This window comes from Paenibacillus sp. YSY-4.3, from assembly GCF_054767475.1.
This window is the reverse complement of record NZ_BAABMC010000014.1, coordinates 1-57,671: the sequence shown is the minus strand read 5'-3', so window position 1 is coordinate 57,671 and position 57,671 is coordinate 1. Positions and strand designations below refer to the sequence as shown.

Annotated in this window: 52 protein-coding genes, 1 rRNA gene and 2 riboswitches (1 of these 55 running past the window's edge); of the genes, 2 read left to right on the top strand and 51 right to left on the bottom strand. The window is 50.4% G+C overall.

Going from position 1 to position 57,671, the window contains the following annotated elements:
* The 39 genes from hslO to ACYUJT_RS24285 form a co-directional block, all read right to left on the bottom strand.
* On the bottom strand, positions 1–592 hold the 5' portion of the coding sequence (gene hslO / locus ACYUJT_RS24475) for an Hsp33 family molecular chaperone HslO (protein ID WP_460327347.1). 299 nt of this gene lie to the left of the window's left edge; 592 of the gene's 891 nt are visible here — the first part of the coding sequence; its start codon is at positions 590–592; the stop codon falls past the left edge of the window.
* Between the two features lie 68 nt (positions 593–660).
* Positions 661–1,425 carry a type III pantothenate kinase gene (locus ACYUJT_RS24470; RefSeq protein ID WP_460327345.1) on the bottom strand — a complete coding sequence of 255 codons (765 nt, stop codon included), beginning with the start codon at positions 1,423–1,425 and terminating at the stop codon, positions 661–663.
* Between the two features lie 6 nt (positions 1,426–1,431).
* Entirely contained in the window at positions 1,432–2,298 is an 867-nt protein-coding gene (gene nadC, locus ACYUJT_RS24465) for a carboxylating nicotinate-nucleotide diphosphorylase (RefSeq protein WP_460327343.1), read from the bottom strand.
* Positions 2,288–3,904 carry an L-aspartate oxidase gene (gene nadB, locus ACYUJT_RS24460; RefSeq protein ID WP_460327341.1) on the bottom strand — a complete coding sequence of 539 codons (1,617 nt, stop codon included), beginning with the start codon at positions 3,902–3,904 and terminating at the stop codon, positions 2,288–2,290. Before nadB ends, nadC begins: the two co-directional genes overlap by 11 nt.
* Positions 3,905–3,943: 39 nt before the next feature.
* Entirely contained in the window at positions 3,944–4,882 is a 939-nt protein-coding gene (gene nadA / locus ACYUJT_RS24455) for a quinolinate synthase NadA (RefSeq protein WP_460327339.1), read from the bottom strand.
* A gap of 955 nt (positions 4,883–5,837) precedes the next feature.
* Positions 5,838–7,982, bottom strand: a complete 2,145-nt coding sequence (gene ftsH, locus ACYUJT_RS24450) for an ATP-dependent zinc metalloprotease FtsH (protein ID WP_460327337.1) — start codon at positions 7,980–7,982, stop codon at positions 5,838–5,840.
* A 102-nt stretch (positions 7,983–8,084) separates the two neighbouring features.
* Complete coding sequence (hpt, locus tag ACYUJT_RS24445) at positions 8,085–8,624, bottom strand: hypoxanthine phosphoribosyltransferase (protein ID WP_460327335.1); 540 nt, start codon at positions 8,622–8,624, stop codon at positions 8,085–8,087.
* A gap of 60 nt (positions 8,625–8,684) precedes the next feature.
* A complete protein-coding gene (gene tilS / locus ACYUJT_RS24440) occupies positions 8,685–10,118 on the bottom strand; it encodes a tRNA lysidine(34) synthetase TilS (RefSeq protein WP_460327377.1) in 1,434 nt (477 codons plus the stop codon).
* 57 nt (positions 10,119–10,175) lie between these two features.
* Positions 10,176–11,117 carry a serine/threonine protein kinase gene (locus ACYUJT_RS24435; protein ID WP_460327374.1) on the bottom strand — a complete coding sequence of 314 codons (942 nt, stop codon included), beginning with the start codon at positions 11,115–11,117 and terminating at the stop codon, positions 10,176–10,178.
* The gene (locus tag ACYUJT_RS24430) at positions 11,101–11,844 is read right to left on the bottom strand and encodes a vWA domain-containing protein (protein WP_460327333.1); all 744 of its coding nucleotides are present in this window, start codon (positions 11,842–11,844) and stop codon (positions 11,101–11,103) included. The genes ACYUJT_RS24435 and ACYUJT_RS24430 overlap by 17 nt, the downstream gene beginning before the upstream one ends.
* Positions 11,845–12,000: 156 nt before the next feature.
* Positions 12,001–15,747, bottom strand: coding sequence for a non-ribosomal peptide synthetase family protein (locus tag ACYUJT_RS24425; RefSeq protein ID WP_460327331.1), 3,747 nt, complete (start codon positions 15,745–15,747; stop codon positions 12,001–12,003).
* A 75-nt stretch (positions 15,748–15,822) separates the two neighbouring features.
* A complete protein-coding gene (locus tag ACYUJT_RS24420) occupies positions 15,823–17,586 on the bottom strand; it encodes a methyl-accepting chemotaxis protein (RefSeq protein ID WP_460327328.1) in 1,764 nt (587 codons plus the stop codon).
* Positions 17,587–17,778: 192 nt separating this feature from the next.
* Positions 17,779–17,867: riboswitch (cyclic di-GMP riboswitch) on the bottom strand.
* A gap of 176 nt (positions 17,868–18,043) precedes the next feature.
* Entirely contained in the window at positions 18,044–20,545 is a 2,502-nt protein-coding gene (gene spoIIE, locus ACYUJT_RS24415; RefSeq protein WP_460327326.1) for a stage II sporulation protein E, read from the bottom strand.
* A 381-nt stretch (positions 20,546–20,926) separates the two neighbouring features.
* Complete coding sequence (locus ACYUJT_RS24410; protein WP_460327324.1) at positions 20,927–21,406, bottom strand: S1 domain-containing RNA-binding protein; 480 nt, start codon at positions 21,404–21,406, stop codon at positions 20,927–20,929.
* Between the two features lie 114 nt (positions 21,407–21,520).
* Positions 21,521–21,868 carry an FtsB family cell division protein gene (locus ACYUJT_RS24405; RefSeq protein ID WP_460327322.1) on the bottom strand — a complete coding sequence of 116 codons (348 nt, stop codon included), beginning with the start codon at positions 21,866–21,868 and terminating at the stop codon, positions 21,521–21,523.
* 13 nt (positions 21,869–21,881) lie between these two features.
* On the bottom strand, positions 21,882–22,457 hold the full coding sequence (gene yabQ / locus ACYUJT_RS24400) for a spore cortex biosynthesis protein YabQ (RefSeq protein ID WP_460327318.1): 576 nt from the start codon (positions 22,455–22,457) through the stop codon (positions 21,882–21,884).
* Entirely contained in the window at positions 22,454–22,735 is a 282-nt protein-coding gene (gene yabP / locus ACYUJT_RS24395; protein ID WP_460327316.1) for a sporulation protein YabP, read from the bottom strand. Before yabP ends, yabQ begins: the two co-directional genes overlap by 4 nt.
* Positions 22,736–22,852: 117 nt before the next feature.
* Entirely contained in the window at positions 22,853–23,125 is a 273-nt protein-coding gene (locus tag ACYUJT_RS24390) for an RNA-binding S4 domain-containing protein (protein WP_460327313.1), read from the bottom strand.
* Complete coding sequence (locus ACYUJT_RS24385; protein WP_155613555.1) at positions 23,125–23,397, bottom strand: HU family DNA-binding protein; 273 nt, start codon at positions 23,395–23,397, stop codon at positions 23,125–23,127. The genes ACYUJT_RS24390 and ACYUJT_RS24385 overlap by 1 nt, the downstream gene beginning before the upstream one ends.
* A 181-nt stretch (positions 23,398–23,578) precedes the next feature.
* Positions 23,579–25,081: a bifunctional methyltransferase/pyrophosphohydrolase YabN gene (gene yabN, locus ACYUJT_RS24380; RefSeq protein ID WP_460327311.1), complete on the bottom strand. Its 1,503-nt coding sequence runs from the start codon at positions 25,079–25,081 to the stop codon at positions 23,579–23,581.
* 297 nt (positions 25,082–25,378) lie between these two features.
* Positions 25,379–27,064: a polysaccharide biosynthesis protein gene (locus ACYUJT_RS24375; protein ID WP_460327309.1), complete on the bottom strand. Its 1,686-nt coding sequence runs from the start codon at positions 27,062–27,064 to the stop codon at positions 25,379–25,381.
* Positions 27,065–27,303: 239 nt separating this feature from the next.
* Complete coding sequence (spoVT, locus tag ACYUJT_RS24370) at positions 27,304–27,846, bottom strand: stage V sporulation protein T (protein ID WP_055105393.1); 543 nt, start codon at positions 27,844–27,846, stop codon at positions 27,304–27,306.
* A gap of 354 nt (positions 27,847–28,200) precedes the next feature.
* Positions 28,201–29,346, bottom strand: a complete 1,146-nt coding sequence (locus ACYUJT_RS24365; RefSeq protein WP_460327305.1) for a peptidylprolyl isomerase — start codon at positions 29,344–29,346, stop codon at positions 28,201–28,203.
* Positions 29,333–32,857 carry a transcription-repair coupling factor gene (gene mfd / locus ACYUJT_RS24360; RefSeq protein WP_460327302.1) on the bottom strand — a complete coding sequence of 1,175 codons (3,525 nt, stop codon included), beginning with the start codon at positions 32,855–32,857 and terminating at the stop codon, positions 29,333–29,335. Before mfd ends, ACYUJT_RS24365 begins: the two co-directional genes overlap by 14 nt.
* Positions 32,858–33,007: 150 nt before the next feature.
* Positions 33,008–33,238, bottom strand: coding sequence for an anti-sigma-F factor Fin (locus tag ACYUJT_RS24355; RefSeq protein ID WP_460327300.1), 231 nt, complete (start codon positions 33,236–33,238; stop codon positions 33,008–33,010).
* Positions 33,239–33,340: 102 nt separating this feature from the next.
* Positions 33,341–33,901, bottom strand: a complete 561-nt coding sequence (gene pth, locus ACYUJT_RS24350; protein WP_460327297.1) for an aminoacyl-tRNA hydrolase — start codon at positions 33,899–33,901, stop codon at positions 33,341–33,343.
* 575 nt (positions 33,902–34,476) lie between these two features.
* Entirely contained in the window at positions 34,477–35,430 is a 954-nt protein-coding gene (locus ACYUJT_RS24345; protein WP_379398052.1) for a ribose-phosphate diphosphokinase, read from the bottom strand.
* Between the two features lie 197 nt (positions 35,431–35,627).
* On the bottom strand, positions 35,628–37,028 hold the full coding sequence (gene glmU / locus ACYUJT_RS24340; RefSeq protein ID WP_460327294.1) for a bifunctional UDP-N-acetylglucosamine diphosphorylase/glucosamine-1-phosphate N-acetyltransferase GlmU: 1,401 nt from the start codon (positions 37,026–37,028) through the stop codon (positions 35,628–35,630).
* Between the two features lie 124 nt (positions 37,029–37,152).
* On the bottom strand, positions 37,153–37,437 hold the full coding sequence (gene spoVG, locus ACYUJT_RS24335) for a septation regulator SpoVG (protein ID WP_110930526.1): 285 nt from the start codon (positions 37,435–37,437) through the stop codon (positions 37,153–37,155).
* 183 nt (positions 37,438–37,620) lie between these two features.
* The gene (purR, locus tag ACYUJT_RS24330; RefSeq protein ID WP_460327292.1) at positions 37,621–38,448 is read right to left on the bottom strand and encodes a pur operon repressor; all 828 of its coding nucleotides are present in this window, start codon (positions 38,446–38,448) and stop codon (positions 37,621–37,623) included.
* A 72-nt stretch (positions 38,449–38,520) separates the two neighbouring features.
* Positions 38,521–39,375: a 4-(cytidine 5'-diphospho)-2-C-methyl-D-erythritol kinase gene (gene ispE / locus ACYUJT_RS24325; protein WP_460327372.1), complete on the bottom strand. Its 855-nt coding sequence runs from the start codon at positions 39,373–39,375 to the stop codon at positions 38,521–38,523.
* 192 nt (positions 39,376–39,567) lie between these two features.
* Positions 39,568–39,747 carry a small, acid-soluble spore protein, alpha/beta type gene (locus ACYUJT_RS24320; protein ID WP_460327289.1) on the bottom strand — a complete coding sequence of 60 codons (180 nt, stop codon included), beginning with the start codon at positions 39,745–39,747 and terminating at the stop codon, positions 39,568–39,570.
* Between the two features lie 181 nt (positions 39,748–39,928).
* Positions 39,929–40,207: a biofilm formation stimulator Veg gene (gene veg / locus ACYUJT_RS24315; protein ID WP_110930530.1), complete on the bottom strand. Its 279-nt coding sequence runs from the start codon at positions 40,205–40,207 to the stop codon at positions 39,929–39,931.
* A gap of 261 nt (positions 40,208–40,468) precedes the next feature.
* Positions 40,469–41,374: a sporulation peptidase YabG gene (gene yabG / locus ACYUJT_RS24310; protein WP_460327370.1), complete on the bottom strand. Its 906-nt coding sequence runs from the start codon at positions 41,372–41,374 to the stop codon at positions 40,469–40,471.
* Between the two features lie 50 nt (positions 41,375–41,424).
* Positions 41,425–42,309 (bottom strand): 16S rRNA (adenine(1518)-N(6)/adenine(1519)-N(6))-dimethyltransferase RsmA, encoded by an 885-nt coding sequence (rsmA, locus tag ACYUJT_RS24305; protein ID WP_460327286.1) that lies wholly within the window; start codon positions 42,307–42,309, stop codon positions 41,425–41,427.
* Between the two features lie 6 nt (positions 42,310–42,315).
* The gene (rnmV, locus tag ACYUJT_RS24300) at positions 42,316–42,870 is read right to left on the bottom strand and encodes a ribonuclease M5 (protein ID WP_460327284.1); all 555 of its coding nucleotides are present in this window, start codon (positions 42,868–42,870) and stop codon (positions 42,316–42,318) included.
* A gap of 112 nt (positions 42,871–42,982) precedes the next feature.
* A complete protein-coding gene (locus ACYUJT_RS24295) occupies positions 42,983–44,119 on the bottom strand; it encodes a ubiquitin-like domain-containing protein (protein WP_460327282.1) in 1,137 nt (378 codons plus the stop codon).
* Between the two features lie 254 nt (positions 44,120–44,373).
* A riboswitch (cyclic di-AMP (ydaO/yuaA leader) is annotated at positions 44,374–44,590 on the bottom strand.
* Positions 44,591–44,805: 215 nt separating this feature from the next.
* On the bottom strand, positions 44,806–45,573 hold the full coding sequence (locus tag ACYUJT_RS24290; protein ID WP_460327278.1) for a TatD family hydrolase: 768 nt from the start codon (positions 45,571–45,573) through the stop codon (positions 44,806–44,808).
* A gap of 19 nt (positions 45,574–45,592) precedes the next feature.
* On the bottom strand, positions 45,593–46,879 hold the full coding sequence (locus tag ACYUJT_RS24285; protein WP_460327276.1) for an HD domain-containing protein: 1,287 nt from the start codon (positions 46,877–46,879) through the stop codon (positions 45,593–45,595).
* A 341-nt stretch (positions 46,880–47,220) separates the two neighbouring features.
* Between ACYUJT_RS24285 and ACYUJT_RS24280 the strand changes: the two genes are divergently transcribed.
* The gene (locus tag ACYUJT_RS24280) at positions 47,221–47,475 is read left to right on the top strand and encodes an AbrB/MazE/SpoVT family DNA-binding domain-containing protein (RefSeq protein WP_019640040.1); all 255 of its coding nucleotides are present in this window, start codon (positions 47,221–47,223) and stop codon (positions 47,473–47,475) included.
* 169 nt (positions 47,476–47,644) lie between these two features.
* Here ACYUJT_RS24280 and rsmI read toward each other — a convergent pair whose 3' ends face one another.
* The 10 genes from rsmI to ACYUJT_RS24230 all read right to left on the bottom strand — a co-directional run bounded on the left by rsmI (position 47,645) and on the right by ACYUJT_RS24230 (position 55,491).
* Entirely contained in the window at positions 47,645–48,532 is an 888-nt protein-coding gene (rsmI, locus tag ACYUJT_RS24275; protein WP_460327273.1) for a 16S rRNA (cytidine(1402)-2'-O)-methyltransferase, read from the bottom strand.
* Complete coding sequence (locus ACYUJT_RS24270) at positions 48,532–49,302, bottom strand: tRNA1(Val) (adenine(37)-N6)-methyltransferase (protein ID WP_460327271.1); 771 nt, start codon at positions 49,300–49,302, stop codon at positions 48,532–48,534. The genes rsmI and ACYUJT_RS24270 overlap by 1 nt, the downstream gene beginning before the upstream one ends.
* 65 nt (positions 49,303–49,367) lie before the next feature.
* A complete protein-coding gene (locus ACYUJT_RS24265) occupies positions 49,368–49,745 on the bottom strand; it encodes an initiation-control protein YabA (protein WP_460327269.1) in 378 nt (125 codons plus the stop codon).
* 45 nt (positions 49,746–49,790) lie between these two features.
* Positions 49,791–50,591 carry a PSP1 domain-containing protein gene (locus ACYUJT_RS24260; RefSeq protein WP_460327267.1) on the bottom strand — a complete coding sequence of 267 codons (801 nt, stop codon included), beginning with the start codon at positions 50,589–50,591 and terminating at the stop codon, positions 49,791–49,793.
* Positions 50,592–50,720: 129 nt separating this feature from the next.
* A complete protein-coding gene (holB, locus tag ACYUJT_RS24255; protein ID WP_460327265.1) occupies positions 50,721–51,695 on the bottom strand; it encodes a DNA polymerase III subunit delta' in 975 nt (324 codons plus the stop codon).
* Between the two features lie 36 nt (positions 51,696–51,731).
* Complete coding sequence (locus tag ACYUJT_RS24250; RefSeq protein WP_460327263.1) at positions 51,732–52,175, bottom strand: YaaR family protein; 444 nt, start codon at positions 52,173–52,175, stop codon at positions 51,732–51,734.
* Between the two features lie 358 nt (positions 52,176–52,533).
* Complete coding sequence (locus tag ACYUJT_RS24245) at positions 52,534–52,863, bottom strand: cyclic-di-AMP receptor (protein ID WP_019640047.1); 330 nt, start codon at positions 52,861–52,863, stop codon at positions 52,534–52,536.
* An 82-nt stretch (positions 52,864–52,945) separates the two neighbouring features.
* On the bottom strand, positions 52,946–53,590 hold the full coding sequence (gene tmk, locus ACYUJT_RS24240; RefSeq protein WP_460327261.1) for a dTMP kinase: 645 nt from the start codon (positions 53,588–53,590) through the stop codon (positions 52,946–52,948).
* Positions 53,580–55,118, bottom strand: a complete 1,539-nt coding sequence (locus ACYUJT_RS24235; protein ID WP_460327259.1) for an aminotransferase class I/II-fold pyridoxal phosphate-dependent enzyme — start codon at positions 55,116–55,118, stop codon at positions 53,580–53,582. Before ACYUJT_RS24235 ends, tmk begins: the two co-directional genes overlap by 11 nt.
* A 187-nt stretch (positions 55,119–55,305) precedes the next feature.
* Positions 55,306–55,491, bottom strand: a complete 186-nt coding sequence (locus ACYUJT_RS24230; RefSeq protein ID WP_460327256.1) for a sigma factor G inhibitor Gin — start codon at positions 55,489–55,491, stop codon at positions 55,306–55,308.
* Between the two features lie 228 nt (positions 55,492–55,719).
* Between ACYUJT_RS24230 and ACYUJT_RS24225 the strand changes: the two genes are divergently transcribed.
* Entirely contained in the window at positions 55,720–56,244 is a 525-nt protein-coding gene (locus tag ACYUJT_RS24225) for a hypothetical protein (RefSeq protein WP_460327254.1), read from the top strand.
* 162 nt (positions 56,245–56,406) lie between these two features.
* Here ACYUJT_RS24225 and ACYUJT_RS24220 read toward each other — a convergent pair whose 3' ends face one another.
* Positions 56,407–56,835, bottom strand: coding sequence for a hypothetical protein (locus tag ACYUJT_RS24220; RefSeq protein WP_460327251.1), 429 nt, complete (start codon positions 56,833–56,835; stop codon positions 56,407–56,409).
* Between the two features lie 717 nt (positions 56,836–57,552).
* Positions 57,553–57,669 (bottom strand): 5S ribosomal RNA (gene rrf, locus ACYUJT_RS24215).
* Positions 57,670–57,671 lie beyond the last annotated feature (2 nt).

Below are 57,671 nucleotides of genomic sequence, written 5' to 3'. Positions count from 1 at the left end.
CTATCGCGTCGATCTCCGGATCGCTGAGCCCAGGCAGCAATTGAATGATGAAGCCTCCGGCTACGATTACCGATGAGTCGGTATCCACCAGCACGCCTAATCCAACGGCAGATGGAGTTTGCTCCGATACGGCAAAATAATACGTAAAATCCTCTCCAAGCTCGCCGGAAATAAGCGGAACGCTCCCCCGATAAGGTTCCTTGAGCCCAAGATCCTTGGTTACATGGATAAAACCTGTCGTTCCGACCGCGCCGGCCACATCAAGCTTGCCCTGACTATTGCTGGGCAGCTGCACATGCGGATTCTTGACATGGCCGCGAACCTCGCAGTTTGCATTCGCATCGGCGATGATCTGCCCGATCGGTCCGTCGCCCTTCACCTGAACCGTGAGCTTCTCATCCCCCTTCAGCATAGCGCCCATCATCGTCGCTGCCGTTACAGTTCGACCCAGCGCTGCTGTTGTAGTAGGGTACGTATCATGACGACGGCGCAGCTCTTCCACAAGCGCAGTCGTGCGGACAGCAAACGCCCGCACCTTGCCATTCATGGCCGTCCCCCGAATTAAACGGTCCTTCTCTTGCTCCGTTCCCATAGATGTGAAGCCCCCTCTTCTTGATGTATGACTACTCACTGATAATTGTACTTATTGTCGTCCGACTCTTATTGATTACGTTCGTATATAATACGCAGCCCTTCCAAAGTAAGAAGCTGGTTCACTTCCTGAATCGATTCCGCCTCGCTGGCAATAAGCTCCGCCAGCCCTCCGGTCGCGATAACCTTAGGTTCGGCATTCATCTCCCGGCGAATCCGGTTTACGATGCCGTCCACTTGCCCTGCATACCCGAAAATAATTCCCGACTGCATCGCATGGACCGTATTGCGGCCGATGACTTTCTTCGGCTTCTCCAGTTCGATCCGCGGCAGCTTGGAAGCACGCTGATACAGCGCCTCCGTGGAAATCCCGATGCCCGGCACGATGGCTCCGCCCAAATAATTGCCGGCCGCATCAATGCAATCGAAGGTCGTGGCCGTTCCGAAGTCGACGACAACGAGTGGACCACCATACTGCTCTACCGCGGCTACGGCATTGACGATGCGATCTGCGCCAACTTCGCGCGGATTCTCGTACCGCAGATTAAGTCCCGTCTTGATGCCCGGCCCGACGACAAGCGGTTTTTTGCGCATATATCTCTCGCATAGCTCTTCGAGCACATGCATCAATGGAGGAACAACCGAGGATATGATGACCCCCTCAATATCGCCTACAGCAATTTTGGACATTTGAAACAAATTATGAATCTTTATCCCGTATTCATCGGCTGTAGACTGCCGGTTGGTGCTGAGTCGAAAATGGTGAAGCAGCTCTCGGCCCTTGTAGATTCCCAATACGATATTCGAGTTGCCTACGTCTACTACAACGAACATGCTGCTTTACCCCTCTTTCTTCTCGTTCAAATCCAGACTAATGTCCAGACTGTCAAAAGAATACGTCAATCTTCCGACAGAGATAACATCCACGCCGCTCTCGGCGATCCCATGGATCGTTTGCAGCGATACATTCCCCGAAGCCTCTACCGTAACATGAGGAGCTCTCGCCTTAATCCGGCGAACCGCTTCCTTCATCAGCTCAGGCGCCATATTATCTAGCATAATAATATCCACCCCGGCCGACAAGGCCTCGTCTACCTGCTCCAAATTTTCTGTCTCAACCTCGATGGTCATCGTATGAGGAATCGCTGCGCGGGCCCGCTGCACGGCTGGGGCAATTCCCCCGGCGCCTTTAATATGGTTGTCCTTAATCATGACCGCGTCATACAACCCGAAACGGTGATTGGAGCCGCCACCTACGCGAACCGCATATTTCTCCAGCGTCCGATGCCCGGGCGTAGTTTTCCTTGTATCAACAAGCCGCACCGGCAGCCCATGCAACGCATCGACATACTGCCGCGTCCGCGTCGCGATTCCCGACAAACGCTGCAGCAAATTCAAGGCAAGCCGCTCTCCGGTCAGAACGCTGTGCGTACTGCCCTCCACCTCGGCCAACACCGTTCCCTTGCTTACGGCATCCCCATCCTTTACCAAGGGCTTAAATGAAAGCGAAGGATCTACCAATTCAAAGACAAGAGCTGCGACTGGCATGCCTGCCGCGATCCCATCTTGCTTGGCATGGATGATTCCCTTGGATTGATGTCCAGCAGGAATCGTTACAGCTGCTGTAATATCGCCTGAGCCGACGTCCTCTTTCAGCCAGTGGCGAATGGATTCCATCAGGCCTTCATTATAACCGTTAAACATCATCGCTCATTTCCTCCAACATTCCTTTTTCCCGCTGCTGCAAAATATGCTTGCGCCACCCCGTGTCATCCCGCTGCGGATAATCTTCACGATAATGGCCGCCGCGGCTCTCCTTCCGGGCTAGCGCAGATTCAGTCAGCAACAAGGCGCATGTTAGCATATTAGCATATTCCCACTGCTCCCGGGTATGGAGAGCTGCGTTGAATATAGGCAGTTGGTGGCGCAGTTCTTTGAGTCCTTGAGTCAGACCCTCCTCGCTGCGGCGTACACCAGCTTTTCGCACCATAAGCTTCTGCATCTCCAGACGCCGTTCTGCGATCGGCCGCGTGACCGCATCCTCGCGCGCCTCCCGGCATTTTATGCCTTCGCCTGTTCCCGCTAGAGGAGGCAGCTCCGAGATCCGTTCAACAATGCGCCGTCCGAATACGATCGCTTCCGACAGCGAGTTGCTCGCCAGCCGATTTGCGCCATGAACTCCTGTCGAGGATACCTCGCCACAGGCAAACAAACGATTCACGCTCGTCTCGCCGTGAAGCCCGGTACGAACTCCTCCCATCATATAATGCGCAGCCGGCGCCACGGGAATCCAGTCGGTCGTCATATCAAGCCCATATCCAAGACAAGTGTCATATATTGTCGGAAAGCGGTGCTTAATCGTCTCAGGAGCCTCGTGCGTTATATCCAGAAAGACGAAGCTAGACTTCGTCTCCTCCATCTCGCTGACAATGGCGCGCGCCACGATATCGCGCGGGGCAAGCTCCAGCAGCTCATGGTACTTCTCCATGAACCGCTCGCCTTTCACGTTGCGAAGCACCGCGCCTTCCCCGCGAACCGCCTCGGATATTAAGAAACGCGGTGCGCCGGGATAACATAACGAAGTCGGATGGAACTGAATGAACTCCAAATCCCGAAGGACGGCTCCAGCCCGGTAAGCGATGGCTACTCCATCCCCGGTAGCCACATCCGGGTTCGTCGTGTATCGATACAGTTGTCCGGCTCCGCCGGAACATAGAATTGTCGCCAGACCCCGCAGGAACACACGCTGTCCGTCAGGACGCTGCACAAGCGCCCCGATGCACTCATTCCCCTCCGTAATCAGATCAATCACGAAATGCTCATTCCAAATCTCTATATTGGAGTGGCCGGCTAACTGCTCGGATAATGCACGGACGATCTCATAGCCTGTCGCATCTCCATTGGCATGCAGGATACGGCGATGGCTATGGGCTCCCTCCCGCGTCAAGGCCAGTTCTCCGTTCTCTACATCAAAAGCCGTACCAAGCGTAATTAAATCCTGTACGCAAACTGGCCCCTCATTGACTAGAATATCCACCGATGACGAGGAACATAGCCCTGCCCCGGCCATCAGTGTATCCTGTCTATGATATGCCGGCGAGTCCTCATCGGAAATAACCGCGGCAATACCTCCTTGCGCATACCGGGTGTTGCTCTCCAGCAGCGCTTTCTTGGTAATGACGATGACGCGGTGGCGCTCGCTAGCTTTAATAGCGGTATACAGTCCAGCGATGCCTGATCCGATCACAATGACGTCCGTCTCCACGGCAGGCAGCTCATTTAAATCAAAATCAACCAAAAATCGTGGTATCATTACACAGGTCACCTATCTTGAACAAGAGAGTAGCGCATGCTACTTAACTTGTAACATGCGCTCTAGGGAAGTTCTGGCTTTGTCGGCTACGGCAGGCGGCACGTAAATTTGTGGCTGCATCGTCTCCAAGCATTTGACCAGTTTTTTCAAGTTGTTTACTTTCATATTTGGACAGACGAGGAATTTCGTAGCGAAATGGAATGTTTTATCCGGACTATCCTTACGTAATTGATATCCCGTTCCATCTTCCGTTCCCACAATGAATTCCTTGCTGCTGGAATTTTTACAGTATTCTAAAATAGCTGTCGTACTGCCGACAAAATCGCCCATGGCAACCACTTCAGGACGGCACTCCGGATGAACCACGAATTCCGCGTTAGGGTGCTTCGCCCTCATCTCTACTACATCCTTCACGGTTAGCATGTCATGCGTATTGCAGTAGCCTTCCCAGATGATCATCTTCTTGTCGGTATGCTGTTGTACGTAGTGACCCAAATTCTTATCCGGTACCCAAATGATTTCATCAGAGTCGATCGAATTGATCACCTTAACCGCATTGGAAGACGTACAGCAAATATCCGTCTCGGCTTTGATCTCGGCGGAAGAATTAATATAAGTGACGACCTTAGCGTTTGGATGCTGTGCCTTCAACTTGCGCAGGCCATCCACGTTAACCATGTCCGCCATCGGGCAGCCCGCACGTTCGTCGGGAATCAGCACCGTCTTGTTCGGCGCCAAAATCTTCGCGCTCTCCCCCATGAAATGGACGCCGCAAAATACGATCGTATCCGCATCCGTCGATGCGGCCTTCTGGGCTAGCAGGAAAGAGTCACCTCGGAAATCGGCAACCTCCTGAATTTCGTCACGCTGATAGTAGTGCGCCAAAATAATTGCATTACGTTCCTTCTTCAACTGCAGCAATCTCTCCCGCAGCTCGCGGTTCATTTCCGCCTTCCGCTCTAATGCCAGAGCTTCCACGATGATCCTCCCCCTTAATCCATTCATCCGCCGTTTCTCTCTATATAGCGGGATTGCATGCCTGCGTTATCGATATTAATTACATCATAATTCCCTGGCAGCTAAGAAGAACGTATAAATTTTCACGTTGCTTGCCATGTAGTTGCCGAGGATGTGAAATTCGGTACGTTCTTATTCATGAGAATACCGATGATTCACTCCATTGTCACATTACATTGTTTAACAACTAATTTACACAAGGTGGGTAACCCTGTCAATCGACCTGAATCCATAATACATTAAATTTAAAGATAAATGTCTGATTTATTAGTTATTCTCGGCTGACAATAATCCTGCTGGGCAAATAGCTCTTCGCCATCACTCTAGCAAACCATTTGCCGCTGGTCGCAAGCAGCTAACTGCTGTACCGAACCTATAAGTTCCCCAAGACCAGACCGGGACGTGAGAAAGAGATGTGAGGCCGTGATGTAAGGCCAAGACGTGAGGCGAGACGTGAGAACGAGACGCTAAGTCTAAACCAAAATCAGGCCGTGAAGTCAAGCCTACCATGACTATGCCGCCGAAACTAAGAAACCGAGACTTCATGCCAAACCGAAAATTTCTAACGAATCTCACGATCGCTATTTGTTTAAACATAACCTCAGGCAAAATGTAACGAAACCAGGTAACGTTATTTCATTCTTTACCGCTCCAAATAGCGGATAAACCGTAAATAGCGTGGCTGAAATTCGTTAGATTCAAAATCATAGCAAATATGTGCAAATAACGTGGATGAGATTTGTTAGATTAAATTAGACTGGTTAGACTCAAATAACAGGCAGATGCCTCCTTCAAATCGCCTTGCGATTATAGAATTGTTCAGCTGCACTGAAACTTATAAATTACATAATGGCAAAAAAAGAGCAACCCCTGGTATACAATCCAAGGGCTGCCCTTATTTGTTTGTAATCGCCGACTATACCGTCGGATTATTGTTTCCGTTGTTGCCGTTGCCTTTGTTCGGGTCTTCCCCATCAGGACGGTCAGCATCCGGTAGATCGTTAACTGTTCCATCCGGCGTATTCACAACCGGATCGCTTGTGATATCATTCGCCGATCCATTAGGCACATCATTAGGGATGTCGCCGGTCGGGATGCCTGAGGCGCCTGAGGAACCATCCTCTGGCTTACCTTGGATACGAATGCGCACATCACCGATATTATCGACGATCGGCTCGCCCGATTCTCCCGAATTATCGCTGCCTTCGCCGCCTTCGCTAGGCTCAAGCAATTTTCCATGTTCGATCAATTGCTTGATTTGATCCAGCTCCAGCGTCTCCTTCTCGAGCAGGGTCTGCGCGATAAGGTGCACTTCTTTGGAGTGCTCGGTCAGAAGCTGCTTACAACGCTCATACATTTCCGTAATGAAACGATGCATTTCCTGATCGATTTCATAGGCGATTTGATCACTATAGTTCTGTTCATGGCCGATATCGCGGCCCAAGAATACCTGGCCTTGCGATGTGCCGAATTGCATCGGTCCGAGCTTCTCACTCATACCGTATTCTACAATCATGCTGCGTACAATGCTTGTCGCTTGCTGGAAGTCACTGTATGCTCCAGTACCGATTTCGCCGATGAATATCTCCTCAGCTACACGGCCGCCCAGGAGACCCGTTACCTTGTCAAGCAGCTCCTGCTTCGTGACAAGCATCCGGTCTTCCTTCGGAAGCATAATAACATAACCGCCCGCACGTCCGCGTGGAATAATAGTTACCTTATGAACCATATCCGCATGCTCCAGGAAGTAGCCCACGATCGTATGGCCAGCTTCATGATAAGCAACAATCCGTTTCTCGCGATCGCTGATTACGCGGCTGCGCTTCTCCGTACCTACGATGACGCGGTCGATGGCTTCATCAACCTCTCTCATCGAAATGTCCTTGCGATTGCGACGTGCAGCGAGGAGCGCCGCCTCATTAAGCAAGTTCTCGAGATCAGCACCCGTAAAGCCAGTTGTGCGCTTCGCAATGATATCCAACCGGACATCATTCGTAAGCGGCTTGTTGCGGGCATGTACCTTAAGTACAGCCTCGCGGCCCTTCACATCCGGACGATCCACCGTAATTTGACGGTCAAAACGTCCCGGGCGCAGCAGCGCCGGGTCAAGAATATCCGGGCGGTTCGTTGCCGCAATAATGATAATGCCTTCATTCGCACCAAATCCATCCATCTCAACGAGCAACTGGTTAAGCGTCTGCTCCCGCTCGTCATGACCGCCGCCGAGGCCAGCGCCACGCTGACGTCCAACAGCATCGATCTCATCGATAAAAATAATGCAAGAAGCTGATTTCTTCGCATTCTCAAACAAGTCCCGCACCCGAGAAGCACCGACACCAACGAACATTTCCACAAAGTCGGAACCAGAAATGCTGAAGAACGGAACGCCGGCTTCACCTGCCACCGCACGAGCGAGCAGCGTTTTACCGGTACCCGGAGGCCCTACGAGCAATACCCCTTTAGGAATACGTGCCCCAACGGCAGAGAATTTGCGCGGATCCTTCAAGAACTCAACAACTTCGACAAGCTCCTGCTTCTCTTCGTCCGCTCCAGCTACATCTTCAAATGTAACCTTCTTCTTCTCCTCGTTATACAGACGCGCCTTGCTCTTACCAAAGTTCATGACTTTGCCGCCGCCACCCTGCGCCTGATTAAACAGGAAGAAGAAGAGAATAAACATAATCGCAAGCGGCAGCAGTGAGGTCAGGAACGTAAGCCAGATGCTTTGTTCCTGCATCTTCTTCCAGTTCAACTGAAAGCCGTTCTGCTCACTTAAATCCACAACTTCCTTCAACACATTCGGGTCGTAAGGAATATAAGTCGTGAAACTCGTCGTTTTGCTCTCTCCGACGGCTTGCTTATATTTACCGGTTACCAAGTAAGCGTAACCGTCAAATTTCCCTGTCATTTCCTGAACGTTATCGGCTTTCAATTGCTGACGCAATTGATCATATCTAGGGGTGTCGGCCGTTTCATTTGTGCCGGTTAGGATTTGGACGATGCCCACCACGACTAAGAAAAGTATTAAATAAAAACCAGAATTCCGGATGAACCGATTCATCCCCTGCCTCCTCTCAAAACAACTTAAGTTATTTTACCATAGTCCCTTACTCATTATCAAAAAAGTCGCAGGCGATGTTCGGCCAAAGGCCAGATATAGGCTTTAGCTCTTGTACACTTCTGGCTTCAACACTCCGATGTAAGGAAGATTACGGTACTTCTCAGCATAATCCAGCCCATAACCGACGACGAATTCATCAGGAAGCACGAATCCCGACATATCGGCCTCCAAGTCGACCGTACGTCCTGCTGGTTTATCAAACAGAGTAACGATCTTTACGGAACTGACCTTCCGCCGCTCCAAAACATCCACCAAATAGCTAAGGGTCAGGCCGCTATCGATAATATCCTCCACGATCAGAATATCGCGTCCCTCTACAGAGGTGTCCAAATCCTTGATGATCTTGACTTCGCCGGACGATTTCGTTGACGCCCCATAGCTGGATACAGCCATGAAATCAAGCTCAAGCGGTACCGTAATTTCTTTAACGAGATCCGCCATAAAAATAAAAGCGCCCTTCAGAATGCAAATGACAAGCGGATTGCGTCCTGCATACTCTTCACTAAGACGCTGTCCTAGTTCGGCTACTTTATCCTGAATCTGTTCCCGGGTAATTAAAATTTCCTTAATGTCGTTCTGCAAAATAAGTAGACCTCCTACGTTATACTATGAATGTCTTAACCCGGCGATAACCCGATGCTATTACTCAACATCCCGAACCATAGTCATCAGCAAGACGGAGGACGTATGCTGTCCGACCGCCGCGATTGAAGACCTCCGAATGCCGGGAATCCATAAAATCCGGCCCTGGCCATCGGCGACTATAGGTATACGGGAACGAAGAGAGGGAGGTACTTTCTCATCGATAAAGATGTCTTTCACCTTCTTGGTGCCGTTTAGCCCCATGACCTTCATCGTATCCCCCGGCTGACGGGAACGCACTGTAAGCGGATAAACCAGCTCATCCGCATCAAATACCGCTCTGTCTTTACCGTGCGTCATTGTACTCATAGCGTCTTGCCCGGCCGCGGTCTGCGTAAACAACAGGTTGGTGCCTAAACCTTGAATTGCAACTTCCGCCGGAATGGAATCCACGCGGTATGTATAGCGAAGGTCGTCGTTCCCCCCCGCTGCATTAGGTATAAACCTAACGGTGTCGTATTCACGAACACACTGCAGCCCACCCCCGAGGTCAAGACTCCATGTCGTGGGAGCACTTTGAATCGCCCCTTGACGAACACGTTCTATCTTGACAAAATCGCTTTCTTCCATGTAGAAAGGCAGATAATTTAATATTAGTTTAATCAACCTCCGTTGTAAAGCGGCATGTAAGGTGCCAAATGGCCCGATTTGAAAGGCCAGGCCTTCACCGTCCAAGGTGACCAGCTCCTTATATGCCCGGTCGGTCAATTGCTGCAAATAATCATCTTCCTCGCCAAGCGTATCTGCCAGACGATTCAGCGACTCAGCCAACTGTCCATTATATTGCCCCAAAAATGGCAGCACATCCAAACGAACTGCATTTCGAGCATATTTATTTTGCAGATTGCTGCTGTCTATTCGGTAAGGAATCCCTGCATCCTGGCAAGCCTTCAGGATTTCTGCTTTATAACTCCGCAGCAAGGGGCGAATCAGATGCACGTTCTGCTCCCGCCGTTTCATCCGCATTCCTGCAAGCCCGGATGTGCCGCTTCCGCGTAAGATGCGCATCATTACCGTCTCTGCCTGGTCATCGGCATGATGGGCCAAGGCAATGGAAGCCGCTCCGTATTTGCTTGCTACCGCATGCAGAAATTCATATCTCTTCTCCCGTGCCGCCAGCTGCGTTCCCTTTCCGGATTTCTTCATATATGTAGGGATATCCAAATTCGCTAATTCACAAGGCAAATCAAGTTGCTTTGCCAAGCCCTGCACGAATTCCGCCTCCTCACGAGACTCTTCAGGCCGGAATCCGTGATTGATATGCGCGCAAACGAGGGACAACCTCTGATCGGTTCGCGAGGCTATGGCATGCATAATATGAAGCAACGCGACCGAATCCGGCCCTCCGGACACCGCGACAACGATACAATCTCCGGGAGACCATAACCCGTGCTCCTCACCGGTACGACGAACGCGTTCCACCAAGGGGTACATGCTGTAATCGTCCAATTGTCTCCCACCTCACCAACTGATTAATCCAGGATGCTTGGATCAGAACCGAAGGGCCATGTACAGCGCATAAACCAGCAATGTTACAGATACCGCGAAAGCGCTGATGATCCAGCGCGGCGTTGCTGTCTTCTTCGCCGGTTCCGGCCGGGAGGCCGTCACAAGTTCCTTCCATAATGAGCAAGCCTCCGCCGTATCGCGGAACTCCCCTTGAATCGCCCTCTGCAGCCACTCTCTGTAGTTGGCTAGCGAGGGGGTTTTATGCACGATAGCAAGCAGATCGCCAGAACTTCTCATTTGCGGCAGCTGGGTTGCAGCATGCTTTAAAGGCTGCTCGGCAAGCAGGTGTATGCATACAACGGCAAAGCTGAACCAATCATAGGATGGCTCTGCCGTACGGCCCCCAGCATTCCAGAAGCCCCGATCATACCACTCCGTAAACTGCTTGACACTACGGCCGATACTGCTTACGCCGCCATAATCGATCAGCTCTACTTCTCCGTAAGTTCCAACGAGAACATTCTCCGGCTTCAAATCGCCGAATACCCAGCCCGACTCATGCAAACGACGGAGCTGCCGAAGCAGGTTCAAGCCAGCAGCATCCATCCATCGGCCTCCGCGCCTGGCGAGGAAGGCACGTAAAGGTTCCCCCTTTATGTATCGCATCACGTAGAAAGGAATCTCCCTGCCCTGGAAGGAATAGTCGTCTACCTCGACCAGATAGCCAGGATTATCCCGCCTAACGGGAGCATGCCTTCTTCCTTGGCGCTGCAAGGCTTTTAACACATTAATTTCCGACTGAATATCCACTGTATCAAAACCCATTTTGAGCGCGTACAGTCTTGCACTGTCCACCTGCTTCACCAAATACACGACTCCGTTAGCCCCTTGGCCTAGCAGCCGCTGGATGAGATAGCGTCCGCCTCTCCAGCGACCGGTAATGAGCGTTCCCTGCGGCAGATTCAGCTTAAACGACGTAGTCACCGAGCATTCCTTCCCCTTCATCGGATTTCTCCGGCCAAGCCACTTTTCCGTTTCTATCCAGTGTACCATACCGGAAGAATTCCATCACCTTCTTGATCGCAGGCCCAGTAGGAGTTGCTCCCCGCATCACCAATCGATGAAAGATCGATCTGGCACCCCCGAGATCAATCGTCCAATCCAGATCGAGAACGGCATCTTCGCCTCTTGGCCCCGGAAAGTGAAGGACTGCCAATTGGCTCTGTCCCTTCCTTGCTCCCAAACTGAGCATCATGTCGCGAATCGCTTCCTCGACGGCGGCAAGCTTAGGCTTCATGCTCGCGCTTGCATCAATAAGCAGCGCAACCTGTAAAGAACTGCTTTCGCTAAAATCATCGATCACTTCGACGACTTGGGAGCGTTGATCCGGCGGCAAGTCTACGATCCCCCCATTTCCCAAAATTTGTCTCAACTCTCTATTAACCGCTTGCTGAACCGTCTGAACCACCGTCTTGCGCGTCAGCATTTGCATCGTCTGGGCAAGACGCTCCGTTCCCGTGAGCTGGCTCATTCCGCCGCCTGCCTTGGCAATCTCTGAAATCTCCTGGCCACCCAGCTCACCGATCGTTCCATAGTCAACAATACCGACGACGTTGACCGTAATTCCTTCCTGCCGGGCCAAAGCCGCCGCCAAAACCGGACTTTCACCAACATTGGAGCATCCGTCCGTAATCAGCATAATTTGTCGCATTGCAAATAAGCCTCCTTCCATTCTCTCTTCTCTATCATTTCCAGAGGAATCATGATTCAAACCGGACTGCATCCGCTTTTCCGCTAAATTGCAAAAAGGCATAGACACAGGGCTCAACCCCGTATCCATGCCTTCTTCTTTTCTATTTCGACGTATTCAATTTGGTGGATCGAAATATCCAACCGCTACCGCGTGATCGATTAACTTCTTGAATAAGAAGCGATCTGGAACGGCGCAGATGATGCCAGCCGACTTGATATATTCCAGCGTTTGCGGACAACTGAAGCGGTACACGGAATCCTTTGCGCCGTCCCCTTCCAATTGAGCCATCGCCAGCTCCGTTCCCTGCCGATCCTTTGGCTGGCCAGAATTGAGCAGCCATGCTTCATATTCGGGCCAATCCATCAGGGAAATGTAGTAGCCGTAATCCCTAAACTGGTCGATCATATCTTCATATGAGATTTGCACGGGATTGCATATATGGAACATTCGCCCTGCAGTGCGATCCTGAAGCAGGAGCGCGGCTATCGCCTCACCCGCGAAGTCAATCGGTGTAATATCAACCTGCCAACTTACGCGAGGCGCTTTGCCCAGCAGAAGCATCGCCCTAAGCATACGGTAAAATGCGTTGCTGTCCATATTCGTCTGAAAGGTTCCGCTCATTGAATCGCAAGACAAATTCCCTACTCGATATACGGTAACGGGCACGCCGTCCTCTTCGCACGCTCTAACGGCCAGCTTCTCCGCCTCCAGCTTGCTGTTCGTGTATACATTATCAATGCTGAGGGAGTAATCATATGTCTCTCTTGCGGTAAAAGAGTCCCACTGTCCACTTATGGCCAAATCCTCCGGAATGCCGATCGTGGAGATGTAATGGAAACGGAAGTTATCCTTTCCTTCTCCCATCGCCAACAGGCGCTCAGTACTGCCCACGTTTACGCGGCGAAAATATTCTGGCTCCCCAAAATGACGAACTTCCGCACCGCAGTGCACCACCGAATCAATCTGCTCCCGCAGGAGAGTGTATTCCTTGCCGCTTAGACCCAGAAAATCCTGCTCCAAATCACCAGCCACGGCAATTACGCGGCCTTTCATTTTGCTTGCGATCCCGCCCCCAAAATAGGCCGTCATTACACTCAGAAGGCGTTCATAAGGCTGGATTCCGCTAACGGCACGAACTAAGCAGTAAATCATAGCCTCACTCCGTCCGAGCAGCTCATGCAGAAGCCTGGAACCGAGATATCCGGTAGCACCCGTCAGCAAAATATGCTGCTGGCTGTACGAACCCTCCGCGATACCCTGCCCGCCAAATTGCAAAGGATGCTCTGCCAAATCCACAAGCTCGGAGCCTGCCGCTGCGACCGAGCTGCCTGTGCCCTGGTCGTCCGCAAGGGACGCTACCCGTTCTGCCAGCATCGCGATCGTCGGATTAGCGAAGAAATCGCCGATTCTGAGCCCAGGGTATTTCGGCTTCAGCAGTACGAGGGCCTCCAGTATTTTCAGGGAATGGCCCCCCGCCTCGAAGAAATCCTCGTGAATGCCAATCCGGGGACGGCCAAGCACTTTCTCCCAGGCTGCAGAAATTTCTTGCTGCAGCTCATTTCCTGGGGGGATATAATCCGTCTCTTCTTCATCCCGCAAATCGCATTCGTAGAGCGCCAGCTGCTTGCGGTCGATTTTACCGGTAGGCGATACAGGCATTGCATCGATCGGAATGAAGTGGCTGGGAACCATATAGGCTGGAAGCTTGTTCTTCAGGTACGACTGCAGCCCGCTTCGGCTTAGCCCGTCCCCATCCCGCGAGGTGTAGAAGGCAACCAGCATTTTGGAGCCGTCCGCACCGTCCTTTGCGATGACTGCCACATCCTTGATGCCTTCATATTTCGCCAAATTATCCTCAACTTCTCCTATTTCTATCCGATATCCCCGGATTTTGACCTGTAAGTCTTTGCGCCCCATGTACTCGATAACATCATTCTGCAAGCGAACCAGATCGCCTGAGCGGTAATATCTTTTGCCGGATGCCGGATGGACGGGGTCAAGGATAAACGCTTCATCCGTCTTGTCCTGCTGATTCAAATAGCCTCGGGCCAAGCCCACGGAGCTGATTAGCAGCTCTCCCATGACATTCTGAGGGCAAAGCTGATTATGCTCGTCCACGATCAATATTTCATAATTCGCAATAGGGCGGCCAATGCCTATCGTAGAAACGTAATCCGGCACTACATCCTCAACCGGGTTAACGGTCGTGACGACTGTCGCTTCCGTCGGCCCGTAGGCATTAACGATCAGCGGCCGATGCTTCAGCTTCTTCTGGAATGCCCGTACGGCCGCTCCCGTAAGAGCCTCCCCGCCGATGACGAGGCTGCGGATAGACTTATATTTATCAACTTCTTCCTCGCTTAAATAGGTGGATAACTGATTAAAGAAAACGGTAGGCAATATACCGAAACGCGTTGCTCCCGTATACTCGATAGCCGCAGTAAACGCATCTACCGAATACCGCTCGTCACCTGACAGCAAATGCAACCGGGCGCCCGCATGCAAAGCACTGAATATATCGTAGACCGAAGCATCAAAGCTAAAAGTCGAATACTGCAAAATAACGTCCTGTTCATGGAGCCCCAACTGTTCCGCCGTAGCAGCAGCCAGATTGATAACGCCGATATGCGGAATCAGCACTCCCTTCGGTCTGCCCGTCGTGCCTGAGGTATAAATCACGTAGGCGATATCATCTGCTTGAACGGCCACCCTTACCGGCTTGACTGGGTAATCGCCGAGATTGCCGTCCAGACAAAACACCTTGTACACCGCTTGGCTCTGCTCCCGATCAGGCCGCCCCTCTTGATTATCCAGCAGGGACGCCACTTTGGAAGCATACCGCTCTTTCGTCAGGACAATAGCAGAGCGGGTGTCCTGGATAATATATGCGTTTCGGTCGTCGGGATGCTCCGGATCAAGCGGAACGTATGCCCCGCCAGCTTTAAGCACGCCAAGCATGCCAACGACCGCCTCCAGGCTCCGCTCCATAAAGATCGCCACGAAATTTCCGGGAACAAGCCCGGAGCTTAGCAGCATTTGCGCCACCCGGTCCGATTCTACATCCAGCTCCGCATAGCTTATTTCCCGCTGGCCGGACGATAGGGCAATTCGATCAGCGAACCGCTTCAGAGACAAATCCAACAGCGTTGAAATGCTCACCGCCTCCGGCAGCGCCTTTGCCGTGTCATTCAGCCGGGCATAGGCCTCTACGTCTTCATCTGTCAATAAGGGTATCCTGCCGATTGCGACGCGTTCATCCACCAGCACGGCATCCACGATCTGTTGAAATAATGCACCGTACCTCCGAATCGTCGTCTCCTTAAATAAATTCCCCGGGTAAGCAATATGGATCAGTAATTGATCCTGTTCGGCCCTCACATCCCAGTGAAGCAAACCCGGTCTGCTGCCTTCACTCTTGCCATAAATCGCCTCCAGCTCGGGAATGGGGCCAGTAATGCCCTCAATTTCCGCTAACGGCAAGCTAGCCGCCTCGGCCTGAACGAGCTTGTCCGCAATTTGCTCATACAGATGGCAAAATAAGCTGTTACTCTCGAATACCATCCGTACAGGCAACAGATGGCCCCGGCTGCTTCCCACGCCGAGAATCAGCTCCTGCTCGCCGGTCATTCTATGCAGGAATACGTAATAGCAGGCGATCATCCATGCTCGCAGCTCATCCGTGCTCCTTAGCGCAGCATTCAGCCGTTTCATATTCAAATCCAGTGCATAAGTCGTTTCGCGCAGCTCTCTGATCTGTCCGTGTTTAGGAAAGTCGGTGTACATATCCAAACCGGACAACGGCGGCTTCAGTTCATCCAGCCAATACTGTCTGCTCTGTTGCGTCACCAGTATGGTATTCATCGTATCTACTCCTTCAGCGATCTCTCTATTTAACAACCAGTGAGCCTGGCCCGTAGCCTGGAACATATGCCGTGCTTATAGTTTCAAACCGGCGACGAGCTCCTCCAGCTTATCGGAAATCTGATTCAATTGTTCAGCGGCATTGACAATTTTATTGGAGGAATTCCGCTGCTCCATCGCCCCCGTTTTGATATCTTCGGATACCGCCGCATTACGCTCGGCCAGTTCGGCAAGCTGCTTGATGGCCACCGTGATTTGTTCTGTCTCGGCCACCATCTCCTCAGTAGCCGCGGATACCTCCTGAATTTGACTGGTTACCGCGTCGGTAGCCGATAGTATCGAGCCGAACAGTTCTCCCGTTTCTTGGACAATGCCGATGCCGACCGCAACATTATGCTCACCCTCGTTGATCGCCTGGACGGCCTGAAGGGTCTCCTGCTGAATATGCCGGACAAGCTCAGCAATCTGTTCCGCAGATTTCGCGGATTCCTCTGCCAGCTTCTTTACTTGGTTAGCAACCACGGCGAAGCCGCGGCCTTCTTCCCCGGCCCGGGCAGCCTCAATGCTGGCATTGAGGGATAAGAGCTGCGTCTGCGTGGCGATCTGCGTCATGACCTGGACAATTTCCTCGATTTCGCCTGAGCGTTTATGCAACTGCTCGATAGAATCGACCGAATTCTTGACCGATTTATGTATGGACCCCATTTGTGTCATGACCTTTTCAACCTTATCGCCGCCTTGCTCGGATTGCTCCTTCATCTGCATTGCCGCTTCCGATACAGCGGAGGTATTACCGGCAATCACATTTGCTCCGGAGGCGATGTCCTCCAGGGAAGTAGCGCTCTCCGTAATCGATTTGCTTTGGAGGGATACTTTCTCGGAGATTTCCTCGATATTATTCGTAATCGTGAGTGAACTCTCATGATTATCTTCCACGGTAGTGAACAGCACCTTGGACTGCTCTGCGGATCGAATCGACACATCCTTAATCGTCGCTACCAGTCGATTGATGTTGGCGACGGTAGAATTGAATTTAGCGTTGATCTGGCCAAGCTCATCCTGGCTCGTCTTCAACTGCACACTAAAGTCCCCTTGGCTCAGCTTGTCCAGCGCAGCCATCAGGTCCTTCACCGGGGCAAAGGTTCTTCTCATCATGATATATTGCAGAGTAAGAATGACCAGCAGGGTTGCGCCAAGAGCTAGCGACGCATATTTAAGCAAACTCTGCTGCCCCTTCATGATCAAGCTTGCATCGATGTCCATCCCCATGTAAGCAATGACATTCCCTTGTCCGTCCTGGAACGGATACAGCACCGTCAGCCATGTTCCATAATCGTCTTTATACGGCTTCGTATAAGTGATTTTCTTCGTTTGCATCATCTCGCGGACGCCCTGCACATGAAATTCCGGCTGTTCCAGCAAATCCCCCAAATGAAGGCCTTCCTCCGCGAACATATCGAGGATGAAGCTTGGGAAAGCAATCATTAGCGTCTTATTGCCATCCACCAGTTCGGAACCAAAAATATATCCCTGAGCGACATTCGGATGTGTGGCCGACAACTCATCGAACAGGAGTGTCAGCTTCTCTTGAACAGGCGATTTGGGGTCTGTATTGCCCTTGGCTTCCGCTGCTTCATCGGCGGTTACCTTCTTGCTCCAGGCTTCCATAATTTTAAGAGAATCGTTTCTTAACTGATCCGTCAGAACCCCGCCCTGAATGTAGAAGCTCGAGGTGATTAGTATGACTCCCGTCAATATGATCGATAGACTCGTGAGCAGCACATTTTTCATAACGATGCTCAATTGGGTAAACTTTCTTAGAAAACTTGGCAGCTTCATGGTAATTCTCCTTCTCCCTCTCTGAATAGATAGATTGGTATGTCTCATTTTTCCCTTCTAAAGTAAAAAAAGTGAACTACGGCGCAAAAACAACCATAGTTCACCCATTTATCGCAGACAACTGCATGAAAAGCTGCCCTCGCCGACAAGGAGCATGAGAGCTCCTGCAGAGGGCCGTCGATTTGCTTTTCTTATTGCAACTGGCTGACATTTCTCCGATTGGAGAGTAAGTCCCTATAGCTTTGCGTCACTACCTTTCGATAGCTTTGCCGAATATGAGATTAAGTTCTTTAGATGGAATATACCTAACAATAAGGTCGATATTACTATATAGTTCAAAACTTTTCCATGGAAAATAGTATATTTTACGTAATTTTTACAAATCTAGTTCTTTAGACCCCTCTCTTTCATCACAAATATTTCATATTTATAAAATCCTTTTGAATGCATTCTCCTTTCAGCTTACTGTCCGAGGGCGCTCTAACCGGCTAATGCCTGGAATATGCAGTGTCGACCACTGCGGACGTAGATGCTCTATTTTGGCTACAACGACGGTCATGTCATCATGAATGACATTTTTCTGATAGCGAATGACGGATTCGAGCAAATGATCCGCCATTTCCTGCGGGTCCTCCGTCTTAATCTCCAAAATGAGCCGCTTCATCCATAACTCCTTGTTGACCGCGTAACCTGGGGCGTCATAAATGCCGTCCGTCATCATAATGAGCGTATCTCCGGGATGCAGTTGGACAGTCACCAGGTCGATGTCGATCTCTTGAATAATCCCAATGGGCAGATTGCTTGCCGACACAGGAATCACTTCACTTCCCCGCTTGATAAAGCTAGGCGACGAACCGATCTTCATAAATGTCGTCTTAGCCGTATATTCATCGATTAGCGCCATATCCACCGTGGCATATACTTCATCGGGGGAACGCAGCATAAGTATCGAATTTACCGACTTAATGGCAATGGTCTCATCCATACCGGATTGCAAAAGCTGCTCCAATATATTGAGGGCCGTGCTGCTCTCCTGCCTGGCCCTTTCACCATTCCCCATGCCGTCGCTGATGGCCACCGCGAAGGTGCCATTGCCCAACTCCATAGCGCTGAAGCTATCCCCGGACAGCAGATCGCCGCCTTTGGCCGTTCCGGCTACGCCCGTGACAATTTCGTATGTTTTCGCCGACCCGAACGTCACCGTCGCCAATCCCTCTTTGCCCCAGTATTCCGTTTCCCCGGTCACCGCAATATGCTCGCCCAAAATATCGGATAACAGCGGAGCGATAATTTTGCGGCACTCGTCGAATCCGCGAGTGTAGGCATGCACGATTTCGATCTCCACGTTCCCTTGGTCGAGATTGATGATATCGATGCTGTAAATGGATAATCCCAGTTTCTCCAAAGCCTCGCGAATTTGCTCCTCCTGTCGGTACATCGCTTGTCCTTCCCGCTTAATCTCCTTAGCCAAGTCCTCCATCACTTGAGAGACACCCGACAATTGCTCCGCTACGAGCTGCCGGCTGTCGTATATTTGCCGTTTCCACTGCATATCATGTTGGTACAGATCGTATTCCCGCTTCATAAGCTCCAATACTTGCTCCGTCTTGGAGCAGAGCTTGCTCCAGTTCGCCGGCAAGTCCCGTCTGCTCAAACCTGGCTTCTCCTCGACGGCAGTCATCATTTCCGTCATGAATTTATAGGTCTGATAGAATTTCCCGTCCCAGCAGGCATTTTTGCGAAAGCAAGTGGCACAGGCTCCCTCCGTAACGGCGTTCATGAAATGGTCGAGCTCCTCGTTCCGCTTCGCCATATCGCCGGAACCGGCCGCTTGTCCAAAGCTGCGGGATAACTGCTTGAACACCTGCGAGAACTGCGTAACCCGTTCCGCCGTAATATCCCGCACCCGCTTGGCGTACTCATGCTGCGTCTTCGTATGATCCTGCGTGCCCGGCACATACCTCGCGATCATTTTGAAGACGCTGCCCGGAGTCAACAAGAACAGCAGCACGGCCGCACAGCTCTCCCAAGTCGAGGCGATAATATCCTTAGATCCAGTCAAGTACACAGACAGTATGGAGGAACCGAGCAGCATCCCAAAGCCGACAGCCCACTTGCGCCCCTCCCGCAGCATGCCCGCTAACATGCCGGAGAAAGCCAGCAAACTCATTTGATACAGCGCCGCCATATTGGCCAGGCTAAGAATGAGCCCCGTAACTACCCCGACGGATGCCCCTAGCGAGGCTCCGCCTACCAATGCGAATAGCAGGATTAAATACCTGGATAGAATATGCTCTGCCGACAATCCATAGATTTCCCATCCGACGAGCCCGGTCATAACCGAGGCCAGCATGATGACCAGACATAATATCTCTTCGTTTCGCAGCTGATAGCTCTTTTTTCGGAAAGTGAATAGGGGTATTGCCTGCATGAATACAAGCGTTAGAACAAAGCTTAAGACCGCATCCATAACGGTCATCGTTAAGGCATACCAGGTTAGCGAAGGACCGATAATCGTACCGAACAACCCCACGATAAAGGTTGAAGTGAACACCATCAAAGGCGCATACGTAAGCTCCGATCGCTCAAACGCTTCCATCCCCCGAAAAACTAAATAAAAAATCAACAGCTCAGCCGCAATACTTACAACATGATCGCCAGACCCAAACAGGGCACCTGCAAGGATGGAAGAAGCAATGAGTATCGCGGCATCCCGGCGAAGGAACATCATCACAGCGAAAAAGGCAGCTGCAAATGGAGACAATTCATCCAAAATCGTTGCCCTACCCAGCAGAAAACCCATCGTCAGCATTAACAGCATCCAACGGTTTTCCGCAAAGAATTGGCTTGCTCTGTTCAATCCAGGCATTTGTCTCCATTCCCTCCACCAAGGCTCTTTCACCTGCTCCTTCATCCTTCTCGTTCCCGGGAAAGCGATGACATTCCATTTTCCTCTCATCCTAGCACCACCCTTTCTAAGTTTTTAGGTATGTCCCATTATAGGGAGATGCCCTCGGAAAGTTTGTCACATATCGGAACGGATCAAAAGAAATTTCCGACAAATTGAGAGGGATTTATAAAGCGGCGCGAATGTAGGCCTGTCCTAAACTTGCGGCTCCCCAGGGGTTCCTATGTTCGCACTCGGGCAGTGAAACGGAGAGCCTATGATCTAGCGATTCCTCATGAGTTAACTGGAAAAGGGTAATAAACTGTCGGTAAAAAAATGAAGACGACAAAAAAACTGCTCTTGTCCACAAGGGATATAGGGCAGTTTAAGGAAAAAATAAAAACCGCAGGCTGTCCTTCCCGCCTGCGGTATACATCATTCATATTCAAGAAACTACATACGCTTGGCTCCGCGACCTCCGCGTTTGCCTTCGGTGTTCTTCTTCAACGAAGAAATGCGCTCTTCACTATCTTTGAGGAAGCGAGACATTTTATCTTCAAAAGTAGCTTTGCCGGCTGGGGGCTTGAACGAACGCCCTCCCCGTTCACGGTTAAATCCGCCGCCGGGACGATCTCCCTCTCTTCCGGCAGGACGATCCGGACGCGGTGCACGAGGTGGTCTAGCTGCCTCTACCGGTTTGTCCACGGCCTGCTTAATAGAAAGGCCGATCTTACCGTCCTTGTCAACGTTAATAACCTTGACAGTTACAGCGTCGCCTATCTTCAGGTGATCGTTAACATCCTTGACGTAATTGTCGGCGATTTCTGAGATGTGAACGAGACCCGTGACACCTCCTGACAGATCCACAAATGCTCCGAAATGCGTGATGCCTGTCACTTTTCCTTCTAACTTGGTGCCCACTTCAATTGCCATAAAATAAAATGATCCTCCCTTAAAAATATACAGCCAGGCCTCGAAATCATGACTGTGGTGATTTGATTATACCGAATGACGGAAACAAGGTCAACAGACGTATGTCCTGCAAAATTAGTCATTTCCCGGTGGCGATTCGGAAACCCGAACCGGGATTTCCCCAGGTTTATAAAGCCCGTATTTCTTCATTGCAATTTGTCCGATATATTCGGGGTCTTGGAGACGATTGATTTCGTACTTCAATTGGTCCAAGCTCTGCGTGGCGGCAGTCATCGAAGTGCGGCGTTCCTCCAGCTGCTGGGATTTGGCATTGATTTCGCCCGACTGGGAAATAAATGTAAACGCTGCCCAGCCAAGAAAAATGATCATAAACCCCACCCAAATCCGAAGTCGCCGTCGTGCCCCAGCCATTTGATTGGAAGCCTGACTCTTGGAATCTGTTGACACAGCTGCTTTGTGCATAGGGCACCTCCTTCTAACCTTCTTTTTTGCCGAACCAACGCTTCCATATCGCTGCTATACGATCGCGAACCAATACCGCCAAATCTGCGATTCGGAGCTTCCTGATCAGCGGCCTTACGGCCCAGACGAGCAACTTCCAAAGCGGAAGCAGCGTGATTCGCCCCATAAACAGCAATATGACCCAAACAAAGCCTAGTAACAGCTTAATTCCTTTTAATAACCATATTATCGGTGCGATAATGAAAATACTGAATATCCGGACCGATACGAGGTAAACCTTTTTAACTATCCTCATTAACATTACCACAAAACGCGTCGTTATAACACTTAGGAACAAAAAATAAATCCAAACGCCTATAAATAATCCCAAAAAAACATAGAAACGCAGTTCTCCCTGGTTACTATGATACAGCATGCGGAATACGAATAACGAGGCTGCGACCCAGTACATCAAATCCAGGGCATGTACACTCCACCTGGGGAAGCGGAGTTGCCCCGATACGACACGGTAGCTGTCAAAAGCGATGCCCAATATCCCCCCGGATACAGCCATCCATAAGAGCGTCGCCCATTGAACCTCCAGATTCATCGGAACAGCTTGCCGAGCAGCCCTTTGCCGCTGGATTGGGAGCCGGGATCAATGTAGGACAGGGAATTGACAAGGCCCTCGATGCTGACGAGTCCCTGCTCCAAATTCAAATTTTTGATATGTAAATTCTGGCCGCGAATCGTTAAATGACCCAGCTCCGTCTGAAGCAGGAATTCCTCGCTATCGAAGCTCTCTACATTTAGCACGCCTGTAATTTCAAGCAGCTTGCGCTGGAATAATCGAACTTCCTGATGCTTTCCCTTATTGAGTTCCACCATGGCATGTACCCCTCCTTCTAAAAATAGCTTATGGAGGGAACTATCGGTTTAGAACTGCTAAAAAACGAAAACGGCGCCATGGCGGCGCCGTTATTTGTTCGTTATCATCCTAATTGTTCATAGAAAGTTGTCCTTCGGAATTGGCTCTTCCTTCACCAGCGTATACAGCGTGGAAGCCTCATCCTTGCGTGTAGTCTCCGCCAGTCGTTCGACTCGTACGGTTACCAGCTTCTGGCCAAACTGAATCGTTATTTCGTCCCCAACCTTTACGGAGGTGCTCGGCTTGGACTCACGCCCGTTGATGAGAACCCGCCCCTGATCGGAGACGTCCTTGGCCACTGTACGCCGCTTGATCAACCGCGACACTTTCAGGAACTTATCAAGACGCATTATTTTACAGCTTCTTTAAGTTTGTTGCCCGCTTTGAAAGCTGGAACGTTGGATGCGGGAATTTCGATTGTTTTACCCGTTTGCGGGTTGCGGCCTGTACGACCGGAGCGTTTACGAGTCTCGAATGTACCAAAGCCAATCAGTTGAACTTTGTCTCCGCTTGCGAGAGCGTCAGTAATTTCGCCAAGAAAACCGTTCAATACAGACTCAACGTCTTTTTTAGTCAAGCCGCTTTTGCTGGAAATGTTGTTGATCAGATCTGTTTTGTTCATCAATAATGCCTCCCAATAGTTAAAGAAATGATGAAATACGGCAGCACAATGGAGTGAAATCTCCGATAAGTCGCCATACCTTTGTAAGAGTATTCTTGCTTAATTCTAAAAATCCTGCCCGAAATCGATAATTTTTTTGTTTTTTTCCCAAAAAGCACCGCTATTTAGACAAATTGACCATTTAAGACTGTCGTTCGAGCTCTTTGGCTTCATCCCAGTACTTGTCCATTTCCGCAAGGGAACTCGTGGCCGGTGTCTTTCCCGCTTCTTTCAGCCTCTGCTCGACATGCTGAAAGCGGCGGACGAATTTGCGGATCGTCAAGGACAGCGCCTCTTCCGGATCAGCCCCGATGAATCGCGCGGCATTGACGACAGAGAAGAGCACGTCGCCCAGCTCCAGCACCTGTGCCTCGGCAGCCTCGCCCTGCTGAACCGAAGCTTTAAGCTCGGCAAGCTCCTCCTCGATTTTGCCCCAAACTCCGGAGATGTCCTCCCAGTCGAAGCCGGCCTTAGCAGCCTTCTTCTGAATTTTATAAGCCTTCATCAATGCTGGCAAGTCCCGAGGCACGCCGCTGAGCGCGGATTGCTCCTCCGGCTGTATCCCCTTGCTGCGCTTCTCTTCCGCCTTCATGGCTTCCCAGTTGCTAAGCGCAGCATCCGCATCCTCGGCATTCAACTCGCCGAAGACGTGAGGATGGCGGTAGATCAGCTTCTCATTCAAAGCCTGAACTACATCATAGGCTGTAAAGATTCCCGTCTCTTCCTCCATTTGCGAGTGAAGCATCACCTGCAGGAGTAAATCACCGAGTTCCTCACGCATATGATCGGGATCATCGTCGTCGATCGTCTCCAGTACCTCATACGTTTCCTCGATCAGATTCTTGCGGATGGAGCGATGGGTCTGCTCCCTGTCCCACGGACAGCCTTCCGGGCTCCGCAGAATCGCGACGATTTCATGCAGCCGCTCAAAGCTTCTGTTGCGCAGCTGCTCGTCTCGGCTTGCCGGAATGTAGATTAGCGATAAATTGCCGTACCCGGTCACATGATCGAGCTCATGCAGCGGAACACGCAGGATCTGCTCCTGGCCTTCCACACCGAGGGCATGACAGGCGACCACTTCATGGTCATCGGGGTACATCTCCATCAGGCCAAGTTTAACATCGGATGCTGTAAAGGTATCATATACCTGGCCAATCAATGTATGCATGCGCGGATCAAGCTTCACTGCGCCTACATCCGATGCGTCGAGCAGCGCAAAACCCTCGATCGGGTCAAAGCCTAACCGGACGAAAGCCTGATCCAGAAAGCTCTCTCCGCTCCGTACCTCTAGCTGAATGCCTTCCTTCGGACAGCGTCGCCGCAAAATTTGCACGGTCGCTTCGGCCACCATCGGGTGGCCCGGAACCGCATATAGAATGACCCCGCTGTCATCAGCACTCTGAGCCCTGGCCACCAGCCTATCCGCGATCTCCTCGTAGACGGACGGAAAATCCTCGTGCTCCTCGTAAACCGAGTCAAAGGATTCGAACCGGATGTCCTCTTCCGATTCAAGCCAGGCTACGACGGGATGATCTATCGTGCGGACGTAGCGCTCCGTCGCTGACTTCAACTGTTTTATGATTCCTAGCGTCAATTGATCCGGATCCCCCGATCCGAGGCCAACCACTATGATCGCTCTGCTCATATCGCTATCGTCACACTCCTGTTCTAGCATCATGTCCTATACTATAACGCGATTTACGGGGATGGAGCAAGCGGTCCGGCGGCGAGACGCGCAGCGGTACCGTGATCACGGCGGCTCCATGGCAAGCTGAACTCCGTGGCGGTCACCCTAGAAGCCAGGGTGTAGAGCCGAGGAGCAATAGCGGATGCCAAAGCAGGCGTGGACGGCGAGCAGGTGCAGGCGCGAATGGCCTATGGCCCGCTTAGCGGCACAGACGCGGGCTGCCAGCGCGGGCGACGAGCTGGTGTAACGCAGCCGCTAGCGCACAAGCCGCAGACGGCGCAGCGCCGCCACCAGCCGCGGCGAAACGCGCGGCAACGCCGCGAGCTCGGCGGCGCTCAGCAGCCCGGTGCGCAGCACGGCTGCCGCGAACACGGCGGCGCCCACGGCCACGCCGAGCAGGCTCTCGGCGAGCGCCGCCATGCGCCCGCCGCCAAGCGGCAGCGCGCCCGCGCCCAGGCGCACGAGCAGCACGGCGCCCGCCATGGCGAGCACGGCCGCCGCAGGGCGCAGCAGCTGCACCAGCGCTGCGCTGGCGCCTCGCCGGGCGCGACCGGTGCGCCGGGCAAGCAGCGCCAGGTTGAGCGCTGCTGCAGCGCCGTAGGCGGCGATGCCGGCGAGGGCGGCGCCCGTGATGCCGAGCGGCGGCACGAGCAGCGCGTTCAGCGCGGTCTTGAGCGCCGCGGCGGCGAGCAGGTGCAGCGCGGGCGCGCGCACGTAGCCGAGTCCCTGCAGCAGCGCCGCGCTAACGGTGACGAGTGCGCCGGGGGCCGCCGTCCAGGCGATCCACGCCAGCGTCGCGCTGCCGATGTCGTCCTCGTACAGCATCACATTGACCGGTCGTGCCAGCAATGCAAGGCCGGCCGATGCGGCCAGGCCAATCAGCCAAAACCAGCGCAACGCCAGCGTCGTCTGCCGCTGAATTCCCTCCGGATCATTCTTCATTCGCAGCTCCGTAAGCGCTGGAATGAACATAACCGACAGCGAGGAAGCCAGCATCGTTACCAACTGAACGAGCGGGACTCCCCGATTGTATATGCCCACCTCCACCATCGCCTGCAGTTCATCCGCTCCCCTGCCTTGCAGCAGTCTCGGGAGCGTAAAGGTATCCACCAGACTGATGAGCGGAACAGCAAGCGCCGCAAGGCAGACGGGAATCGCATAAGCCAGCATGGCCGCAAGGAGCTTCGTTCCCTTCTCTTCGCCAACGCCTTTCGCCCGGCTGGGCATATCCAAATTCGAAGCGGCGCTAATCTTCCGCTCGGCTGTCATGCTCTCCCTTTGCCCGTAACCGCGGCGCCAGTATACAAGCACAACAAGAAGTCCTGCCGTTCCGCCGGCGGCTGATCCAGCAAAAGCTCCGCCTGCAATAACATCATCAGCGGCGCCAAGGCTCGTCCAATACATGAGCAGCACAATCATTACCGTTACGCGTACCGTTTGTTCCGTCACTTGGGATACCGCCGTCGGCACCATTTCCTGCAGCCCCTGGAAATAACCGCGAAGTGCAGCGCTCAGCGGGATGAACAGCAGTGCCGGAGCCGCATTGCGAAGCGCTGGCACCAGCTGGCTGCTGCCAATGGCGCGCGACAGCAGCGGCGCTCCGAAATACAGCATAGCGAAGCCCGCCACCCCCAGCAGCCCCATGATCAGGCTGGCCATTCGCAGAACAGACCGTTTGCCGTCCTCTGCACCCAGCACCTGGCGCTCCGCGATGAATTTGGAGACCGCCGCCGGAAAACCAGCCGTGGCAAGCGTAACGATCATCATATAAAACGGATAGACGGTATTGTAAATGCCGAATACCCCGTCTCCTCCGATATTTTGCAGCGGAATCTTCTGCAGCGTTCCCAGCAGCTTGGTCACTATGGCAGCGATCGCAAGGACAGCCGCCCCCTTTAGCAGCTTGGATGGCCGGGGTTCGGTTAATTCATCTTTTATCATAGGCACCCTACTTTAATGTTCAAAATATGCATCAGGTACCATTATAAGACGATTTCGCCCCCCGTTAAAGCAATGGCGCGGCATACGCTCGACCGGCCACCATTATCGAGCCTAACACCGCACGTTATAAGCGCTGCCTAGTACGCCCTATGAGCATGTTTCAACAAACAAACTCCCGCATGCCAAAACGGCGCTTAACCGTTTCGCGCAGCGGGAGATCGTCAGCTTTCAAGACGAGGTTACTGCTCCATTTGTTTGCCGAGAAATCCTGCAGCCGTCTCAGCCATTTTCGACTCCAGCTCCGACATTTTTACGGATTCATCCTTATTCATCAACACCACTGTACCGATCGGGTCGCCGCCCGAAATGATCGGAGCGATAACAAAAGAGGAAATATTCTCAGGATGATCCTTATTAATTTCATAACTTCCCGTGTTCGTCTCAAGCAGAATTTTACGCCCGTCCATGCTGCTTTCCAGCAATGAACTGATTTGCTTGTCCAGATACTCCTTCTTGGAGGCCCCGGCTACCGCGATCAGTGTATCCCGGTCTGAAATGAGGGTAATATGGCCTGTGCTCTCATACAAAGACTCGGCGTATTCCTTGGCGAAATCGCCTAACTCGCCGATCGGAGAATACTTCTTCAGAATCACTTCACCATCACGATCCACGAAAATTTCGAGCGGGTCCCCTTCGCGAATCCGCAGTGTGCGGCGGATTTCCTTAGGGATAACCACCCGTCCAAGATCATCAATACGTCGTACAATTCCAGTAGCTTTCATATCACATGTTGCCCCGCTTTCTTAAGAAGTTTTGACTACTGTCTGATAAATATTCCTTGCCCTTTAGTACGTTTCATTGCAAGAGTCCGCGATTGCAGACGCTTTGCACTACCTTGCTCAACGCAAGATTAGCTGGCGATTTGTGTATATGATAAAGGGATCTCGGCTTCTGTGATTCTGACCATAGTATTCATCCCTTTCCAGCACCTTATTCATTCGTTTTGTCCTTGAAATCCGCTTTACTCCCCAATTGGGAAAAGAAAGCAGCGCGAAATGATTCGCGCTGCCGCCTGAATGGTGAATAGGAAAAAACACACGGTTCTCTCCCTTATTTACAAAAGAAAACTGAATACCCTACTTCGTATTGCCTGCATTTCCGTCGGTTTTCTCGCTGTTGTTCGCTCCAGTATTTCCGCTGTTGCCAGATTCCTTGCTTGTTCCTTCCGAATCTGTGCCTGCGTTACCTTCGCTCGCTGGTGGCGTTGCAGCATTGTTGTCAGTTTCTGTGTTGTTATCCACCTTAGGCAGGTCGATCTTCTTGATGATCTTGTCCAAATCCTTGTCCATGAACTCGTCCAGCTTATTAGAGCCGACCAAGTTCTTGATCATGTCTTTCTCCTCTGCAGTCAAATCCTCGTACTTCTTCTCAGTACGCGATTCTACCCGCATGATATGGTATCCATAATCCGTCTCTACGGGCTCACTGATTTCGTTGATCTTCAGCGTCCGAGCTTTCTCCTGGAACTGCGGCACCCATTGCGTTACCAACGCATCCTCATATAAACCGCCGTTATCCTTTGAGCCAGGATCATCGGAATACTCTTTGGCCAGGGTCGCGAAATCTTCCCCTTTATCGAGCTTAGCTTTTACTTCCTTTGCCAGTTTCAAAGCGTCTTCCTTGCTGCGTTCCTTACCCTCCGCATCCGTCAGGCCGATCAGAATATGCCGAACCGTTGCTTTCGTATAATCATCTTTGGTCGCTTCGAATTCCGCCTTGATGTCATCCTCCGTAATACCCGCCGTCTGGCTGGCGACTACCGTGAAAATGCGGACCATGTAGTTCTTCAATTCATCTTCGGTGATCTTTTGAGTATCCAGCATTTGCTTGAATGCCTCATCGCCCATTTGCGTTTTGATCGCTTTGAGCTGATCCTCTGCCGTTTTCTTGCCTTCCTTCTGTGCCTTATCGTCGGCTTTCCCAGACAAATATTCATAAGTTATTGCTTGCTTCACCAAAAATTCCCGAAAATCGTCCAACTCCAGCAGTTGTGCCATTTGAGGCTGAAGTGTTTTCATGATGCGCAGCTCAAGATCGAATTCCTTCTCGGTGATCTCTCCGCCTTCATAGGTGGCTACCACTTTGCCCGAGCTGCCGTTATTTTCAGCTTCTTTGCCTTTATTTTCATCTTTCTTGCCGCATGCCGCTAACATGGAAATCGTTAATACCGCAACCAGCGCGATAAAAATCGTCTTCCAGGAACGTGATTTACTTCGAGACATCTTGTAGTTCCCCTTTCAATTTGAACGAAACCTTCAGGGCTTCAAGGAATTGCTCCAACAAACCCATCAATGCTTTATCGTCCAATTCCTTGGTTTTGATTCGAATCTGCATCGCCGAACCCTGATTAAATTGTACACGCCTTCCGAACAGATTGCCAACTTCCGCAAGCTTGGCTGGAAGGATATCCTTCTCCCGCCCGTCGAGGAACTTGATGACAGCCTCATCACCCCGCCGCGTTATGGATTCAATGCCATAGAGCTTGCCGTACAGCTTCACTCGGGCTACGGATAGTAAATTCTCCACAGCCTCCGGCAATTCACCGAATCGGTCGAGAAGCTCGTCCTCCAGTTCGGCAACGTCTTCGAAAGCAGCGGCCGAAGCTGTTTTTTTGTAAATCTCGATCTTTTGAATACTATCATAAATATAGTCGGATGGTAAATATGCATCGATTCCGAGATCGATGGTCGTATTCCAGGTTGTATCCTCAGGAGACTTTTCGCCCAGCATCTCAACCTTCCGCTTCTGGATTTCTTCAGCCAGCATTTGGGAGTAAAGGTCAAAGCCTACCGACGCGATAAATCCGTGCTGCTCCGCGCCGAGCAGATTTCCCGCCCCTCGTATGGACAAGTCTCTCATCGCGATCTTGAACCCGGAGCCGAGTTCCGTAAATTCCTTGATGGATTGAAGACGCTTCTCCGCCACCTCCGTCAATGATTTGTCCCGCTGATAGGTAAAATAAGCGTAAGCGATCCGGTTGGAGCGGCCGACCCGTCCGCGCAATTGGTAAAGCTGGGATAGACCCATTTTATCGGCATCATGGACGATAAGCGTATTTACGTTCGGAATATCCACCCCGGTCTCGATAATGCTCGTGCTGACCAGTACGTCATATTCGCCGTCCAAGAAATCCAATATAGTCTTCTCGAGCTCCTGCTCGGACATCTGACCATGCCCTACGCCTACTCTGGCTTCGGGAACAAGCATCGATATCTGCGCAGCCATCTCCTGAATACCTTGAACGCGGTTATACAGGTAGTAGATCTGACCTCCCCGCGCCAATTCCCGCTCGATCGACTCGCGAACCAGAGCCTGGCTATGCTCCACGACGTAGGTTTGGACCGGGAACCGGTTCTCCGGCGGTGATTCGATAACCGATAGATCCCGCACGCCTAGCATGGACATATGAAGCGTTCTAGGTATAGGGGTAGCGGTCAGCGTTAAGACGTCGACGTTCGTCTTCAGCTTCTTGAGCTTCTCCTTATGGGTTACGCCAAAACGCTGTTCCTCGTCGACGATAAGCAGTCCCAAATCCTTGAATATCACGTCCTGGGACAGCAGGCGATGCGTCCCGATGACGATATCCACCGTCCCTTGGCGGACACCCTTAATCGTCTCGTTCTGCTCTTTGCGGCTGCGGAAACGGCTTAAGGTCTGTATATTGATCGGATAACCCGAAAATCTTTCGCGGAACGTCTCATAATGCTGTTGCGCCAAGATCGTCGTCGGAACAAGGACAGCTACCTGTTTCCCTTCGATTGCAGACTTGAAGGCGGCCCGGATTGCGACCTCCGTCTTGCCGTAGCCAACGTCTCCACATAACAGCCGGTCCATTGGCCGAGACTGCTCCATATCTTTCTTGATTTCCTCGATCGCCCTGATTTGATCCCGTGTCTCATCGTATGGAAACATCGCTTCGAATTCCTGCTGCTCGGGTGTGTCTTTCTCGAATCCGTAGCCAGGCGATGCCTGACGGTCAGCATACAGCTTGATGAGATCGTCGGCGATATCCTGTACGGAGGAACGGACCTTGTTCTTGACCCTCGTCCATTCGTTTCCGCCCAGCTTGTATACTTTAGGTTCTTTATCCTCGGAGCCTACGTATTTCTGGATCAAATCGATCTGCTCGATCGGCACGGACAGCTTATCCCCGCCGGCATACATAATATGCATGTAGTCCTTATGGATGCCGCCGACTTCCAGTGTGCCGATACCAAGGTATTTCCCGATGCCGTGATTTTGGTGGACCACGTAATCGCCAACTTTAAGCTCCGTATAGCTCTTTATGCGCTCGGCATTATCCATGCTCTTCGTAGTTTTGCGCGCCTTGCGCTGCTTCTTGGAGAACATTTCTCCTTCCGTAATGACGACCAGATGCACCGAAGGCAGCTCGAACCCCGACTGCAGGTTGCCATGCAGCAAGGCAGGCTCATCAATGCCATAATCGAGCAGCACCCGCCGCATCCGTTCGATACGCTCTTCGCCGCCCGCCAGCATGATGACGTTGGCTCCGCTTTTCTTCCAGCGGTCCATCTCCGCCTTGAGCACGTTCATTTGGCCATGGAAGTCCTGCATCGCACGGCTGACGAAGTTGATGATGTTCTGTGGCTGCACATGAGGCACCTGCCTTAGGAACAGCGACAGGAACAACGTCTGGAACGGCCGACGGTAAAGAACCTGATCCCCCTCCATCGCGAGCGGCAGATCAGGCAGGCTTTTGCCGTTTTGGAACAGATGCAGGTGCCACTCCGCTTCATCCCGCTCCAGCTGTTTAGCCGTTTCCAGCAGCCGGGCCGGTTCGTCAAGTATCAGCAAGGCATCTTCTGCCATAAAGTCATACAGTGTCTTACTCTCAGGATATATCAGCGAGATATATTTATAATTTTCTGGAAAATACACCTGCTCCCGCAGCAGCTCAATTTCCCTGGAAATTTCCTCTTTCAATCTTTGTTTGGCCTGACGGTCAGTCATTTTCTCCAACTGCTGCTCCAGTCGTTCCGCTACGAGCTGGGCGGCCTTAACCAAACGTTCCTTGGAGGCGATCAGTTCCTTGCATGGAGGAATCGATACATGCTTCACCTGATCGATGGAACGTTGATCCGCCGGATCGAACGTACGGATCGAGTCGATTTCATCGTCGAACAACTCAATCCGGTAAGCGAGTTCCGCAGTCAGCGGATAGAAATCGATGATTCCCCCGCGTATGCTCATCTCTCCCCGCGATTCTACCCGTTCAACCCTTTCGTAGCCAAGCTCGACCATTTTACTTAAAAAATGATCCAACTGCAGCGTACCGCCAAGCGTTATGTCCAGATGCGCGGCAGCCATCGTCTCCGGCGACGGAATAAATCTGCGAATGCCGGAATAAGGCACCACGACAACGCCCCGGAATCCTTGGGAGCATTTCAGCAGTACCTCGATGCGCTGCGCCAGCGTCTCAGGGCTCGATACCGCCGATTCCGCCGCAACAAGCTCGTTGGCCGGATACAGCAGCACTTCCTCGGCCGATAGCGCTTCCTGCAAATCTTCTGCAATTTTCTGAGCTGCGAACATATTATGGGTCACGACGAGAAGGGGACGGCCGGTTTCCTTGTACATTGCGGCCAGCATAATTTGTTTAGACGATCCGGATAAACCGGAAATCAATTGTTCTTTCATTCCTGAATTTACGCCTGCTATGGCAGCCGAAAAATCCGGATCTTTCGAAAAAGCTTGTATAAGTGCTTGTAGCAAGTGAGGCACCTCTCTTAAAATACTTACTAAAAATCTATATCTGCCCGAGTCACGACCCGTGAGCCCGAAGCAAAAAGGAGCCTCAGCAACCGTGCCAAGGCTCTATTCAATCTCCATCGATGTATACCTGCGCTGTTTGTTCCCGCTGGGTCATTGCAGCGGGCTGTTGAGCAGTGTCAGCTCCGGATGATTCGATAGCGCTTCTGCGCAATAATCGCACGTTACGCGAACCGTCATATCGCCGCTCGAATCATACGCTATTATATCTCTCCGCTCATCGGGGGTCAAGAAATGGAAGCCGAGCTGCGCTTCGGATACGCCGGCGGATTCAATCCGGCCAATTTGGGCGCGGCAATGTCTGCATACATAGTTTATTGCCATCTATATGCCTCCTGAAAGATCATTATACCTTCAGTATGCCCCGAATCGACATCGTTTAGCCCTTATTCCCAGCGTTCGCTAATGGATCTATCGATTTGTCAATCAGCGGTTGAATTTAGCCATCGTTTGCTCAAAGGTATGATCCAGGCTGAATTCCAGCGCATCGCATGCTTCCTGAATGGATTGCTCCAGCAGAGGCTTCTCCTTCTTTGCAAAAGAAGACAAGACATAATCGACGATCGCATATCCCGGCTCAGGCCTGGAGATCCCCATTCGAATCCGGTTGAACGTCTGCGTCCCCGTATGCTGGATGATCGACTTGATCCCGTTGTGACCACCAGCGCTTCCTTGGTAACGAAGGCGGTTCCGGCCTATCTCCGTGTCCAGGTCGTCATAAACAACGATCATGTCCTCCAGGCTGACTTTATAGTAATCCATGAAGGCCCGAACCGCTTCCCCGGACAAATTCATGTATGTCATCGGTTTAATAAGCGCTACCTTCTTCCCGCCGATGATACCGTCCCCTACCAAGGCTTTGCATTTACTTTGGCGGATATCGATACCGTGCCTATTGGCTAGCTCGTCCAGCGCCATGAATCCGATGTTATGTCTTGTTTTCTCATATTGGGCTCCCGGATTGCCGAGGCCTACGATCCATTTCATGAGGTATGGTATGCTCCTTTCGTTGGTCTCAACCCTCCCAAACCCTCCCTTACCGTAAGGGAGGGCCCCCAGGGCTTGGCAGCCCTCGGGACTCCTGCAAATTTGGGGAACGTTGGAGATGTAGAGGCGCTCCTGCCCGCTGTCCCCTTCGGGGATGCGCTCTACTTTCGGTGCGTGGAACGCTTTTCCCCCTTCGGGTACGTCTTACTTTTGGTGCACCCGGGCAACCTGGAAACATGCTGCGGAATGGGGCTGGGCTCGGCGCTCCCGGGTAGCCATTGTGCTCTGATCCGCTTGCCGCCCTGACGGGCCCGCTCTACGTCCCTGCTCCTGCAAGGGAGGTGACTGCAACTTCGTGCTGTGTATGCGTGACTTCCTGCTTAGAGACGCTCTCCCTTCGGGATACGCTTGCTTCTTGATCTTCTTCGTGCTGTTTATGCGTAACTCCCTGCCGGGAGACGCTCTCCCTTCGGGATTCGCTTTACTTCATCGGTATCTCTATATAAACGTAAATACGCCGATAAGGGTTACATCTTCCACATAGAAAGATGTAACCCCCGAATAACAAGGAATCCTTATTCGATTTCGAACAGTTTGCTGATGGAGAGCTCTTCGTGAACGCGAATGATCGCTTCTCCCATCAGTGGAGCGACAGACAACACTTTAAGCTTGCTCGTTGGATTCGGATGCGTAATTGGAATCGTATCAGTAACCACAACTTCCTTCAGCGGAGAGTTTTCCAGACGTTCCATCGCCGGACCAGACAACACAGGATGCGTACAGCAAGCGTAGACCTCTTCAACGCCGCCTTCCTTCAAGGCATTGGCGCCAAGAACGATCGTGCCGGCAGTATCGATGATATCATCCACAAGGATGGCAGTCTTGCCCTCAATGTTACCGATGATGTTCATCACTTCACTGACATTCGGCTCTGGACGGCGCTTGTCGATAATCGCAAGCGGCGCATTCAGGAAATCCGCCAATTTCCGGGCACGTACAACACCGCCATGGTCTGGGGACACGACGACCGGATTCGGAATTTGCTTGGAACGGAAATATTGGGCCAGAATGGGTACTCCGAGCATGTGATCAACCGGAATATCGAAGAAGCCCTGGATCTGCATAGCATGCAAATCCATTGTAATCACACGGTGTGCGCCTGCCTTCTCAATCAAGTTAGCCACGAGCTTCGCTGTAATCGGGTCACGGGAGCGGGCCTTCCGGTCCTGACGTGCATAGCCGTAATACGGGATAACCACGTTAATGCTCTTGGCTGAAGCCCGTTTCAAAGCATCCACCATAACAAGTAGCTCCATCAAATTATCGTTGACCGGCGCGCAAGTGGATTGCACGATGTACACGTGGCAACCGCGAACGCTTTCGGACAGCTTCACCTGGATTTCTCCATCGCTGAAGCTCGTCGTATCCGAATCACCCATAGGAATGCCGATATAATCAGCGATTTGATGCGCCAGTTTGGGATTAGAGTTGCAGGTGAATATCTTCAGTTTAGAATCACAATAAGTCATAAAATAAAAACCCTCCGTGCTGTTATCGATAGTTCTAATCGATCTGGTCATTAAAATGGTTACTGCGTCTAACATCCATTGCCGTTGTTGTCATGCCTTTACTGTCTTTAATCAGATTCCTCGGCTTATACTTTTGAACGCATACTTCTATATTACACTATCTTGCCATAACATTACTAATAGAGTGTGAATGGAAATTAAGTTTGCTTCTCTTTATCACGCTTCGCCTTGGCTCTGCCACGGAGTTTGTCGGCGTATCCCGCCTTATTCTCCTGCCGGTTTCTGGCGATGGCCAGATCATTATCCGGAACGGAATGGGTAATGGTGGAGCCTGCAACGACGTAAGCGCCTTTGCCGATCTTCACCGGTGCGATCAAATTGACATTGCTGCCTACGAACGCATCATCCTCAATTTCGGTAATAGACTTATTATAACCATCATAGTTGACGGTTATCGCACCGCAACCAATATTTACATTCTTGCCTACTTTGGCATCGCCGATGTAGCTCAAATGCGACACCTTAGAGCCTTCGTCAATCGAAGCGTTCTTGATCTCCACGAAATCCCCGACTTTGACATGCGCTCCAAGCTTAGCTCCAGGACGCAAATAAGCGAAAGGTCCAACGGTAGCCTCGCTACCTACTTCGGCATCCATGAGTACCGAATGCTTAACCTTCGCCCCATTATGGATCTGACAATTATTTATTTCAGTCCCTGGCCCGATCACGCAGTCCTCGCCAATGACCGTATTGCCCGCTATCGAAGTTCCCGGATAAAGGATCGTATCCGAACCGATTTGCACGTCCGCTCCGATATACGTCGATTGAGGGTCGATAATGGTGACCCCGTTCAACATATGCTTCCGGTTAATTCTCTCCCGCATAAACTGCTCTGCTTCGGAAAGGGCCAACCGGTCGTTGACTCCGATCGATTCCGCATAGTCCTCAGTCATGTAGCCTTCAACAATTTCCCCGGAATTCACAAGAATGCCAATGACATCCGTAAGATAATATTCCTGCTGGGCATTGTTATTCGTAACTTTGCCGAGAGCTTCAAACAACTTCGCATTATCAAAACAATAAGTTCCTGTGTTGAATTCCTGCACTGCATCTTCTTCCGGAGAACAATCCTTCTGTTCTACGATCCGCACAACAGAACCATTCTCCCCCCGGATAATCCGTCCATACCCCTGGGGACGTTCCGTCCAGGCTGACAGCACGGTAGCCGCCGCCCCGCTCTTCGTATGCAAATCGATGAGCTCCTCCAGCGTCTCCGGCTTCACAAGCGGGGTATCTCCGCAGATCACGATGGTAATTCCTTCTTCATCCTTGAACAGCGGCTCTGCTTGTCTTACAGCATGACCCGTGCCGAGCTGCTGCTCCTGCAACGCGTATTCTGCTGATGTTCCGAGATAAGACTTCACTACTTCTGCACCGTGGCCTACCACCACAACACTTCGTTCACAATTGATTTGCTTCACCGTGTCGAGAACATGTCCGACCATCGGTTTGCCGCAAACGGGATGGAGCACTTTATAAAGCTTGGACTTCATGCGCTTCCCTTGTCCTGCAGCAAGAATAATCGCTAATCTTTTCAAGGCCCCGGCCTCCTTCTCTTGAACTCATTACTGAATATATCTTATTTGACACAAAAAGAAAAGAGAGCCATATTTCATGGCTCCCTTTTCTTCGAACCCCAATTGGTTAGACAAAAACCAGTACTTAAGCCCCTTCTTCAATAACTTCCTCCTGGTCAGCAGCGCGTTCGTATTCAGCCAATACTGCGGCTTGAATCTTCTCGCGTGTGCCTGAAGAAATTGGATGCGCGATATCCCGGAACTCCCCGTCCGGTGTGCGCTTGCTAGGCATTGCTACAAACATTCCATTATTTCCATCGATGACGCGAATGTCATGAACAACAAATTCGTTATCGATGGTAATGGATGCAATTGCCTTCATTCTGCCTTCCGAGCTGACTCGGCGGAGCCTTACATCCGTAATTTGCATATGTGTTCACCACCTTTTTCCATCAGGGACTTGGTGTAATATTCCACATAGCCAACGGAAATCCTCCTTTTTTATGGAACAAAATACCCTAAATTCAGGAATTTTTTTGAAATCATGAGGTTTTCGACATGATTCGTCTATAACGTAGCCGATTTTTTATGAATCGACAGAGCATAAAACAAGCTATTTTGAGAAATAGTTGCCTGGCTCTACTCTAATTTCCTTGCCTTTGGCATCCACGACTGTCAGCGTGGCCAAAGATACATAGTCCTGGAGCAATCTTTGCTCCGATTCGATCTCACCTGACTCCACCAACACGCCTACGCCAGCAACCTCAGCATTGAATTCCGCCAGTAGGTCTACCATCCCCTGAATCGTACCCCCGGCCTTCATAAAGTCGTCCATAATGAGAACTTTAGATTTTTCTCTAAGTGCGCGGCGCGATAGGGTCATCGTATGCAGGCTTTTGTGCGAGCCCGATACATAATTGATGCTAACGGCCGATCCCTCTGTAACCTGATGGTCCCGCCTCACGAGCACGACTGGTAAATTCAGCTCAGCTCCTGTGGCATAAGCGAGTGGGATTCCTTTAGTCTCAACGGTCATAACACAATCAATATCGCGGTCGGCAAAAGCAGTCGCAAATAATTTTCCGGCCTCGTTCATAAGTGCAGGTTGACCTAATAAATCAGACATATACAAATAACCGCCCGGTAAAATGCGATCCGGCTGCAACAGCTTCTCGCACAGCTGGTTGATAAATGTAAGAGCATGCTCTTGGCTCACTTTAGGAATATACTTTACTCCTCCGGCGGCTCCGGCCAGAGTATGCAGTTCTCCCATACCTTCGCTTTCAAATACTTCCTTAATGATGCCCAGGTCCTCGCTGATTGAGGATTTGGCCGCTCCATAACGTTGTGCAAAAGTGGTCAATGGTATCAAATGGTGGGGACGTGACAATAGAAATCGCGTCATTTCCACCAATCGAGCGCTTCTTTTTAATTTTCTCACGAAGTACCCCTCTAAATCCGAATATTTTAATGAAAATATTACACGATTGTACGTCTTTATTCAAGTCTTCACTTAAGTGAGCAAGCGTACGGCGTAAACCTCTTTGCAAAAGCCGCGCAACCCGTTATAAATCCGGGATACCTTAGACTCCTTGGAAACTAGGCCGAATACTGTAGGTCCGCTGCCGGACATCAGCACGCCGTCAGCTCCAAGCCTCAACATCGTTTCCTTTAGGTGCGCTACCTCGGGATACAGCTTAAGGGTCACTTCTTCTAATACGTTGCCTAACTCCTCGCACACCTCAGGAAAAGATGAATGCTCAATCGCCAGGCGCATGCGGTCAGCCGAAGGATGCGCCATCACTTGATCGCTGCGGAAGCGCCCGTAAATTTCTGCCGTCGATACGTTGATCGGCAGCTTCGCCAGCACGACCCAGCACTGTGGCGGATTGGGAAGAGGGGTTAACTGCTCCCCCCGGCCAGTCGCAAGCGCCGTTCCGCCCGTTATGCAGAAAGGTACGTCCGACCCCAATTCAGCGCCAAGCTGTTTCAGTTCCTCTTCAGGTATGTTCAGATCCCATAACCGGTTTAAGCCGCGGAGCGTGGCTGCCGCATCGCTGCTGCCGCCAGCCAAGCCTGCGGCTACCGGAATATTCTTATCCAAATGAATATACACGCCGCTGCGGACGTTGTACCGTTCTTTAATCAGCTTTGCCGCCTGGAAGGCTAGATTCTTCTCATCCAGCGGGATATAGCCTGCCTGGCTTGAAATAATGATGGTATCCCGGGAGAGGGCTTCCATTTCTAAACGATCAGCCAAATCCACCATGGTCATGATCATTTCAACCTCATGATAGCCATCCGGCCGCTTGTGCAATACATCCAGCATCAAATTGATTTTTGCCGGAGCTTTCTCGTAAATCTTCAAGGCGTACACCACCCTCAGCATGTCCATGGAATCATTTCTTGACTTGTTATGAAAGCATTAACGTTTACCATATTATAAATTCAACTGAGGCCTGCGTCTATTGCAGACGGTCAAATACCTGTCGTATGTACGTTTAATTCTTAATATGTTAACAAACAAGGGGCCTTCCTAGTCAGGAAAGCCCCTTGTGATTTATTGCCGTGCAGCCGCTGCACGCTCTGCTAACTCAATCGCCCTTTTCACCATATTCCCGGCATCCTTAGCCTTAATGCCTCCCCAGCCTTCCTCCTGAACGGTGTCGTAGAACCCCAGCTCCTTTGCGAGCTCCATCTTCAGTTCTTCTGACATTACACTACGCCGTCTCCGCGCCATGGCATGCCCCTCCTTACAGAATGATGGATTATAGGAACATTGGATAGTATGCGCCACCGCCGGCCCTTCATACGGCGAAATACCTTCCAAGAACGCGCTTCTCGCCAACCAACCCGGAATAAAGAAAAAAACGGCTCCGCATGACAGCGGACAGCCGTTTATAAACTCGTCATGATGCTCACTATTTAATATACGTAATCCGCATCTCGTTGTCGCTGTTGTCGTCACAAATCATCACTTCAACGGATTCGGTAAGTATATCGGCATAACTGTAAGACACTCGCTTAAAAGTCTGTTGCTCTTCATCCAATTTCACGATAAAGACAGATGGATATGTCTCTTCCAATACGCCGGTACGTTCGACGGTCTTACGGCGACCACCGTTTGCACGCAGCATAATTTTCTGTCCTACGTAAGCGTCGAGACTATGCTTAATTTCCGACAGCGTATTTTTAGCCATTGCCTGTGACCACCTTCTTTCTTTGTCCATTATACAACAGAAGGGAGTCGCTTGTCAAACTGAAATAAATAATTATATCAGGGAGAAAAAAGTGTTGTCAACGATTTTTTTTCGACATCTTTCTAAGGAAAACTTTTTTTGGTTTAAATCCCGGAAAATCCGCATAATTTGGCGTTTTTCAGCCGGTTATCATCCTTCCCCGGAAAACAAGAAAAGCACCTTACGGTGCTATTGCAAATCAAAAAATATGGAAATATAACCCTACATAGATGGAACTACCTTCAAGGTAGTTAAATCTTTGAGCTTGGGCAAACCGATTCGGTAGCTGCCTCGCGTCTCGATTCCGCCGACGCCCTGCGTCCCGCTGATCGTATTGTTTAAAACATCCATCATGCTGATGGTGTCACGGATCGATGTAAAGGATACCTTTGCGGCAATGTAGACCGGGTCAAGCGCGTGAATAAGTACGCGGGAAGGCGAACTAGCAAAGTTGGCTCCAGCCTGCAGCAAGGCCTCAAAATGGGACTGGCACGCCCCAGCGACGACCGTTAAAGCATCAAAATTCCGCTCATACTGCCTTGCTGTCTGAACCGCTTCTACAAAATGGCTAGAGTTCTTGTAACTCGTCAAATTGTAAAGGTCCGCATGCGGCCGGTTCTTAAGTACGCCATCATGCCCCGTAATGACGACGATATCCGGGCGAATGCTCGGGAGCAGACGGTATAAGACGCTCGCCATTTGCGACTCCGCCACATAATAGCCATGAACAGGAACACGAAGCTTCTCATACAGCTCCAGGCTCTTCTTCAAATATCTCTCGTCTCCGTCCAGATGCAGGACCTTGCCTGGGACTTCGAAATAGGACGGCTCGTTTTGCGCGTACCACAACTGATTACCCAAACTGGCCTGATTGCGCTCGGTTTGCTCCTGACGGTCACGGTGCAGCCTCTTTAGCGACTCTGTGGCCTTAATACGCGCTCTTCTCGCCTTTTCGCTTGGAGAGGCAGGGTCAACCTTTACGAGATCATCCAAAGGTGCGTCAGCCAGCAGCCGAAATTCCGTCCCCTTAATCATCGCTTCATTTCGCTGTATGCTTTCCACCCGGAAGGTCACGTCCCCGCCGTACGATTTCCGGACTACCAAGTCTCCCAAATTCGTCAAATAAATCACCTCTACCCTAAGGTATGGGCGAAAGCGGGGATTGGTTACAGCATTTATTATTGCTTCAAGCCTGCCGCAAACAGCACGTTGCTAAGTACAGCATACTCCTGCAGAGACAGTGTCTCCGCCCGGCGGCTCGGTTCTATGCCTGCTTTGGCAAGAAGCTGCTCCAACCGTTCACGGCCTTCCTTCGGGAAGAAGCGGCTCTTCAGATTGTTGGCGATCGTCTTCCTTCTCTGGGCAAAAGAGGCATGCACAACATCAAAGAAGAAGGTCTCGTCCTCAACCGACACTGGCGGCTCCTTGCGGACTTTCAAACGAATCACTGCCGACTCCACATTAGGCTGGGGAATGAACACCGTATGCGGCACGATGCAGACGAGCTCCGGCTCGCTGTAATACTGCACGGCAATGCTGAGGCTCCCGTACGCCTTGCCCCCAGGGGAAGCAGCCATGCGCTCGGCAACCTCCTTCTGGATCATTACGACGATATGCTCGAGCGGCAGCCCTTCCTCCAGCAGCTTCATCAGGATCGGCGTAGTAACGTAGTACGGCAAATTGGCCACGACGCTGACGCCGGATACATCTTTGAACTGCTGTTCAAACAACTCTCGCAAATGAAGCTTGAGCACGTCTCCATGCACGACTTGGACATGCGGATACGGCTCCAGCACCTCCTCCAGAATGGGGAGCAGCCGCTGATCGATTTCCACGGCGGTTACCTTCCTGGCCTGCTGAGCCAGCTTCTCCGTCAGTGCGCCGATGCCGGGACCGATCTCCAAGGCCCCCTTAGTCTTGTCCAGCCCTGCCGCTTCGATAATCTTGGCTAATATATTCTGATCGATCAGGAAATTCTGACCGAGGCTTTTCTTAAATGAGAATCCATGCCGCTGAATAATTTCCTTCGTGCGGCGCGGCGTTGATATATCTTCTCTACTCATGGCACTCTAAACCCCTTTTTCCTCCAGTTGAGCCAGTGCAGCCAGAAACTCCTCCCGGCTAATCCGAAATACGGTCAGCCGTTTGTAGAGCTGCTTGCCGTTGCAATAACCGATGCCAAGCAATTCACCGATCACGCGCCTTCTGGCAGCGGCTGAGGGGTGAACGATCAAGCCGGCGTCTATTAAGTCTTCCCAATCGATGAGCGTATCATCGGCTTCTGCTGATTCAGTCTCGGTACGTACGCGCGCCAGCGCTTCCCTAATGGCTTCGGGAGATGCGTTCTCCACGCCGATATCACCACGCCGTGTAGCATCCGCCTCCCGCAGGAAGGCATGCTTGCAGCCGGGGACCCGGCCTGCGACGATTTTGCGGATGCGCTCGCCGGCATGGTCGGGGTCAGTCAAAATAATGATTCCCCGCCGCTCCTGCGCCAGCTCTATCTTGCGCAGCACGGTCTCGTTGATGGCTGAGCCTCCAGTTTCAATCGTATCGGCCTGTACGGCTCTTTTGACGGCGACGGTATCGTCCCGCCCTTCCACGACAATGACCTCTTTGATCATTGGACAAATACCCTCTTCCTTATACGCAAAAAGAAGAGGACTTCTCCTCTTCTCTCCATACCTTTTTCATTTATCTATAGTATCTTATTCCTTTTACAAAGTAAAACAGGAATTAGTTCAATTCTGGTTTGTTCGGACCGATAACATAAACCGTGCGCCCCTTCTTGCGTCCGAAGTTCTTCGCCGATTGCAGGCTATCGAAATAAACGTCCATTTTATTGCCTTTAATGGCGCCACCCGTATCTTCGGCTTTGCGGAACCCGATGCCTTCGATATATACCCACCAGCCCATAGGAACGACGCTCTTGTCTACGGCGATCGTTCTGCCTTCCGTTACGCGTGTCCCGGAGGCCGTCTTCGTGCCGATGCCGTCCTCTTCGGCGGAATAAGCGGTTAGTGTGACATCTTTGAGCACTTTTTTATATTTAAATGAGACGCCGCCTTTGGTTGCCGTTCCACTGATATCCACTTGATCCGCAGTGCGGGTAATATTAGCGGCGAGCACAGCCTCTGGCTTGGGCTTCGTACCTACAGCGATCACTTTATCCTGAGCCTTCGTCTGGACCTCTTTGCTCAGCCAACGCTTGGTTACGAAATTTCCGTCTTCATACACTTTCTCGACGTGATGTACAACTACTCCTTCGCTGCCCTGCTGCAGCACCTTCGTCTGCCCCTTCTCCAAGTTAGGATCCGAGGTTTTGACGATGGCAAATGGTACGGTCTCTTTGGTCTGTACCGTTTGCTTGGATACGCGCACCACCTTGATCTGGAGATCGGAAGTGACTTTGCTGCTTAAATCCGGAGTTATCTTATCATCCGGGTTTACGGTAATGCCAAGCTCGTTGATAATGCCCTGTACGCTGGATTGGGTAGTTAAAAGCGACTTCGTCTTGCCATCCACGTTTACCTGCACCGGAACCGCCCTTACGATAACGATCCGGTCTCCCTTCTTGAGGGAGCTCTCGAGCGGCCGCGATATGCTATCGCCTTGGCTCAGCACGATGGAGTGTTCATCCAGTACTTGATTCACTAAAGATTTGCGGGTCTCGATCTCCTGTACCTTCCCGTCGACCACCAAATAAATGTTTTTGCTGCTGCCGTTCAGCCAAATCAAAATGACGATGATTGCTGCAACAGTCAACAACGTGACTACCGATATCTGACGTAGATTCTCATGCTTCCATCGCAATGCGTAAGACATACTGGATGAGCGTGATTCATGGGTCTCTTCTTTCTTGAAAATGCCCACTTTCCGTCCTCCTTCATAGTCCCGCCCTAGGTCAATGCATGATGAGATGTTGACGTGACTATTTCGTTTTTTACGAAATGCTAGAACTACAGCATCCCGCATCCTGCCCCAGTCTGGTCGGCATTTGTCACCTCCTGTTTTAAAACAGTATGATGACCCTATTACAATTATTCAAAACAAAAGAAGCCGAAAGAAAGAGTTAGAGCAACTCTTTCGTGGCTTCCTGAAGGTCTTGATGTAATAGGATGCACGAAGTTGCCTCTCTTGACACGCTTACGAGGTTAGCTGTCGGGTTCGGACGAAGAGAGTCGCCCTTTCTTGGTTCATTCGCTCATGGCGCAATGACCTCGAATTCACCCCAAAGATCCTGCAAAGAAATCAAATACGGCAACGCTGACTGAATTAAAACATTTCATCAAGCCGTATCCGGTTCCCCCGTTCTCCTTTTCGGAGACTCAGCGAGACTGGTTCATGGAACATGATTCGATGGCCATAGGCAATGCGCCAAACTCGGCCAAATCGATCACTGAAAAGATTCTATCCTGTTTCAATGCATGTTGTAAAGGACGAATCAAGAACGTTTTCTTAAGAAAATGGTTAAAAAAATGTAATAAACTCGATGTTTTAAATTAAAATGCATTAATCTTTCCTGAAATCTCTTCTTTTCACCACTTTTACTCCCGATTTCACCGAATGGAAAATCGTTCCAGTGCATTACGGGTTGTGATTTCTGCAATTTCTTGGAAGGACAACCCTTTTAATTCAGCAGCTGCCTCCGCTACCAAATGGACATATGCAGACTCATTTCTTTTTCCACGATAAGGATGTGGAGTTAAATAAGGGGAATCTGTTTCAAGCAGCAATCGGTCGAGCGGCGTTTGCTTCAACACCTCTTTAGGCTGTTTGGCATTTTTGAAGGTGATCGGGCCTCCGAAGGATAAATGAAATCCCATATTCAGACATAATTTGGCCGTTTCCCAGCTCCCTGAGAACGAGTGCATCACTCCGCCGACTTCATGAGCCTTCTCTTCCTGCAAAATTCGAACTGTATCCTCATGAGCATCCCGGTTATGAATGACGATCGGCATCCCAAGTTCGCGGGCCAGCCCGATTTGCTTACGGAATACGGCATGCTGAACATCTTTAGGCGAGGTATCCCAATAATAATCGAGACCAATTTCTCCAATGGCAACCACTTTCTCGTGGCGACATAATTCAGCAATCCAATCCAAATCCTCTTCCTTCATGGTGATGGCATCCTGAGGGTGCCATCCAACGGCGGCATATATGAATTCATAGCTCTCGGCCAGCTTCATTGTCGTAGGAATCGTTTCGCGGTTAAAACCGATGTTGATCATGCGCGTAACCCCTTGCTCCACCGCGCGAGAAATCGTTTCCTCACGATCCTCATCAAACTGCTCCGCATCCAAATGCGTATGCGTATCCACTAACATGGCGATATCCCTCCTGTAGTTAAGTCTCCCGGCCAAAAAAACGAGTCAAATCCGCAGACAAATAAGGCCATACCGCCTGCAATTTATTGTCCGGAAAGTACAAATAAAATTTCCCTCGCTGCATGCCGCTAATTGATCGGACAATATCGGATACTTCTGATATTTCCACCAAGCGTTCCTGCTTGTCCAGCAGCAAAATTTGCTTCCCGCGAAGCTCTTCGTCAGGACGAGACACATCATACGGCAAGTCCGTCGGAAAATCAATGACTAGATCATAGTCCGGATTTAAGCCCAATTTTCGGAGTTCTTCGCCGATTTCCGTTATTTTCTCCAAATCGAGCGATTCTAGTTCAACATATTTGTACAACTTGCGATCCATAAAACGAGTGCAAAGATCGACAAGCAGGGGATCTTCTTCATTTTTCCACTGCATAAAAGTGGTTTGAATTAATGCTTCATCTAATAGCAAATATTGCTGCACTGTCAGATCGGAGTCGAACAAGCTCGGTAATGGATGCGGGAGGAAGGAAAATGTATACCCCTCAGCATATAATTCCTTAGCCCGGCGAAAAATTTGCCGCAAAATAATTTCCGAGCTCCGCGTCACTGGATGGAAATAAATTTGCCAATACATTTGGTAACGGGACATTAAATAATCCTCTACCGCATGCATGCCGGTCTCCTTCACAACGATACGTCCCTGGTACGGCCGCAGCATCCGCAATATCCGGTCCATATCGATTGTACCGTAATTGACGCCAGTGAAATAAGCGTCCCTCAGTAAATAGTCCATTCGGTCTGCATCTAGCGGACTCGTTACCAGGTTGACGACGATTTCATTAGAATAGTCCTTCCGGATGACCGAGGCCACTTTGTCCGGGAAGTCATCACCCATTCGCTTCAGGACATGCCCCACCTCCGTATCGCCAAGCAAAATGCGGCAGGTCCAATCTTCATGATTCATGTCGAAGGCTTGTTCGATAGAATGAGAAAAGGGGCCATGCCCCAAATCATGAAGCAGCGCCGCACAGAGCGCGACAAGTCGTTCATCCTTCGGCCAATCCGGGTAATTATTTCGTTCAAACTGGGAAATGATTCGCCGCGTGATCTCATATACTCCTAAAGAATGAGAGAATCTGCTGTGCTCTGCCCCATGGAAAGTCAAATAAGAAGTGCCAAGCTGACGAATCCGGCGAAGCCGCTGAAATTCCTTCGTATTAATAAGTAACCAGATCAATTCATCCTGAACATGAATATAATTATGAACAGGATCTTTGAATACCTTTTCTTCGCGAAGGTTATGCATGGCCAATTCTCCTTGTTTTCAATTTATTTTGAAACTAAAAGAATTTAACGTCTCTGGTTATGTCGAGAGACTCGACAGGTTTTGTCGAATTTTGTCTAACAATGTCACATTAAATGTCGGAAATATGTCGAATGCTTAAAAAGCCCGGTATAAAAGCATTTTTTTAGTGACTTATGTGTATATATGTCTTTAATTTAGTAATTTAACTGAACTCTACCATAAATAGGTTGACTGTTTTGGGAAACGTTGGTATTATAAATATCATAAAAGATAGAAGTTTGTCGAATTATGACGCTTTTAAAAAATTGATAAAATTTTTCGCGAGAGGGGTATCATCAGTCATGATGAAATCAACAGGTATTGTTAGAAAAGTAGATGAACTAGGTCGTGTAGTTATTCCTATCGAATTGCGCCGTACGCTCGGAATCGGAGAGAAAGATGCGCTTGAAATTTATGTAGACGGCGAGCGTATCATGTTGAAGAAATACGAGCCTGCTTGCATCTTCTGCGGCAACGCTGAAAACGTAACTTACTTCAAAGGCAAAATTGTTTGCCATGAATGCCTCACAGAAATTCCAACACCTGTGACAAATTAAGAATTATAGTATATAATAGACTTACTGAATCTGTTAATTCTAACCTTTTTCATATCTCCTTGGTGCCTTCTTCGGCTTGAACCCGGCCGAATGAAGGCACCCTTTTTTTGTGCGTCCTATTTCTTACGTTAAACAGAGGCACATAGCACGTCCAGAATAGACCTTATCACTATATTAGCGATTGATAAATATCCCTCTTGGATACCCCCCGATCATGAGCAGTCTTCTTCATCGCCTCCTTCCGGGACAATCCTTCCTCTTCGTAGTGCGCCACATGATCATGAATAGACAGCGGCTTCCACCAGGCATTTCGCTTCTCTTCGAGCTCCTCTGGATCGGCTCCTTCCACCACAATGCAATATTCCCCCATTGGCGGATGCTCCCCCAGCCATTCCAGGCATTCTCGAATCGTTCCCCGGGCCATTTCCTCAAATCGTTTCGTCAGCTCGCGAGCCAGAACTATTCTCCGGTTCCCTAGAACAGCAAGCATGGATTCCAGGCTCTTGACCAAACGATGCGGGGATTCGTACAGCAATAGCGTACTCTGTTCCTCCTGCTGCAAGTGAAGCATCTCATCCCGCTCCCGCTGTTCCCTAGGAAGAAAACCGATAAATTTGAAACTGTCCGTAGGCAGGCCTGAGACGATTAACGCCGATAATGCTGCATTTGCCCCCGGTACGGGTACAACAGATATTCCCGCCTCGATCGCCAGCTTCACCAGGTCACTTCCGGGATCAGAAATGGCTGGCAGACCGGCATCGCTGACAAGAGCTAAATTTTTTCCTTCTATTATAAGGCGGACCAGTTCTGGGCCACTGGCTAACCGATTATGGTCATGATAACTCAGCAACTTGCCCGGCGTAATTTCGAAATGGGACAATAGCTTTCTCGTCTGTCTAGTATCCTCCGCAGCAATGATATCCGCTTCCCGCAGTATACGCACTGCCCGATAAGTCATATCCTCCAGATTGCCGATCGGCGTAGCGACCAAGTAGAGCGTCCCGTAATCTTGACCCTGTTGCTGCTCGGCGAAACTTCTCTGCACCTTTACACTCATCATTTTCCCTCTTTTGATCCGTAATATATTTCGTATATTTCTTTGCAGTATTCCCCATTCTCTTCGTATACGATCAACGGCGGCAGCACCCTTACATCCGGCTTGCCGTCCCGCAGCGCTTCAATAAGCACCATGTTCGCTTCCATGCCTGCCCGTGGATGTACAAACCGAATGATCTTCGGTTCGAGCCGATATTGCCGCAAAAGAGTTATGATTTCACCAAGCCGTTGAGGCTTGTGCACCATTGACATTTTGCCTCCTGTCCGCAGCAGTCTCATCGAGGAACTGATGACTTCCTCCAGCGTACAGTGAATTTCATGCCGTGCAATCGCCTGGTGCTGATTCAGCTTCAAATCCCCGCCAGTTAGCGGCATGTAAGGCGGATTTACCGTCAGCGCATCATATACGCCGTGCCCCGTCTCCTGCACAAGCTCCCGCAGGTCTCCCTCGCGGATCGTGATCCGATCCTGCAGAGCATTCAGCTGCGTACTGCGGCGCGCCATATCCGCAAGCCGGGGCTGTATTTCAATACCCTCGATTTGCGCCTCCGTGCGCGTGGACAACAGCAGCGGAATGACACCGTTGCCTGTGCACAGATCAATGATTTTACCCCGCTTCGGTACAGCCGCAAAACGTGCCAGCAGCACGGCATCCATGGAGAAGCTGAACACTTCATCGCTTTGAATAATCCGTAAATGATGCGTCAGCAGATCATCCAATCTTTCTTTTTCATATAAAGGTACTTCAGTCGGCAATTGGCCTTTCGTCATCGAATACTCGCCTTTCTTTGTACAGTTGGTTGAAAAAAAACCGTAGGAAGCTCCTACGGCTTTACTTATTTATTCAGAAAAGACAAACAGAACAGGCAATCGCCTTCCGTTCGTAAATGTCCATAATACACGTTACAAATGTGGAATCCCTCGTGATACAGACGTGCGAGGTTATCATGACCTTCCCCGACGATATCGATCGCTTCTGACGGTTCCTTGCCTTCCGGCAATACGGAATCGGCTTGATCTGAAGAAGACGGAAGACGACCTTCAGTGGACTCCCGCTTTAAAATTTTGCGTAATTGCTCATTCTCCAGTCGAAGCTGCTGATTCTCTTCCACCAGCTTCTTCACCTCTAGCATCAGCTTGCTCAATTCGCCGTGGACGGTTCCCATTTGTGTATCCAGCGCCTGCATATTCGTAAAAATATCTTTATTCTCCAAGTTCCCACCCCAGAGTCATCTCTAAAGTTCTATCTTGAAAACTCATTACTTAACGACAACATCGTCTAAAGGAAGTTCCTTGACCTTACCTATTTCGAATAATTGCACATGAACCGAACGCGAACCTGCATTCAGTCCCACTACTTTCCCTTCACCGAGCGATGTTACAACCATCTTGCCTACCGATGGCAGCTCTTCCTTCACGCTCTCATAATTATCATGCTCAAATTTCAAACAGCACATCAGTCTTCCGCAAAGCCCGGAAATTTTCGTCGGGTTCAGCGATAAGCTCTGATCCTTTGCCATCTTGATCGATACGGGTTCGAAGTCACCCAGCCAAGACGAACAGCAAAGTATGCGTCCGCAAGGACCGATCCCGCCGAGCATCTTGGCCTCGTCCCGAACTCCGATTTGGCGAAGCTCGATTCGCGTGCGGAAGATGCTGGCCAAATCCTTAACAAGCTCACGGAAATCGACCCGGCCTTCAGCGGTGAAATAAAAAATGATTTTGTTGCGGTCGAATGTAAACTCAACATCAACCAGCTTCATTTTGAGATCATGATCTTTGATTTTATTTAAACAAGTGGCAAAAGCATTCTTTGCCGCAAGCTTGTTCTCTTCCACAACACGGGCATCAGCATCGTCGGCAATCCGGATGACCTTCTTTAGCGGAAGGACGACATCCGATTCTCCAACCTGCTTCTTCCCGACGACAACCTTACCGTATTCGATCCCGCGCGCCGTCTCGACGATGACGCTCTGATCCTTCTCGACCGGAAGCTCCAGAGGATCGAAATAATATATTTTGCCCGCTTTCTTGAAACGGACACCTACTACAGTGTACAAAAACTTACCCCCTCGTCTAGCACTGGCACTAATAAATATGTGACCTTTCAAATAAATCCCTTGTATTGCATGGGAGAAAGTTTACTGCAAGTTCTGGCGTCATCATGTCAGGTCTTTATCTCTCTACAATTATCCTTCAACGCCAATCAAAAACTGCTCTACGCAAAGCTGGCCATTCATGTTCTGCCTCAGCTTCTTTCGGCTCTCTGCCGCCAGCGCCATTGCCTGAATCCAATGCTCCTGACTGCGGCTAGAAGCATGCCGATTGATGAAATCCAGCTCATCTATGAAAACGATTCGATCATGTCTATGATAGAGCGCATGGAGCATGTCCTTAAACCACAAATGGAAAAGATTAAACAACATGTCCAAATGATCGCTGAGGCCAGCCTTGAAAATAACCTGCTGCGCTGTAATTAAAGGAGTCCCGCCACGTCCTGCGGATTCCTTCCCTAATTGTAACACTACGTTTCTAATTTCTGCAAACCAATTCTGCTGCAAAAGCTCGCGGCATGGACCCAGTCCTGCCGCCAAATGAACGGCACACCTCACTATAGTGGGCGGAAATCCTTCGTTTGATAAAATTTGGAGCATTTGCTCCGGATCAAGCGGCGTAAATGGCACCCACTGCGCCCGCGATTGGATGGTCGGAAGCAGGGCTCGTCCGTTATCCGACAAAAGAATGGCCACAGCCGGAGACGGCGGCTCTTCTAGAAACTTCAGCAAACTGTTCGCCGCCTGCACGGTCATTTTCTCCGACTCGTCGATAATGTAAACCTTGGGATTCCCGCCTTCCGATCGATATGAGAAAATCCGCTGTAAATCGCGGATTTGGTCAATCTTAATGGTCGAGCCCTCGGGAGCGATATAATGGAGATCGGGATGGTTGCCATGCAATACTTTGCGGCATTCCAGGCATTCCCCGCAAGCATCATCCCCGTCCTCCGTACAGAACAGCGCTTGAACGAATGCCATCGCCATCTCCTTCTGTCCGCTTCCCGGGGGCCCGCTGAATATATAAGCATGCGATATCTGGTTACGGCGAAGACCGCTTTGCAGCAGCGTCTTAGCCGAATCCTGCCCCAAAATTTGCTCAAATGACATTTGCGATTCTCATTCCTTATTAAGTCGATTTACATCTTAAAAACAAAGATTAATCAGCATGCCTCGGATCTCACCAATCTTCTGAAGCAGCTCAATTTTCCCTTGCTCCGTCTCCAGGAGCTCGTCAGCCATCTCGAGCAAAGCCGAATCGATTTCGTCCAGCAGCTTGTAGCGCTTGCCCCGCCCGCGGCGATCCCAGCCCCGGGAATCCTTCATACCTACGCCGCGCCGTACCGTGTCTTCCATAAATCTCTTGACGAGAAGACGGTATGCCTTCAGCTCGCGAATAGTCATGGAATGGGCCAGACGGTCACCCTGAAGCTGGATCTCCTTAAAGCGGCGATTCAATTCCTCCTGGGAGGCGCGCTCGCCCTGGTGCTGCATGACATCGGAGAATGTTTTGGATTGTACAGGCTTTGCAGTATTGTCATTGATCCCTATGCCATTGTTCAGCGGCCTGAACCCCGGACCTATCTTCATTGCATTCACAGCCTATCTTCATTTATTTCAAAAATTATGGTTTCTATATTTTGAGCTACCTCTAAAAATGTTCAGGCTCACAAAGTCAACTTTTCAGCACCGAAGCTTAACCTTCCGATGTGCGTTTTTTCAAAACGCTTTAGGTTGCATAAACCCGAAGCCCTTGCTTCCGGAGCGAGTTTTGCTTTGCAAAACCTTCAGGAGGAGCGGAGTGTAGGCAAAACCTACATGAGCATCTGAAATGTTTCAACGGAAACATACTACGAAAGCATATGCTCTTCAAGGGTGAGTGCAAGATTCGATGTCGAATTACATCTTGAGTTACTTCGTGATCAAAAGGTGACTTTTTGAGCTACCTCTAAAAATGTTCGAAGCGGTCTACCGGCAGAACGAAGACAGTGGCCCCACCGACCTGCACCTCAACCGGCAGTGGCAAATACGAATCGGTTGTTCCGCTCATCGGTGTCACTGGCGTGACAAGCTGTTCACGGACTTTGCAACTACTGCGGATGACATTCAATACGGATTCAACCTGATTGTCATCAACCCCGATCATAAACGTCGTATTCCCTGCCCGCAAAAATCCGCCGGTACTTGCTAGCTTCGTCGCCCGATAATTTTCCTTCACGAGCGCACTGGATAGACGATTGCTGTCTTTGTCTTGGATAATCGCAATGATCAGTTTCATTGCAGCCCCTCCTCGTATTTTAAAATATCGAAAGATTGGTTCGCATCCGGCTTACGAAACCGAATACATTTATATTTGACAATCATACTGCAAATTCCTTTAATGCTGCGAAAAGATAACTCTTCATTTCCTCGCTGACCTCTTGCAGCGTTCTCGAGGCATCGATCGTAATGATCCGCTGAGGATACATTTGAGCGGCGATACGGTAGCCTTCCCTCACTTTATGATGGAATTCCAGGCTTTCCATATCCAATCTGTTGACCTCGCGTCCTTCACCCGAAGCAATTCTCGACAATCCCTCTTCCGGCTGGATATCCATGTAGAATGTCAGATCAGGAAAACGGCCGCCTGTCGCAAAGCTGTTGATCGCCAGTACCTCATCAATGCCGAGGCCTCTGGCGTAGCCTTGATAAGCCAGACTGCTGTCGATGAAACGATCGCATAGCACGATGATCCCCTCTTCGAGTGCAGGCTCTACCTTCTCCGTCAAATGCTGCCTCCGGGCCGCCGCATAGAGCAGCGCTTCAGTTCGCCCATCCATTTCCGTATGCTCCGGTGCTAGGATGACCTCGCGAATCTTTTCCGCAATCACGATTCCGCCTGGTTCTCTAGTTGTCATGGATGGAATGCCTTGATCCTCGAGCATCGAACTGAGCATCTGCAGCATCGTCGTCTTGCCTGAGCCTTCCCCGCCCTCCAGCGTAATAAACAATCCTTTACTTTTCATTGGTATTCCCGCCTTCTGTTTGCTCTTTATCGAGATGCTTATAAACCAAAATCGTATTCAGCTGAGAATCCGCAGCTCCCTGGCATTTTGCTCCGGATTGACGCAGCCCCTTTAAGCGCTGCAACGCTTTCTCCGAAATGGCCTCTCCCGGATAAAGCAAAGGAATACCCGGCGGATAAGGAATGATCATTTCCGCTGCGACTCGGCCCAAACTATCCTCCACTAGTACGGCTTCGATCTCTTTCTGGGATCGCGGCTGCATCATGAAAGGCACTGGATTGGACACACCATCTGCTAGGCCAAGGCCGCTCTCAATGTTCCACGTGGAAACTGAGGCTAAGGCAGAAGTTTTGTCCCCCGCCATATTCTGCAGCGCATGGTATAGACGTTCAGCGTCCTCCCTTGTCGTCCCTAGACTCAACGCCAGAACAACATACCGCTCATCGCTCATTTCCGGTATGCAGCCTGCCTCTTCCAGCTTCGCCTGCAGCTCGTAGCCGCTCCAGAAGCCAGCTGCATCGTAAAGTACAAGTTTAAACGGATCTTGTGTAGTATATGCAGCATCTTCTCCGCTGGCGCCCGTCTGTACGATACCAAAGCGGGGCAATTGGGAGCGGATCGCCTGGCGCAGCCAGTCCGCCGCTGCCAGCCCCTCGCTGAATGCGGCATGGCCCTGCTGCTCCAGCAGATGACGGCTCAGATCGAGCGAAGCCATGATCGGATACGAAGGGCTGGAGCTCTGCACCATCGCGAGCCGCTGACGCAGCAGGCTGCGATCAAGCAGGCTGCCCTGCACGTGCAGCATCGCGCCCATTGTGAGGGCGGCGAGCATCTTGTGCGTCGACTGCACGACGCCATCGGCGCCTTGGGCTAGCGCGGACAACGGCAGAGCCGGGTGCAGCCCATAATGGGCGCCGTGTGCCTCGTCGACGAGCAGCGGCACGCCGTGAGCGTGGCAGAGCTCCGCCAGCTCTGCCAACGATGCGCCCATCCCGTAGTAATTCGGGTGCGTGACAAGCAGCCCCTTCGCTCCGGGATGCCAGCGCAGGGCCTCACGCACCGTCTCTATCGACGGGATGGTGGCGAGCCCGCTTGCGCCGTGCTGCTGCGGCGCAAGGAACACCGCTTGTGCTTGCGCGAGCATCAATCCGTGAATAACGGATTGATGCACGTTGCGCTGCACAAGCAGCACGTCGCCTGGAGCGGTGCACACGCTCAGGATCAGCGCCAGGTTGCCGGCCGTACTGCCGCCGACAAGGAAATACGTCTCCTCCGCTCCGAAGAAGGTGGCAGCCCTCTGCTGTGCCTCCTTGATAACCCCCTCTGGATGATGAAGATCGTCCGTACCGGTAATTTCCGTCACATCGATCCCCATAACCTGGGCCAGCTCTGCAGCAGGATTGCTGCTGCCTATTTTGTAGGCTTGGCCATTTTTATGGCCTGGCACGTGAAAAGAAGCAAGCTTCGCTTCTTTGTATCGAAGCAGGGCATCGTATAAAGGAGCTCCTTGCTTCACACTGTCAGACATATATATCTGGTCCTTCCGAATTGACTTTACTTACCCTCTTGTAAGGCAGGGTGAAACCTGCACTCATAATAATACTTTCTGTTTCCTTAGATATAGGGTATCACTTCATTTTAACGCTACTCTCACGCTTAGGGCAACATACAAAAGGACCCGCCATACACTTCCAGCAGGTCCTTAATTATGAATACTATGCATTCTTCTGCACCCATATCTGCTTCATTCGATGAATAAAAAAATAATATTTCTCTTCCTGAACGTCTGTGTGAACCATTTCTGCCTCACAGGCATCGCATATGAATTCGGACACAATATGAATGCCTTCCAGTTTATGCTCGCCGCATATTATGCATGTATGATGCGCATGTTCATCCATCCGCAATCCCACCTTGATTTATTTTACTATCAGTATGACACATGTTCTATTATTTTAAACCCTTTCATAGTACATTACTTACTATATATGTATATGCAATGCCTGCTGCAATGGTGTTTGTACGGCACAAACATAAAATATTCTTTTTTTCTGCCGATATATTAGTAAGAGCATGCCTGAATAAAGGCTTATCTATTTACTTTTCCCCAAGGAGGGTTGAATGTATCGATGCCCGCTGAATCCGGCACGAATGCAACGTTTTACCATTACCGACTTCTTAAGAAATTGGTAATTCCCAAAGCCCTAATCTATAGTCTGCTAACGCTTCCTCTTATATGGCTTGCGGCAGAAATTGTCCTTTTTACTTGGACGAGCATATTTTTTTTCCTGCTGGCAATCCCGATTGCCTTCTGGATTCAATATGTGATAGCGCGATCCGTACTGGTTATTCAACACAACACGTACCGTAAACGCTGGCGCTTCACCCGACGTTTGCCCTGGATCGGTTATATGCCAGATCAGTATGTCTCCTATTCGGTATATCGACGGGTACAAATTCATTCCTCGTGGATCGGTTTGGTCATTATCGCCATCTTGATTCCTTGGTCTCCGATATCTTTTGTATTTTCTTTGTTTTTCTGGCATGCATGGAGCATGGCTCCGCGGCTTTATCCTCTATTCGGCTTCAAAAATCAACCCAAAGAAGGCATGATCAAATTTAACGAAGAGGACATTTCCTACTACATGCCCTAGAAAAATTCCAATGGCTTTACATATATACCTTGTTGAAACCCATCCATTAGCATTCCTTTAACCCCGATATAAAAAAACCTGTTTCCTGCAGAAATGCAGGAAACAGGCCGACATGCCAATTCCTATATCCATATGCTTCAATCCTACCGGAGCTACGAAATGCTACTGACTGCCCTCCAGCCCTTGTATTACGGTCTTCCTATCCTGCTTCGGCACCAGCACGGTAAACGAATTATCATGAATCGTTAGTTGAACGATAACCTTATCCTTCTTATATACATGGGTCGTACCTGAATTCTGATCTTTCTGTTCCGTCCAACCCCATTCATTGATGGCTTGCTGGTATTCCGCAGGCACACTGTCGGCTTCATTGATGCCCGATAACGAATAATGGACATAATCCATTCTGGAGTTATTAAGAGCCGTTTCCGTAATACTGGCTTCCTTGGGAACAGGAAAGCTCTTCTCAACAACCGAACCTTCAAATTTCGTCCAAGAAGGTGTGGAAGATGCACAGCCTGTAATGATGAGCAGCATCATCCAGACTAACCCCATGAAGCATAAGGAATATCCTCTTCCTCTTAGCCGCATGTTTTTTCCTCCTTACCTGACCTAACATACTATCTTACTTGGATAATATTAACAATGATGGAACAATACAATTACAAAAGATAGGCTAAAATTCCTAGGCGATAAACTACCATTCTCATTATAACGCCAGTCTGTACCATGTCGGTAACAAAAAGGTTACATTAAAACGAATAGTTAAATGCAAAAAAGCCATGTTTTTCTTACTTCCTTTATGAGAATACCTGTTTTCATTCAGTTTCTCAGCTGCTTGCTATGTAATTTTTCAGTTCATCTTTTTTGGACATGACTTAGGATTTATTATACTTTTGATAAATCCCGTCCGTTCAGGCATGTGTTTTTATAACACTTGAAGGCTAAATGCATTATATACAGCTAGTTTGCCTCTATTTTCGGAAAAACCCCTGCTAAATGCAAATCTTACAGCTAGTTAGCCTTAAAATGGTCCCATTCCCAGAATAGTCTCCAACTAAATGTATATTCTCCAGTTAGTTGCCTTCTAAAGGGCTAAAACCAGTGAAATAGCTGTATGAAATACATGTAGCTACTTAGAGGTAATATGCTATTGGTAGTGCCACCTTCATCAGATACGCTGGAGCTCCTATCTCAAAAACTTAACGAGCTCTGCTCAACAGGTAGCTTGTTATTTGCCATCTCAGCCCGCAAGGCTAGTCCTCAAAATAATAAAAACCACCACCGGATTATCGGCAGTGGTTCTTCGCTTGGCGACGTCCTACTCTCCCAGGACCCTGCGGTCCAAGTACCATCGGCGCTGGAGGGCTTAACGGTCGTGTTCGAGATGGGTACGTGTGGAACCCCTCCGCCATTGCCACCAAACG

What these genes read in the sequence shown, in the direction of transcription:
- ACYUJT_RS24470 (WP_460327345.1), bottom strand. Translation starts at nt 1,425, where the DNA reads ATGTTCGTTGTAGTAGACGTAGGCAACTCGAATATCGTATTGGGAATC.
- nadC (WP_460327343.1), bottom strand. Translation starts at nt 2,298, where the DNA reads ATGATGTTTAACGGTTATAATGAAGGCCTGATGGAATCCATTCGCCAC.
- nadB (WP_460327341.1), bottom strand. Translation starts at nt 3,904, where the DNA reads ATGATACCACGATTTTTGGTTGATTTTGATTTAAATGAGCTGCCTGCC.
- ftsH (WP_460327337.1), bottom strand. Translation starts at nt 7,982, where the DNA reads ATGAATCGGTTCATCCGGAATTCTGGTTTTTATTTAATACTTTTCTTA.
- tilS (WP_460327377.1), bottom strand. Translation starts at nt 10,118, where the DNA reads ATGTACCCCTTGGTGGAACGCGTTCGTCGTACCGGTGAGGAGCACGGG.
- ACYUJT_RS24430 (WP_460327333.1), bottom strand. Translation starts at nt 11,844, where the DNA reads ATGCGACAAATTATGCTGATTACGGACGGATGCTCCAATGTTGGTGAA.
- ACYUJT_RS24425 (WP_460327331.1), bottom strand. Translation starts at nt 15,747, where the DNA reads ATGAATACCATACTGGTGACGCAACAGAGCAGACAGTATTGGCTGGAT.
- ACYUJT_RS24420 (WP_460327328.1), bottom strand. Translation starts at nt 17,586, where the DNA reads ATGAAGCTGCCAAGTTTTCTAAGAAAGTTTACCCAATTGAGCATCGTT.
- spoIIE (WP_460327326.1), bottom strand. Translation starts at nt 20,545, where the DNA reads ATGAGAGGAAAATGGAATGTCATCGCTTTCCCGGGAACGAGAAGGATG.
- ACYUJT_RS24410 (WP_460327324.1), bottom strand. Translation starts at nt 21,406, where the DNA reads ATGGCAATTGAAGTGGGCACCAAGTTAGAAGGAAAAGTGACAGGCATC.
- ACYUJT_RS24405 (WP_460327322.1), bottom strand. Translation starts at nt 21,868, where the DNA reads ATGCACAAAGCAGCTGTGTCAACAGATTCCAAGAGTCAGGCTTCCAAT.
- yabQ (WP_460327318.1), bottom strand. Translation starts at nt 22,457, where the DNA reads ATGAATCTGGAGGTTCAATGGGCGACGCTCTTATGGATGGCTGTATCC.
- yabP (WP_460327316.1), bottom strand. Translation starts at nt 22,735, where the DNA reads ATGGTGGAACTCAATAAGGGAAAGCATCAGGAAGTTCGATTATTCCAG.
- ACYUJT_RS24390 (WP_460327313.1), bottom strand. Translation starts at nt 23,125, where the DNA reads ATGCGTCTTGATAAGTTCCTGAAAGTGTCGCGGTTGATCAAGCGGCGT.
- ACYUJT_RS24385 (WP_155613555.1), bottom strand. Translation starts at nt 23,397, where the DNA reads ATGAACAAAACAGATCTGATCAACAACATTTCCAGCAAAAGCGGCTTG.
- yabN (WP_460327311.1), bottom strand. Translation starts at nt 25,081, where the DNA reads ATGAGCAGAGCGATCATAGTGGTTGGCCTCGGATCGGGGGATCCGGAT.
- ACYUJT_RS24375 (WP_460327309.1), bottom strand. Translation starts at nt 27,064, where the DNA reads ATGATAAAAGATGAATTAACCGAACCCCGGCCATCCAAGCTGCTAAAG.
- spoVT (WP_055105393.1), bottom strand. Translation starts at nt 27,846, where the DNA reads ATGAAAGCTACTGGAATTGTACGACGTATTGATGATCTTGGACGGGTG.
- ACYUJT_RS24365 (WP_460327305.1), bottom strand. Translation starts at nt 29,346, where the DNA reads ATGTCTCGAAGTAAATCACGTTCCTGGAAGACGATTTTTATCGCGCTG.
- ACYUJT_RS24355 (WP_460327300.1), bottom strand. Translation starts at nt 33,238, where the DNA reads ATGGCAATAAACTATGTATGCAGACATTGCCGCGCCCAAATTGGCCGG.
- pth (WP_460327297.1), bottom strand. Translation starts at nt 33,901, where the DNA reads ATGAAATGGATCGTAGGCCTCGGCAATCCGGGAGCCCAATATGAGAAA.
- ACYUJT_RS24345 (WP_379398052.1), bottom strand. Translation starts at nt 35,430, where the DNA reads ATGACTTATTGTGATTCTAAACTGAAGATATTCACCTGCAACTCTAAT.
- spoVG (WP_110930526.1), bottom strand. Translation starts at nt 37,437, where the DNA reads ATGCAAATTACGGATGTAAGGCTCCGCCGAGTCAGCTCGGAAGGCAGA.
- ACYUJT_RS24320 (WP_460327289.1), bottom strand. Translation starts at nt 39,747, where the DNA reads ATGGCGCGGAGACGGCGTAGTGTAATGTCAGAAGAACTGAAGATGGAG.
- veg (WP_110930530.1), bottom strand. Translation starts at nt 40,207, where the DNA reads ATGGCTAAAAATACGCTGTCGGAAATTAAGCATAGTCTCGACGCTTAC.
- rsmA (WP_460327286.1), bottom strand. Translation starts at nt 42,309, where the DNA reads ATGAGTAGAGAAGATATATCAACGCCGCGCCGCACGAAGGAAATTATT.
- rnmV (WP_460327284.1), bottom strand. Translation starts at nt 42,870, where the DNA reads ATGATCAAAGAGGTCATTGTCGTGGAAGGGCGGGACGATACCGTCGCC.
- ACYUJT_RS24290 (WP_460327278.1), bottom strand. Translation starts at nt 45,573, where the DNA reads ATGTTAGTGGATACGCATACGCATTTGGATGCGGAGCAGTTTGATGAG.
- ACYUJT_RS24285 (WP_460327276.1), bottom strand. Translation starts at nt 46,879, where the DNA reads ATGCATAACCTTCGCGAAGAAAAGGTATTCAAAGATCCTGTTCATAAT.
- ACYUJT_RS24280 (WP_019640040.1), top strand. Translation starts at nt 47,221, where the DNA reads ATGATGAAATCAACAGGTATTGTTAGAAAAGTAGATGAACTAGGTCGT.
- rsmI (WP_460327273.1), bottom strand. Translation starts at nt 48,532, where the DNA reads ATGAGTGTAAAGGTGCAGAGAAGTTTCGCCGAGCAGCAACAGGGTCAA.
- ACYUJT_RS24270 (WP_460327271.1), bottom strand. Translation starts at nt 49,302, where the DNA reads ATGACGAAAGGCCAATTGCCGACTGAAGTACCTTTATATGAAAAAGAA.
- holB (WP_460327265.1), bottom strand. Translation starts at nt 51,695, where the DNA reads ATGTCATTTGAGCAAATTTTGGGGCAGGATTCGGCTAAGACGCTGCTG.
- ACYUJT_RS24250 (WP_460327263.1), bottom strand. Translation starts at nt 52,175, where the DNA reads ATGAAGATAGGTCCGGGGTTCAGGCCGCTGAACAATGGCATAGGGATC.
- ACYUJT_RS24245 (WP_019640047.1), bottom strand. Translation starts at nt 52,863, where the DNA reads ATGAAACTGATCATTGCGATTATCCAAGACAAAGACAGCAATCGTCTA.
- tmk (WP_460327261.1), bottom strand. Translation starts at nt 53,590, where the DNA reads ATGAAAAGTAAAGGATTGTTTATTACGCTGGAGGGCGGGGAAGGCTCA.
- ACYUJT_RS24235 (WP_460327259.1), bottom strand. Translation starts at nt 55,118, where the DNA reads ATGTCTGACAGTGTGAAGCAAGGAGCTCCTTTATACGATGCCCTGCTT.
- ACYUJT_RS24230 (WP_460327256.1), bottom strand. Translation starts at nt 55,491, where the DNA reads ATGGATGAACATGCGCATCATACATGCATAATATGCGGCGAGCATAAA.
- ACYUJT_RS24225 (WP_460327254.1), top strand. Translation starts at nt 55,720, where the DNA reads ATGCCCGCTGAATCCGGCACGAATGCAACGTTTTACCATTACCGACTT.
- ACYUJT_RS24220 (WP_460327251.1), bottom strand. Translation starts at nt 56,835, where the DNA reads ATGCGGCTAAGAGGAAGAGGATATTCCTTATGCTTCATGGGGTTAGTC.